54 protein-coding genes (1 of these 54 cut by a window edge) are annotated in these 55,557 nt (G+C 74.5%); 24 read left to right on the top strand and 30 right to left on the bottom strand.

Annotated features, from left to right (window positions below; all coding sequences use genetic code 11):
- From ACFWIS_RS02460 to ACFWIS_RS02450, 3 genes are all read left to right on the top strand, one after another.
- On the top strand, positions 1-1,454 hold the 3' portion of the coding sequence (locus tag ACFWIS_RS02460; RefSeq protein WP_380452226.1) for an RICIN domain-containing protein. Its footprint begins 739 nt before the window's first position; only the last 1,454 of its 2,193 coding nucleotides appear in the window; the start codon falls outside the window, past its left edge; the stop codon is at positions 1,452-1,454.
- Positions 1,455-1,593: 139 nt separating this feature from the next.
- Complete coding sequence (locus ACFWIS_RS02455) at positions 1,594-2,241, top strand: hypothetical protein (RefSeq protein WP_380452229.1); 648 nt, start codon at positions 1,594-1,596, stop codon at positions 2,239-2,241.
- A gap of 59 nt (positions 2,242-2,300) precedes the next feature.
- The gene (locus ACFWIS_RS02450; RefSeq protein WP_380523453.1) at positions 2,301-2,861 is read left to right on the top strand and encodes an NAD-dependent epimerase/dehydratase family protein; all 561 of its coding nucleotides are present in this window, start codon (positions 2,301-2,303) and stop codon (positions 2,859-2,861) included.
- Here the strand turns inward: ACFWIS_RS02450 and ACFWIS_RS02445 are convergent.
- Both ACFWIS_RS02445 and ACFWIS_RS02440 read right to left on the bottom strand, forming a co-directional pair.
- The gene (locus ACFWIS_RS02445) at positions 2,782-3,477 is read right to left on the bottom strand and encodes a lytic transglycosylase domain-containing protein (protein WP_380452234.1); all 696 of its coding nucleotides are present in this window, start codon (positions 3,475-3,477) and stop codon (positions 2,782-2,784) included. The two genes, ACFWIS_RS02450 and ACFWIS_RS02445, sit on opposite strands and share 80 nt — an antisense overlap.
- Before the next feature lie 95 nt (positions 3,478-3,572).
- The gene (locus ACFWIS_RS02440) at positions 3,573-3,779 is read right to left on the bottom strand and encodes an antitoxin (RefSeq protein ID WP_380452236.1); all 207 of its coding nucleotides are present in this window, start codon (positions 3,777-3,779) and stop codon (positions 3,573-3,575) included.
- A 257-nt stretch (positions 3,780-4,036) separates the two neighbouring features.
- Here ACFWIS_RS02440 and ACFWIS_RS02435 point away from each other — a divergent pair, with 257 nt between their 5' ends.
- Together ACFWIS_RS02435 and ACFWIS_RS02430 are read left to right on the top strand one after the other, a co-directional pair.
- The gene (locus ACFWIS_RS02435) at positions 4,037-4,609 is read left to right on the top strand and encodes a DUF6542 domain-containing protein (RefSeq protein ID WP_380452238.1); all 573 of its coding nucleotides are present in this window, start codon (positions 4,037-4,039) and stop codon (positions 4,607-4,609) included.
- Positions 4,602-6,248: an LCP family protein gene (locus ACFWIS_RS02430; protein WP_380452240.1), complete on the top strand. Its 1,647-nt coding sequence runs from the start codon at positions 4,602-4,604 to the stop codon at positions 6,246-6,248. The genes ACFWIS_RS02435 and ACFWIS_RS02430 overlap by 8 nt, the downstream gene beginning before the upstream one ends.
- A 117-nt stretch (positions 6,249-6,365) precedes the next feature.
- On the opposite strand, the gene ACFWIS_RS02425 is transcribed toward ACFWIS_RS02430, so the two are convergent.
- Positions 6,366-7,187 carry a nucleotidyltransferase domain-containing protein gene (locus tag ACFWIS_RS02425; RefSeq protein ID WP_380452243.1) on the bottom strand — a complete coding sequence of 274 codons (822 nt, stop codon included), beginning with the start codon at positions 7,185-7,187 and terminating at the stop codon, positions 6,366-6,368.
- A 132-nt stretch (positions 7,188-7,319) separates the two neighbouring features.
- Here ACFWIS_RS02425 and ACFWIS_RS02420 point away from each other — a divergent pair, with 132 nt between their 5' ends.
- Positions 7,320-7,739 (top strand): DUF4259 domain-containing protein, encoded by a 420-nt coding sequence (locus ACFWIS_RS02420; protein WP_380452245.1) that lies wholly within the window; start codon positions 7,320-7,322, stop codon positions 7,737-7,739.
- A gap of 7 nt (positions 7,740-7,746) precedes the next feature.
- On the opposite strand, the gene ACFWIS_RS02415 is transcribed toward ACFWIS_RS02420, so the two are convergent.
- Complete coding sequence (locus ACFWIS_RS02415; RefSeq protein WP_380452247.1) at positions 7,747-8,958, bottom strand: MFS transporter; 1,212 nt, start codon at positions 8,956-8,958, stop codon at positions 7,747-7,749.
- A 128-nt stretch (positions 8,959-9,086) separates the two neighbouring features.
- Between ACFWIS_RS02415 and ACFWIS_RS02410 the strand changes: the two genes are divergently transcribed.
- Positions 9,087-9,530, top strand: coding sequence for a winged helix-turn-helix transcriptional regulator (locus ACFWIS_RS02410; protein ID WP_380452250.1), 444 nt, complete (start codon positions 9,087-9,089; stop codon positions 9,528-9,530).
- 57 nt (positions 9,531-9,587) lie between these two features.
- Here ACFWIS_RS02410 and ACFWIS_RS02405 read toward each other — a convergent pair whose 3' ends face one another.
- A complete protein-coding gene (locus ACFWIS_RS02405; RefSeq protein ID WP_380452252.1) occupies positions 9,588-11,126 on the bottom strand; it encodes a DUF6777 domain-containing protein in 1,539 nt (512 codons plus the stop codon).
- A gap of 187 nt (positions 11,127-11,313) precedes the next feature.
- Here ACFWIS_RS02405 and ACFWIS_RS02400 point away from each other — a divergent pair, with 187 nt between their 5' ends.
- The gene (locus tag ACFWIS_RS02400; protein WP_380452254.1) at positions 11,314-12,705 is read left to right on the top strand and encodes a streptophobe family protein; all 1,392 of its coding nucleotides are present in this window, start codon (positions 11,314-11,316) and stop codon (positions 12,703-12,705) included.
- A 90-nt stretch (positions 12,706-12,795) separates the two neighbouring features.
- Here ACFWIS_RS02400 and ACFWIS_RS02395 read toward each other — a convergent pair whose 3' ends face one another.
- The 4 genes from ACFWIS_RS02395 to ACFWIS_RS02380 form a co-directional block, all read right to left on the bottom strand.
- Complete coding sequence (locus ACFWIS_RS02395) at positions 12,796-13,170, bottom strand: DUF1304 domain-containing protein (protein WP_380452257.1); 375 nt, start codon at positions 13,168-13,170, stop codon at positions 12,796-12,798.
- Between the two features lie 13 nt (positions 13,171-13,183).
- Positions 13,184-14,218 (bottom strand): serine/threonine-protein kinase, encoded by a 1,035-nt coding sequence (locus ACFWIS_RS02390; protein WP_380452443.1) that lies wholly within the window; start codon positions 14,216-14,218, stop codon positions 13,184-13,186.
- Entirely contained in the window at positions 14,218-14,862 is a 645-nt protein-coding gene (locus ACFWIS_RS02385; RefSeq protein WP_380452260.1) for a hypothetical protein, read from the bottom strand. Before ACFWIS_RS02385 ends, ACFWIS_RS02390 begins: the two co-directional genes overlap by 1 nt.
- 106 nt (positions 14,863-14,968) lie before the next feature.
- A complete protein-coding gene (locus ACFWIS_RS02380) occupies positions 14,969-17,347 on the bottom strand; it encodes an FHA domain-containing protein (RefSeq protein WP_380452262.1) in 2,379 nt (792 codons plus the stop codon).
- 124 nt (positions 17,348-17,471) lie between these two features.
- Between ACFWIS_RS02380 and ACFWIS_RS02375 the strand changes: the two genes are divergently transcribed.
- The gene (locus ACFWIS_RS02375; protein WP_380452264.1) at positions 17,472-18,821 is read left to right on the top strand and encodes an acyltransferase; all 1,350 of its coding nucleotides are present in this window, start codon (positions 17,472-17,474) and stop codon (positions 18,819-18,821) included.
- Positions 18,822-18,844: 23 nt separating this feature from the next.
- Here ACFWIS_RS02375 and ACFWIS_RS02370 read toward each other — a convergent pair whose 3' ends face one another.
- From ACFWIS_RS02370 to ACFWIS_RS02315, 12 genes are all read right to left on the bottom strand, one after another.
- Positions 18,845-19,630 (bottom strand): DUF3050 domain-containing protein, encoded by a 786-nt coding sequence (locus ACFWIS_RS02370; protein ID WP_380452266.1) that lies wholly within the window; start codon positions 19,628-19,630, stop codon positions 18,845-18,847.
- Between the two features lie 31 nt (positions 19,631-19,661).
- Positions 19,662-20,630: an alpha-ketoacid dehydrogenase subunit beta gene (locus tag ACFWIS_RS02365; protein WP_380452267.1), complete on the bottom strand. Its 969-nt coding sequence runs from the start codon at positions 20,628-20,630 to the stop codon at positions 19,662-19,664.
- Entirely contained in the window at positions 20,627-21,643 is a 1,017-nt protein-coding gene (locus ACFWIS_RS02360; protein WP_380452269.1) for a thiamine pyrophosphate-dependent dehydrogenase E1 component subunit alpha, read from the bottom strand. The genes ACFWIS_RS02365 and ACFWIS_RS02360 overlap by 4 nt, the downstream gene beginning before the upstream one ends.
- Positions 21,640-22,554 (bottom strand): phytanoyl-CoA dioxygenase family protein, encoded by a 915-nt coding sequence (locus ACFWIS_RS02355; protein WP_380452271.1) that lies wholly within the window; start codon positions 22,552-22,554, stop codon positions 21,640-21,642. Before ACFWIS_RS02355 ends, ACFWIS_RS02360 begins: the two co-directional genes overlap by 4 nt.
- Before the next feature lie 25 nt (positions 22,555-22,579).
- Positions 22,580-23,581, bottom strand: coding sequence for a 4-hydroxyphenylpyruvate dioxygenase (hppD, locus tag ACFWIS_RS02350; protein WP_380452273.1), 1,002 nt, complete (start codon positions 23,579-23,581; stop codon positions 22,580-22,582).
- A 64-nt stretch (positions 23,582-23,645) separates the two neighbouring features.
- The gene (locus tag ACFWIS_RS02345; protein ID WP_380452276.1) at positions 23,646-24,980 is read right to left on the bottom strand and encodes a beta-ketoacyl-[acyl-carrier-protein] synthase family protein; all 1,335 of its coding nucleotides are present in this window, start codon (positions 24,978-24,980) and stop codon (positions 23,646-23,648) included.
- Positions 24,977-26,608 carry a class I adenylate-forming enzyme family protein gene (locus ACFWIS_RS02340; protein ID WP_380452279.1) on the bottom strand — a complete coding sequence of 544 codons (1,632 nt, stop codon included), beginning with the start codon at positions 26,606-26,608 and terminating at the stop codon, positions 24,977-24,979. Before ACFWIS_RS02340 ends, ACFWIS_RS02345 begins: the two co-directional genes overlap by 4 nt.
- A gap of 202 nt (positions 26,609-26,810) precedes the next feature.
- The gene (locus ACFWIS_RS02335; protein ID WP_380452281.1) at positions 26,811-27,404 is read right to left on the bottom strand and encodes a beta-ketoacyl synthase N-terminal-like domain-containing protein; all 594 of its coding nucleotides are present in this window, start codon (positions 27,402-27,404) and stop codon (positions 26,811-26,813) included.
- A 16-nt stretch (positions 27,405-27,420) separates the two neighbouring features.
- On the bottom strand, positions 27,421-28,608 hold the full coding sequence (locus ACFWIS_RS02330) for a beta-ketoacyl synthase N-terminal-like domain-containing protein (protein WP_380452284.1): 1,188 nt from the start codon (positions 28,606-28,608) through the stop codon (positions 27,421-27,423).
- Positions 28,605-28,886 (bottom strand): acyl carrier protein, encoded by a 282-nt coding sequence (locus ACFWIS_RS02325; RefSeq protein WP_380452286.1) that lies wholly within the window; start codon positions 28,884-28,886, stop codon positions 28,605-28,607. Before ACFWIS_RS02325 ends, ACFWIS_RS02330 begins: the two co-directional genes overlap by 4 nt.
- Positions 28,883-29,158, bottom strand: a complete 276-nt coding sequence (locus ACFWIS_RS02320; RefSeq protein WP_360243150.1) for an acyl carrier protein — start codon at positions 29,156-29,158, stop codon at positions 28,883-28,885. Before ACFWIS_RS02320 ends, ACFWIS_RS02325 begins: the two co-directional genes overlap by 4 nt.
- 63 nt (positions 29,159-29,221) lie before the next feature.
- Complete coding sequence (locus ACFWIS_RS02315) at positions 29,222-30,658, bottom strand: class I adenylate-forming enzyme family protein (RefSeq protein ID WP_380452288.1); 1,437 nt, start codon at positions 30,656-30,658, stop codon at positions 29,222-29,224.
- Positions 30,659-30,843: 185 nt separating this feature from the next.
- Between ACFWIS_RS02315 and ACFWIS_RS02310 the strand changes: the two genes are divergently transcribed.
- From ACFWIS_RS02310 to ACFWIS_RS02295, 4 genes are all read left to right on the top strand, one after another.
- A complete protein-coding gene (locus tag ACFWIS_RS02310; protein WP_380452290.1) occupies positions 30,844-31,944 on the top strand; it encodes an alpha-hydroxy acid oxidase in 1,101 nt (366 codons plus the stop codon).
- A 42-nt stretch (positions 31,945-31,986) separates the two neighbouring features.
- Entirely contained in the window at positions 31,987-32,781 is a 795-nt protein-coding gene (locus tag ACFWIS_RS02305) for a methyltransferase domain-containing protein (protein ID WP_380452293.1), read from the top strand.
- Positions 32,782-32,874: 93 nt separating this feature from the next.
- Positions 32,875-33,810, top strand: coding sequence for an alpha/beta hydrolase (locus ACFWIS_RS02300; RefSeq protein WP_380452295.1), 936 nt, complete (start codon positions 32,875-32,877; stop codon positions 33,808-33,810).
- Positions 33,807-35,093: a PLP-dependent aminotransferase family protein gene (locus tag ACFWIS_RS02295; protein ID WP_380452298.1), complete on the top strand. Its 1,287-nt coding sequence runs from the start codon at positions 33,807-33,809 to the stop codon at positions 35,091-35,093. The genes ACFWIS_RS02300 and ACFWIS_RS02295 overlap by 4 nt, the downstream gene beginning before the upstream one ends.
- Positions 35,094-35,162: 69 nt before the next feature.
- On the opposite strand, the gene ACFWIS_RS02290 is transcribed toward ACFWIS_RS02295, so the two are convergent.
- The 4 genes from ACFWIS_RS02290 to ACFWIS_RS02275 all read right to left on the bottom strand — a co-directional run bounded on the left by ACFWIS_RS02290 (position 35,163) and on the right by ACFWIS_RS02275 (position 38,515).
- Complete coding sequence (locus ACFWIS_RS02290; protein ID WP_380452301.1) at positions 35,163-35,927, bottom strand: ABC transporter permease; 765 nt, start codon at positions 35,925-35,927, stop codon at positions 35,163-35,165.
- 42 nt (positions 35,928-35,969) lie between these two features.
- Entirely contained in the window at positions 35,970-36,944 is a 975-nt protein-coding gene (locus tag ACFWIS_RS02285) for an ATP-binding cassette domain-containing protein (RefSeq protein ID WP_380452303.1), read from the bottom strand.
- A gap of 174 nt (positions 36,945-37,118) precedes the next feature.
- On the bottom strand, positions 37,119-38,267 hold the full coding sequence (locus ACFWIS_RS02280; protein ID WP_380452305.1) for a glycosyltransferase: 1,149 nt from the start codon (positions 38,265-38,267) through the stop codon (positions 37,119-37,121).
- The gene (locus tag ACFWIS_RS02275) at positions 38,264-38,515 is read right to left on the bottom strand and encodes a hypothetical protein (protein WP_380452307.1); all 252 of its coding nucleotides are present in this window, start codon (positions 38,513-38,515) and stop codon (positions 38,264-38,266) included. Before ACFWIS_RS02275 ends, ACFWIS_RS02280 begins: the two co-directional genes overlap by 4 nt.
- 232 nt (positions 38,516-38,747) lie before the next feature.
- On the opposite strand from ACFWIS_RS02275, the gene ACFWIS_RS02270 reads away from it, so the two are divergent.
- The 5 genes from ACFWIS_RS02270 to ACFWIS_RS02250 all read left to right on the top strand — a co-directional run bounded on the left by ACFWIS_RS02270 (position 38,748) and on the right by ACFWIS_RS02250 (position 43,448).
- Positions 38,748-39,680 (top strand): 3-oxoacyl-[acyl-carrier-protein] synthase III C-terminal domain-containing protein, encoded by a 933-nt coding sequence (locus tag ACFWIS_RS02270; RefSeq protein WP_380452310.1) that lies wholly within the window; start codon positions 38,748-38,750, stop codon positions 39,678-39,680.
- A 92-nt stretch (positions 39,681-39,772) separates the two neighbouring features.
- The gene (locus tag ACFWIS_RS02265) at positions 39,773-40,063 is read left to right on the top strand and encodes a phosphopantetheine-binding protein (RefSeq protein WP_380452312.1); all 291 of its coding nucleotides are present in this window, start codon (positions 39,773-39,775) and stop codon (positions 40,061-40,063) included.
- 4 nt (positions 40,064-40,067) lie between these two features.
- On the top strand, positions 40,068-40,856 hold the full coding sequence (locus tag ACFWIS_RS02260; RefSeq protein ID WP_380452314.1) for a hypothetical protein: 789 nt from the start codon (positions 40,068-40,070) through the stop codon (positions 40,854-40,856).
- Positions 40,853-41,530 carry a 4'-phosphopantetheinyl transferase family protein gene (locus ACFWIS_RS02255; protein ID WP_380452316.1) on the top strand — a complete coding sequence of 226 codons (678 nt, stop codon included), beginning with the start codon at positions 40,853-40,855 and terminating at the stop codon, positions 41,528-41,530. The genes ACFWIS_RS02260 and ACFWIS_RS02255 overlap by 4 nt, the downstream gene beginning before the upstream one ends.
- 100 nt (positions 41,531-41,630) lie before the next feature.
- Positions 41,631-43,448 (top strand): condensation domain-containing protein, encoded by a 1,818-nt coding sequence (locus tag ACFWIS_RS02250; protein WP_380452319.1) that lies wholly within the window; start codon positions 41,631-41,633, stop codon positions 43,446-43,448.
- 30 nt (positions 43,449-43,478) lie between these two features.
- Here ACFWIS_RS02250 and ACFWIS_RS02245 read toward each other — a convergent pair whose 3' ends face one another.
- The gene (locus tag ACFWIS_RS02245) at positions 43,479-44,156 is read right to left on the bottom strand and encodes a hypothetical protein (protein ID WP_380452321.1); all 678 of its coding nucleotides are present in this window, start codon (positions 44,154-44,156) and stop codon (positions 43,479-43,481) included.
- A gap of 86 nt (positions 44,157-44,242) precedes the next feature.
- Entirely contained in the window at positions 44,243-44,881 is a 639-nt protein-coding gene (locus ACFWIS_RS02240) for an RNA polymerase sigma factor (RefSeq protein WP_380452324.1), read from the bottom strand.
- A 223-nt stretch (positions 44,882-45,104) separates the two neighbouring features.
- Here ACFWIS_RS02240 and ACFWIS_RS02235 point away from each other — a divergent pair, with 223 nt between their 5' ends.
- From ACFWIS_RS02235 to ACFWIS_RS02215, 5 genes are all read left to right on the top strand, one after another.
- Positions 45,105-45,908 carry an SAM-dependent methyltransferase gene (locus tag ACFWIS_RS02235; protein ID WP_380452326.1) on the top strand — a complete coding sequence of 268 codons (804 nt, stop codon included), beginning with the start codon at positions 45,105-45,107 and terminating at the stop codon, positions 45,906-45,908.
- Between the two features lie 205 nt (positions 45,909-46,113).
- Positions 46,114-46,539 (top strand): DUF2690 domain-containing protein, encoded by a 426-nt coding sequence (locus ACFWIS_RS02230; RefSeq protein WP_380452328.1) that lies wholly within the window; start codon positions 46,114-46,116, stop codon positions 46,537-46,539.
- Between the two features lie 128 nt (positions 46,540-46,667).
- On the top strand, positions 46,668-47,639 hold the full coding sequence (locus tag ACFWIS_RS02225) for a hypothetical protein (RefSeq protein ID WP_380452331.1): 972 nt from the start codon (positions 46,668-46,670) through the stop codon (positions 47,637-47,639).
- Positions 47,632-48,495, top strand: coding sequence for an SDR family NAD(P)-dependent oxidoreductase (locus ACFWIS_RS02220; RefSeq protein WP_380452333.1), 864 nt, complete (start codon positions 47,632-47,634; stop codon positions 48,493-48,495). The genes ACFWIS_RS02225 and ACFWIS_RS02220 overlap by 8 nt, the downstream gene beginning before the upstream one ends.
- Positions 48,492-49,232 (top strand): polysaccharide deacetylase family protein, encoded by a 741-nt coding sequence (locus tag ACFWIS_RS02215; protein ID WP_380452335.1) that lies wholly within the window; start codon positions 48,492-48,494, stop codon positions 49,230-49,232. Before ACFWIS_RS02220 ends, ACFWIS_RS02215 begins: the two co-directional genes overlap by 4 nt.
- Before the next feature lie 221 nt (positions 49,233-49,453).
- Here ACFWIS_RS02215 and ACFWIS_RS02210 read toward each other — a convergent pair whose 3' ends face one another.
- The 3 genes from ACFWIS_RS02210 to ACFWIS_RS02200 are packed head-to-tail and all read right to left on the bottom strand — an operon-like array spanning position 49,454 to position 52,655.
- The gene (locus tag ACFWIS_RS02210) at positions 49,454-50,533 is read right to left on the bottom strand and encodes a hypothetical protein (RefSeq protein ID WP_380452338.1); all 1,080 of its coding nucleotides are present in this window, start codon (positions 50,531-50,533) and stop codon (positions 49,454-49,456) included.
- A 12-nt stretch (positions 50,534-50,545) separates the two neighbouring features.
- Positions 50,546-51,490 (bottom strand): NAD-dependent epimerase/dehydratase family protein, encoded by a 945-nt coding sequence (locus ACFWIS_RS02205; RefSeq protein ID WP_380452340.1) that lies wholly within the window; start codon positions 51,488-51,490, stop codon positions 50,546-50,548.
- A 40-nt stretch (positions 51,491-51,530) separates the two neighbouring features.
- Complete coding sequence (locus tag ACFWIS_RS02200; RefSeq protein WP_380452342.1) at positions 51,531-52,655, bottom strand: DegT/DnrJ/EryC1/StrS family aminotransferase; 1,125 nt, start codon at positions 52,653-52,655, stop codon at positions 51,531-51,533.
- Between the two features lie 389 nt (positions 52,656-53,044).
- On the opposite strand from ACFWIS_RS02200, the gene ACFWIS_RS02195 reads away from it, so the two are divergent.
- A complete protein-coding gene (locus ACFWIS_RS02195; RefSeq protein WP_380452344.1) occupies positions 53,045-55,249 on the top strand; it encodes an MMPL family transporter in 2,205 nt (734 codons plus the stop codon).
- Positions 55,250-55,557 lie beyond the last annotated feature (308 nt).

Raw genomic sequence — 55,557 nt, 5'->3', positions numbered from 1 at the left:
ACGTCGACGTCATCTACAACGCCAGCGCGGCCGAGACCGGCGGGGTGCGGCACGTCCGCTTCGTCACCGAACCGGACTGCACCGCCTCGGTGCTGAACGTGCAGATCTCCGACGCCGAGATCCAGGACTTCAACGCGAGCAACCGGGCCCTGGCCGCGCAGGGGTTCAACCGCAAGGACCGCAAGTACATGATGTTCACCGACTCCAAGGTGTACTGCGGGATCGGCACCTTCGCCGGCGACGAGCGCGCCGGGCAGGACAACCTGAGCAACTTCGGCCCCTCGTACGGCCGGACGGACTCCGGCTGCTGGGGCGGACACACCGCCGCGCACGAACTCGGGCACAACCTGGGCGCGGTGAACAACAGCGCGCCCAACTCCAGCAAGGCCGGGCACTGCACGGACACCTGGGACCTGATGTGCTACTCGGACGCCCCCTACTACCCGAAAATGCGGGTCGTCTGCCCGGACCGCGCGCATGACGACCGGCTGGACTGCGGCCACGACGACTACTACAACACCGCGCCCGCGCCCGGCAGTTACCTGGCCACGCACTGGAACGTCGCCAACAACCGCTTCCTCATCCCGGGCAGCGGCGACGGCAGCGGCACCGGCCCGAACCCCACGCCCACCCCGACCCCGAGCACCGGCCCCACGGCTACGGGCACGCCCACCCGCACGCCCTCGCCGTCCCCGACGCCCACCGGCGGCCCCACCGCCACGCCGACCCGGTCCCCGTCGCCGACCGCGACCCCGACCACGGACGGCAGTCGGCCCGAGGTGGCGGTCAGTCAGATCACCCAGAACTCAGTGATGCTGAGCTGGAGCCCGGTCGCGTCCGCGGCCGGCTACGACGTCCAGCTCAACGGCCAGACCATCGGCACCGTCCGCTCGACCGTGGTCGGCCTGGTCCGGCTCGCCCCCGGCACCGGCTACACCGTGGCGGTCGCCGTCCGGGATACCGCTGGAAGGGTGGCCGAGCCCGGCCACGCGGCGAGCTTCCGCACCCTCGCCGACACCGGCCGCCCGCAGCCCGGCACCCACTACACCATGGTCAACGGCCTCACCGGCCAGGCCGCCGACCTGTGGGGCAGCTCGATGAACGACGGCACCGTGGCGATCGGCTACCAGCGCACCGGCTACGCCAACCAGAAGTGGCAGTTCGAGGACGCCGGCAGCGGCGCGGTGCGGATCAGGTCCGCGCGCTCCGGCAAGTGCCTGCAGCTCGGCGGCAGCCCGGTCGCCGGGCAGTACGTGGCCCAGCAGCCGTGCGCCGACACCGCCGCGCAGAAGTGGCAACTCGCCTCCGGCGACGGCGGGTTCACCCTCAAGGCGGACGGTTCCGACCTGGTGCTCGGGCTCAGCGACCGTTGGTACTACGGTGGTTGGCTGCTGGAGCTTCAGCAGCCGAACGGCCGGCCGTACCAGAACTGGTCGCTGCTGAAGACCTCGTAGGCCCGGAGCGGGCCCGGAAGCCCGCTCCACCCCGCACCACGGGTGCGGCCGTCACTCACCCGAGAGTCGGCCGCACCCGCGCCACCGCCGGACAGGCCCCGGCCGACACCCTCACCCCACCGCCCGAGGAACGCCCGACATGCGAACCCGCACCCGCCCGCTGCTCGCCTCCCTCGCCCTCGCCACCGCGGCCGTCCTGCCCGTCGCCGCACCCGCCGCCGCCCACGGCGACGCCGTCCACCTGAACGTGACCGGCCAACAGGACGGCCGGGTCAGCGCCGTGGCCACCTGGGAGAACGACCACGACCCGGTCACCGAGGACTTCGCCGGCACGCTCTCCGCGACCGCCTCCGACGGCCGGACCGTCGGCCCCTGGCTGCTGGTCGCCCTGCCGGGCCGGCCGGGGACGTACTCCACCCGGGAGCTGCTGCCCGCCGGACACTGGAAGATCGCAGTCGACTGCGCCTTCCCCTCGCTGGGCCACGGCGAGCGCGAACTGGACGTCGAGGCGGCCGCGATCAGTGACCCGGCGCCGGTGGACGCCGCCGCCACCTCCGGGACCCCGACCCCCGCCGCGACCCCCGCACCCGCCACGGCCTCCGCGCCCGCCACGGCCTCCGCCCCGCCGGTCGCCGGGCCGCCGGTGGCCGCCGGCCCGGCCACCACCGCCGCGCCCGTCCACGAGACCACCGACGACGCCACCACCTGGGCCGCCATCGGTACCGCCACCGCGGCCGTCCTCCTGGTCGCCACCGGCTTCTGGCTGCGCGGCCGCGCCCGCCGCTGACGCACCGGAAGGCCCGTTCGGTGAACCGGCGCACCGGCGAACGCCCGTGCGGTGCGACGGTGACCGGTGCCCCGGTGAGCTCCGCCTCGATCTACGCGCCCACCCCGGACGGTAGGGTCGCCGAATACTCCGCGTTCGAGGCGAACAGCCCGTACGCGCGCACCGAGCTGATGATGGAGCAGGTGCTCCAGGGCTGGCCCCGGGGTGAGGGGGCCGAGCGGCAACGGGTCATCGCGCTGCGCTCCTTCAATCCGATCGGCGCGGACTCCCGGCTGCGCACCGGCCTGCAGAACCTGAATCCCAGCCACGTCCTCGGCCAACTGATCGAGGCCCACGGCGACGGCACCTGCCCGTGCACCGTCACCGGCGTCGACCGGCCGACCAGGGACGGCTCCGGCATCCGCGACTACGTCCATGGGCAGGACCTCGCGGAGGCCCATGTCGCGGCGCTGCTCCGGTTCGACGAGGTGATCGCCCCCGACGCCGCCGACCGCTACCGCGCGGTCAACAGGCCGCCCAGCTCGGCGCCGAGTAGCGGCGCTACTTCACGGCCTCGCCGGACTTCGCCCAGTTGTCCCGCAGCCGGTCCAGGTAGGACTGCGCCTGCGGGCCGATCTTGACGCCCCGGGCGAAGGCGAGCATGTTGCCCGCGCCGGCGTTGTAGCCGAGGGCGGTCAGCTCGTCCCTGCTCAGCGGGACGCCCGCCTTGGCGGGGAGCTGTGCGGCGAGGTCGTGGAGGTGCCAGGCGGCCGCTTGGACGGCCAGGTTGCGGTCGTCCGGCAGCTCCTCCCACTGGCGGGAGGCGAACGGGCGGCCCGGTTTGGTGTCGTCGAAGGCGGCCCGGTGCATGTTGGCGATGCCGAAGGCGGAGTCCGGTTTGCCGCGCTGCCAGGCCCGTTCGAAGTCGGGGTCGTGCGGCTTGTACGCCTCGTTGTAGAGGATCGCCATCAGCAACTGGGGGTTGACCCCGGCCTCGGCGGCGTACTGGCGCACCGGGGCGGCGTAGTCGGCGGGGTCGTAGGGGCCGGCGGGGGCGGAGGGCTTGGTGGGCGCCGCCGATGGTGCGCCCGGCGCGGAGCCGGACGACGGGGAGGCGGCGGACGGTGCCGTGGAGGGCGCCGCCGAGGTGGCCGCGGTGTCGTGGCCGCCCCCGCGGACGATGCCCCACCCGGCCGCCGCCAGGACGCCGATCACGATCCAGCGCCCCCAGCGGGACCCTTTCTGCTCCTCGCTCACCGCTGCCGGTCCCTCCCCGCTAGCCCGTCATCCAGTTCGATCGTCGTTTCGATCACCGTACGGTCGACCGTGTCCCGCGGGGGGCCGGTCCGACGCTATTCGGCGGCCTTCTGGTCCCCGTCGAGGTTGCGCAGGAAGTCCTTCGCCTTCTCGACGCCGGTGTCGATCTGCCCGCTGTACTTGCCGTCCGTACGATCGTCGATCGCGTCGCCGACCTTCTCCAGGCCCTGCCCGAGCACGTCGCTGTGCTCACGGGCGAGGTCGGTGGCCTTGTCCGCGAGGTTCTTAAGACTTTCAAACATGGTGACGCTCTACTCCTCTGGTGCGTTCCTGTTGGTGTGCCGACGTGGCGGGGATCATGGTCATCCTAACGAGGGCCCGCCGGTCGGTCCGTTGCCGCGGATCGGCGGCGGGTGACTTTGCTGAAATGGGTTTGTATGCTCCTCATCAGCCTCTACAGGTCTGTAGACGGTGGGGACCGCCACAGGACGGATGGCGTCCCGGCACACGCGGTGGCGTGGTCGCGGCGCCGCAGCCGAAACGATCGAGGGAAGTGCGCATGGCCGGCCAGCGGGCGAGAACGCCGTACCAGGACGCGGGACCTCGCGCCGAGGACCCCGCCGTGCCCGCCCAGCGCTCCCATGGCGCCGACGGCGGCGCCGACCAGGTGCGCGACGCCCGGCCCCAGCGCGCCGGGGCCTCGCGCCGCCGACAGCAGGCCCGCCGGCGCGGCGGACTGGTCGCCGCGCTCGCCGCGGTCGGGTTGCCGCTGCTCGGCGGGATCGCCGACGAACTGGGCGGGCCCGGGGTCGGCATCCTGTTCGCGGTCGGCGCGGTGCTCGGCACCGGCATCGCCGCGTTGCTGTGCAGTCGGCCCGGCCGCTGGTGGGTGCTGACCGCTGCTCCGGTGGTGGTGCTGCTCACCGCCTCGGGCGTCGAGTACGCGGCCGACCCCGGCAAGTACCAGGGCAAGGGCCTGGGCACCGGCGCGGTGCGGTGGGTGGTCGAGGCGTTCCCGGTGATGGCGGCGGCGGTTGCCCTCGCGGTGCTGGTCATCGTGGTAGGGGCGGTGCTGGACCGTCGTCGGCCCGCCCGGTCGGCCGCGCCGAAGGGAAGGGGCCGCCGTGGCTGAGCGCACCAACCGCTCCGCCGAGCGGGGCAGCCGTCCGGCCGACCAGGCCGGGCGCGCCGGCCGACCGCGCGGGCGCGCCCCGCGCCACGGGCCCGCGCCGCTGACCGTGGCCGGCCGCACCCTGGCCTGCACCGTCTCGGTCGCCGTGCTCGGAGCCAGCGGCTTCACCTGGTACGAGTACCGCAGCCTGGACGACGGCATGATCAAGTCCAGCGCGCTGAGCGAGGCCAAGAAGAACGCCCCGGCGCACCTGGACAAGTCCGTCAACCTGCTGCTGATCGGCCTGGACAGCCGCAAGGACATGGACGGCAACGACCTGCCCAAGCAGTTCGTCGAGGACGAACTGCACGCCGGCTCCAGCGAGATCGGCGGCTACAACACCAACGCCCTGATCGTGCTGCACATCCCGGCCAACGGCGGGAAGGTCACCGCGCTGTCCGTCCCGCGTGACGACTACGTGCAGACCGCCGGTGCCGACGGCAAGATGCACAAGATCAAGGAGGCCTACGGCATCGCCAAGGAGGCCGCCGAGGCCAAGCTCGCCGGAAAGGGCCTGTCCAAGGCGGAGTTGGAGCGGCAGAGCCGGGAGGCGGGCCGCTCGGCCACGATCCAGACCGTGCAGAGTTTCCTGGACGTCCCGATCGACCACTTCGCCGAGGTCAACCTGATCGGCTTCTACGACATCGCCAAGGCGGTCGAGCCGATCCAGGTCTGCCTCAACCACCCGGTCGACGATCCGATCATCGCCCGGACCGCCACCCACGAGGGCGGCGGCACCGGCCTCAAACTGCCCGCCGGGATCAGCTCGTTGGACGCCGCCCAGGCGCTCTCCTTCGTCCGCCAGCGGCACCACCTCACCAACGGCGACCTCGACCGCACCCACCGGCAGCAGGCGTTCATCTCCTCCGTCGAGTACAAGCTCAAGCAGCAGGGCATCCTCAACGACTTCGGGCAGATGCAGAAGCTGTTCGGGGTGGTGAAGAAGGACGTCGTGATCGACAACGAGTGGAACATTCTCGACTTCGCCCAGCAGGCGCCCAACCTCACCGGCGGCAACGTCGAGTTCAACACCCTGCCGATCACCGGGTTCAAGACCATCGGCGGGCAGGAGGTCAACACCGTCAACCCGGACCTGATCAAGAAGATCGTCCGACAGCTGTTCAACCACGAACAGGAGCCCGCCGCCCCGGGAGCCGCCCCCGACGACGCTCCGGGGGAGACGGCCCCGCCCACGCCCTCGCCGAGTGCCGCGCCCAAGTCCGTGGTCGACGTCAACGCGGTGGCGGGCGCGGGCGCGGCCGCCGCCGAGTCCAAGGCCCTGGTCGACCTCGGCTACCAGGCGGGCCGGATCGGCGACGCCCCCGCGCGGACCCGCACCACCACCGTGAGCTACGGCAGCGGCGCCAAGGCCGACGCCCAGGCGGTGGCGGCCCGGTACGGCGTCACGGCCGTGCCGTCCGCGGCGGTCGCGGCGGGCCACGTGCTGGTCACCCTCGCCGCCGGCAGGACCCCGACCCCCACCCCGGCCGCGACCGCGTCGGGCGCACCGGCTCCGGCCGGCGCCTCCGCCGATCCGGCTGCCGGGCTGCCGATGCAGGGGCCCGCGGTGAAGGCGGGCGGGATCCCCTGCGTGGACTGATCCTGGCGACAGCACCGCACGGCCCGGCATGGCACGGCATGGCCCGGACCGGCCCGGCTGGGTGAACGCCCGTGCGGGGAAGGCCGGTTCGGCCCCGCGCATGGTTACGGGGGTCGGTCAGGGGCGCGGGGCCTTCTCGCCGTGCACGGCGGTGTACTCGGCGGCGAGCCAGGGGCCCAGGCCGTCGATGAGGACGGCCAGGGTGGCCCGGTCGGTGGTGGGGGTGCGGGCGACGGCCGCGGCGAGGCGCATCTGCTCGGCGTGGCCGGGGTAATGGGCGGCGAAGGCCTCGGCGGAGGCGGTGAGGTCGCTCGTCCAGCCGTTCCAACGGGGCATCACCAGGGTGAAGCCGGTCCGGACCAGCCGCCGGGAGACCGCGCGGCTGAGCGCCGTGAGCCGGGAGTCCGGGTCGGTGGCCAGTCGTTCGCGCCAGCCGGGGAGGGCGAGCGCGAGGTCGCCGTTGGTCTCGCGGGCGAGCAGGGAGGTCGGGCGGTAGCGGGGCAGCCGCCCGCCGAGGTCCTCGCCGAGCAGCGGGGTGCACAGACAGGCGACGAACCAGCCCAGGTCGTGCCGCTCCAACTCGCTGAGCAGGGTGTCCACACCGAACAGCAGCACGCCGGCGCCGTCGACCTGCGGGAAGTCCGCGTCGAGGGCGGCCTCCAGGGCGCGGGCGTCGGCGCGGTCCTCCGGGGTGGGCTCGTGGCGCAGGGCGAGCAGCAGGTCCAGGTCGGAGACGCCGGGGATCGCCGTGCCGCGCGGGACGCTCCCGTACAGGTAGGCGCTGTGCAGCCGACCGGGACCGAAGGCGGCGGCGATCCGCTCCCGGGCGGCGTCGACCAGCGGCCCGAACTCCGGCGGGACGCGCTCCAGCGAACCCTCCCGCGCGATGTACCCGTCCTCGTCCAGTCCACTGCCGATCACGGCGGCACTCTCGATCATGGCGGCACTCTGCCGCGCCGCCGCGCCCTTGGCCAGTGGATTTCCGTGGAGTCGACGCCCGGTCGGTCGGCCGACCGCGTTGTCAGTGGGGTGTGCCAGCATCCATCGGGTACGAACACGGAGGGAATGCGCATGGGTACCTGGGGCACCGGTCACTTCGACAACGACATCGCAGCGGACTTCGCGGGGGGCCTCGACGACGCGGCGCCGGACGAGCGGGTGGGGCTGCTCCGGGCGGCGCTGGAACGCGCCGCCCGGAGGCCGGAGTTCCTGGACGACGACGAGGGGGTGGTGGCCGTCGCGGCCGCCGCACTGGTCGCGGCGCAGTGCCCGGGTGGCACGGCGGTGACCACGGCCTACGGCCCGAAGGAGCCGATACCCCCGCTGCCGGCCGAGTTGCGGGCGTCGGCGGTGGCGGCGCTCGGCCGGGTGCTGGCGGAGGAGTCGGAGCTGGCCGAGTCGTGGGACGAGACGGAGTCCGGCCCGGCGTGGCGGCAGGGGGTGCGCGCTCTGCGCGACGTCCTGGAGTCGGCCCGGCCGAAAGGCCTTTGACCATCCGTCACGCCCTGTGCGCGGTGAGCCAGTAGAGCAGCGCGGCAAGGCTGGTGGCGGCCCCGAGCAGGCAGACGGCCGTCCAGCCGCCCTGGTCGTACACGAGCGTGGAGGCGATCGCGCCCGCTCCGCAGCCGGCGGAGTAGAGCAGCATGTAGCCGGCCGTCAGTCGGCTCCGGGCCTCGGGGCGGACTTGGTAGAGGAGGTGCTGGTTGACCACGTGCACGGACTGCAGGCCGTAGTCGATCACCACCACGGCGAGCACCAGCCACCACACCGAGTGCGGCAGCAGTGCGGCGGGCAGCCAGCCGACGAGCATGGCCGACAGGCCGATGCCGGCGGTGCGTTCGGCGCGGCCGCGGTCGGCCTGGCGACCGGCGTGCCCGGCGCCGAGCGCACCGGCGGCGCCGGCCAGTCCGAACAGGCCGATCTGGGTGTGGCTGAGTTCGAAGGGCGGTGCGGCGAGCGGCAGCACCATCGGGGTGAGCAGCACGGTGACGGAGGTGAAGGCGAGCAGGGCGAGCACGGCGCGGACGCGCAGCACGTGCTCCTCGGCGAAGAGTGTGAACACCGAGCCGACCAGCCGCAAGTAGCCGGTTCGGCCGCTGGTCCGTCCGGCGGTGCGGGGCGGCTCGGCGGGCAGGGTGGTGGCAACGGCGAAGGCCATGGCTCCGGTCGCGACGGCGGAGACCAGGTAGACGGCGCGCCAGCCGGCCAGGTCGCCGATCGTGCCGGCGACGGTGCGGGCGAGCAGGATGCCGACCACGATGCCGCCGGTGACGGTGCCGACCACCCGGCCCTGGTCGCCGGGGGCGGCGAGCGAGGCGGCGTGGGCGACGACGACCTGGGCGACGACCGCGAGCGCGCCCACGGCGGCCATCGCGGCGAGCAGCAGCGGAGCGGAGGGAACGAGGGCGACGGCGGCGAGGGCGAGTACGGAGAGCCCGAGCTGGACGGTGGACAGGGTGCGGCGGTCGACGCGGTCGCCGAGCGGGACGATCAGCAGCAGGCCGATCGCGTACCCCGTCTGGGTGAGAGTGCCGACCAGGCCGATGGCGGCCGGGTCGATGCCGAAGTCACGGGCGATCAGGTCCAGCAGCGGCTGGGAGTAGTAGACATTGGCGACGGCCAGGCCGCAGGTGACGGAGAGCAGCCAGGTGACGGCCGGTGACAGGCCGCGCGTCGGAGTGCCCGCACGGGCGGCGGCGGGAGAGGTCATGGGCGGTTCCCTCGAAGGGCAGAAGTGGTTTCAAAGTGCTACCGCATCACTCTGGCATATCCTGGTTTTAATAAGCAACCACAAGTCCGGCGGTACGCTGGGCGCCGACCGGCTGAGAGGTGGGAGAAGTGCCGAAGCGCACCACGCACGAGGAGTCGACCTGCCCGGTCGCCCGCCCGCTCGACGTGGTAGGCGACGGCTGGACCCTGCTGATCGTCCGTGACGCCTTCGACGGGCTGCGCCGCTTCGGGCAGTTCCAGAAGAACCTGGGGCTGGCCAAGAACATCCTCTCGGCCCGGCTCACCAACCTCGTCGCCACCGGAGTCTTCGAACTCGCCCCCGCCGCCGACGGCAGCCCCTACCAGGAGTACCTGCTCACCGAGAAGGGCCGTGCGCTGTTCCCGGTGATCACCGCACTGCGGCAGTGGGGCGACCAGTGGTTCTTCGCCGAGGACGAGCCCCGGGCCCGGCTGGTCGACCGCGTCTCGGGCGCACCGGTCGCCCCGGTGGAGGTGCGCTCGGCGGACGGGCGGCTGCTCGGGCCGGACGACGCGAAGGTGCTGCTGCCCTGAGAAGCGCCACCGCCACCGGCGTCGGGACGGCCGGTGGCGGCGGGGGAGCGGGGGCGATCAGGGGGTCGCGCTCGTGGCCGGCGGCACCGTGGTGCCGGTCGTCCTGGCCGAGGTGGTGCCCGTGCCGGTGGTGCCCGTGCCGGTGGTGCCCGCGCCGGTCGTCGTCGTTCCGGTCGTTGAGGTCGTTCCGGTCGTTGAGGTCGTTCCGGTGGGGCTCTTGGCGATCGTCGTGGCCGTTTCGCTGGGGCCCTTGGTGGTTGGGGCCGCGGTCTCGGTCTGGGTGGAGGGGCCGGAGGTACCCGTCGTCGATGAGGTGCCGGACGGCGTGCCGGAGGACGAGGTCGCGCCGGAGGAGGTGGCGCCGGAGGTCGTGGCCCCCGAGGACGTCGCGCCCGAGGAGGTGGCGCCCGAGGAGGTGGCGCCGGAGGAGGTGGCGCCGGAGGTCGTGGCCCCCGAGGACGTCGCGCCCGACGAGGTGGCGCCGGAGGTCGTGGCCCCCGAGGACGTCGCGCCCGAGGACGTCGCCCCGGACGTCGAGGCCGTCGCCGTCGGAGTAGTCGGCTTCCACGGCGCCGGCGGCGGGATGCCCGGCACCAGCGGCCCCTGCGGCGGTCCGACGTGCTTGTCCACGATGTCGATCCGCCCGGTCAGCCGGGAGAACCAGCCGCCGGTCTCGATGTTCACCAGGATGATCTCGGTCACCGGCTTCGGAGCCGGCACCACCACGATCAGCGTGGTCGGCTCGAAGCCCGTCCAGGCCTTCCCCGTGTACTTGGCGTTGCTCACCAGGACCGCCGGCTTCAACGGGTTGCCGCAGGCACAGCGCACCCGGGGCACGCCCTGGGAGTCCACCAGGACGGCCGTGCCCGCCTGCAGCACGGACTGGTACTCGACCACCGCGCCGCTCTTGTAGCTGTGATTGGTCACCCGGGTGTCCACCCGGAGGTACGCCGAGGTCAGCGAGCGCAGGTAGGACGGGATCGCGGACTGTTCGATGCCCGCCGCCGAGGCCCAGGCCCGTCCGCCGTCACCACTGGACACCATGCCGATCAGCCGCTCGGTGTCGCAGCTGGGACGGCCCATCGTCCCGCCGTACAGCCCGGCCGAGCTGCCCTGCACGCTGTGCAGGACGGCCGGGGAGCTGGTCTTGGGGGTGCCGCCCGGTTGCGCCGCCGCGCTGGTGGGCGTGGGAGCCGGGGCGCTCACGCCCTGGGTTTCCACCGATGGGGTGAACGGCGCCGGTCCGGGGTCGGCCGGGGTCTGGAGGGCGACCTCGTTGGCGGTCGGGATGGCCTCGTGCTTGCCGCCCTGGTTGGTGACGACCAGCACGGTGGCCACCACGGCCGCCACCAGCACGCCCGCCGCCACCGACAGGCCCTTCCCGGAGCGCCACCACGGTGTGCGCGGCCCGCGCCCGCCGCCCGAACCACCGCCGCCCGCGCCGGCGGCGGACGACCCGCCCGGCCCGGAGGGCGGTGGTGGTACGGACGGCGGTCCGCCCGTACCACCACCCGACGGCGGTCCGGCCAGCGGGCCGGACGGGGGACCGGTGGGCGGCTCGCTGGGCGGGCCGGAGGGAGGCGGTTGGGAACTCATCGAGGCTCCGTTTCGCAGGCGGCCGGCGGGAACGGCCGGCACAGGAAGCTCCTGCCACTGGAGTTCCCTTTCTCCCCTGGTCCCCCGCTCGCCGCAACAGCAGGTGGCCCTGTCGTCGCCGAGCGTGCCCCGCGGCAGTCGGTCACCCTGGGAACGGACCAGCACCGTTCGAGCAGAGGGAGGCGGCATGCAGCAGCCCACCACCGGGGTCGCCGGCCCGCCCGGAGCCGTCCGCGGCTGGCTGGACGCGCTCGCCGTGGTGCTGGCCGGGCTCGTCGCGATGGCGGCGGTGGCCGCGTCGGGCCTCTGGCTGGCCGGCGCCGGCGACCTCCCGGAGGGCGGCTTCCCGCCCGTGCTGGCCGCGACGCTGGCGCTGGCCGTCGGCGGTTCGGTCCAGCTCGACGGCGGCGCGGGCAGCTTCGCCGCGGTGGACGCCGGGGTGACCGCGATGCCGCTGAGCGTCTCGCTGGTCGGCGCGGTCGTGATGGCCGAGGTGTTCCTGCGCCAACTGCGCTTCCGGGCGGTGGCCGGGGGCGGTGAACTGCTCGGCCGGGTCGCCCGGACGGTGGTGCTCTGGCTGCTCGCCCTGGTGCTGATCACCGTCACCGCCAAGCACACCTTCGTGATCGAACTCGGCGGCAGTCTGGTGCAGACCATCGGCGGCGTGCTCGGGCTCACCCCGGAGGTCGGCTTCCACGCGGAGGGCGTCACCACGATCGGCATCGGGCTGGCCTGGCTGCTGCTGGTGCTCGCGGCGGTCTTCGCGGTGTCCCGCCGGGCGCCGCTGCCGCGCGGTCTGCTGCGCTACCAACTCGCCGTCCGCCCGGCCGCGTTCGCTCTCTGGATGGTGCTGCTGGGATACGTGGCGATCGGCGCGGCGGCCGGGATCGTCACCGCGATCGTGCACGGCGACGCCCGGCGGACGATGGCCGTGCTGCTGCTCGCCCTGCCCGACCTGGTCTGGCTCGCCTTCGGTCTCGGCCTCGGCGCGGCCTGGCACGGCCGGCTGGTCGGCGCGCTGGGCCTGCCCGTCCCCAAGCCGCTCAGCGCGGTGCTGCGCGCCCCCGGCGGGCAGGAGGCGACCATCGACCTCGGCACCCTGGCGGAGCACGACGCGCGCATCTGGTGGCTGCTGCCACTGGCCGCCGTTCTGCTGGTCGCCGCGGCCTTCCTCGCCGCCCGCCGCTCCCCGCGCACCGTGCGGCTGTGGCAGCACGCCGTCCGCTTCGCCCTGGCCACCGCCGTCACCATGCTGCTGGTGGGCCTGTGGACCCGGATGGACGCCGACTACGGGCTGTCCGTGCTGGGCGTCGGCCTGGGACAGGGCGGCTTGGGAGACCTGCTCAGCTCCGTCCTCGGCGGCAGCGATCCGGTGGCGGCGCTGGGCAGCGGCAGCCTGACGCTGCGCCCGGTCCTGTGGATGGCGGTGCCGCTGGCGGCGGGCTGGGGACTGCTGACCGGGCTGCTCGGGGCGCTGCTCGCCTCGCGGGTGCGGCGGCGCGGGGAGGTCACCGAGGCGACGGCTGTGCCGGAGGGGCCGGAGGGGCCGGAGGTCACCGAGGGGACGACGGGCGGCTGAGCCCGGCTGCGGGTCGCCCGTCCAGGGTTCGGAGCCGTCCGGCCCGGGTGCGTGGCTGTCCGTTCCGGGTTCGGAGCCGTCCGTCCGGGTTCAGACCAGCTCGGCGATCAGGACCACCGCCGCCGGGACGGCCTGGCCGAGGGCTCCGCGCCACAACTTCGGCTCGGAGACGAACAGGGTCGTCCCGCCGGCCACCATGAAGGCGGCGATGTAGAGGATCAGCGGCCTCCCCGACCCGGAGTGCCCGGTGTGCAGCAGGACCAGGCCGGTGACCAGGCCGAGGGCCAGGAACAGGTTGTAGAAGCCGACGTTGAACCGCCACAGCCGGACCTCCGGGGCGTCCGCGGTGCTGCCGGTGAGCAGGTAGCGCACTCGCGGGTGCCCGTACAGGTAGCTCTCCAGCGGCCACACCACCAGGTGGATCGCGGCGGCGAGCATGGCGAAGAGCTGGCTGACGGCGTTCATGGTCGAAGGCTTCCTAACGCTCCCGGGGCGGAGGGTGGACGACCGGGGCGGCCCAGGCGGGCGGCTCCGGGACCTGGGCGGGGCCGGGAGCCCGGGCGACCGCCGGGACGACCCGGGTGGGCGGTCCGTTCCCGGTCCACCCCGACCACGGGGTGGGGGCGCCGGCCGCCCGCAGCTCGGCGACGAACCGCAGGCAGTCCGGGTAGCGGTCCTCGGGGGCCTTGGCGAGCGCCCGGGCGACCACCTCCCCGACCGCCTCGGGGAGGTCCGGTCGGTGCCGGTGCAGGTCGGGCGGCGGGTCGTTGAGGTGGGCCCAGAGCAGCGCGAGGTCGCTCTCCCGGCGGAACGGCGGGGTGCCCGCGAGCATCTCGAAGACCACGCAGCCGAGGCCGTACTGGTCGCAGCGCCCGTCCAGAGGCTGGCCGGAGATCTGCTCGGGCGCGGCGTAGTCGAGCGTTCCGACGATCTGGCCGACGTTGGTCAGCCCGCTCAGCGACAGTGACTTCTTGGTGAGGCCGAAGTCCGCCAGGTAGAGGTGCTCGGGGTGCTCGCTGTCGGTGCCGGCGGCGACCAGGACGTTGCCCGGCTTGACGTCCCGGTGCACCAGCCCGCGGCGGTGGGCGGCGTCCAGCGCGGAGGCGACCTGCAGGGCCAGCCGGGCGGTGCGCTCGACCGGGAGCGGGGCGTCCCGGTTGATCAGGGCGCGCAGGTCGCCGCCCTCGACGTAGCGCATCGCCAGGTAGAGGATGCCGTCGTGCTCGCCGGCCCCGAACACCGGGACGATGTGCGGGTGGTCGATCCCGGCGGCGGCCTCGGACTCGTGCATGAAGCGCAGGCGGAACACCTCGTTGCGGGCCAGTTCCGGAGCCAGCAGCTTGACCGCGACGGTCCGGCCGAGCCGCAGGTCCTTGGCCCGGTAGACCACGGCCATCCCGCCGCGCCCGATCTCCTGCTCCAGGCGGTAGTCGGCCACCTGCCGCCCGACCAGGCCGGCCGGCAGGCCGGGGGCGGACGCCGGTGTCGGCGTCGGCGTCGGATCGGCGGGGATCACGGCGCGCCGGTCCGGGTCGGCGAGTACGGGTCGGGCTGCCGCGGGTCGGGCTGCCGAGGGCCGGGTTGCTGCGGGTCAGGCTGCCGCGGCTCGTGCACCGGCGGGTCGGCCTCCGGTGCGGCTGCCGGTGCGGCTGTCGGCGCGGGAAGCTGTTCCGGCGGCCGGTCGGTGGCCGCGTACGCCTGTAGCTGCAGCCCGTCGCAGTAGCACCAGCGGTCGTGCACCGGGTCGAACAGCCAGAGCGTCTCGCCGTCCGCCACCAGGCCGATCCGCAGGCCGCGGGTCCGCTCCCGGAAGGCCTCCAAGTCCAGGGTGCCCGCGGCGAGGTCCTCCAGCAGGGCGCGGTGGCGGGAGAGCGCGGCCTCGGCCTCGGCGAGCGCGGGGCGCGGGTCGGCGGTGCGGGTGGGCGGGCCGTCCGCACCCGGTGGCGGCTGGGGGAGGACGACCAGCAGCCGGGCGTCCACCCAGGCGGTCCAGCCGTTGGAGCAGAGCACCTGGGCCCAGTCGCCCTGCCGGGCGATCAGCCGGACCGGGAGGAGCGGGTCCAGCCGGGCGGCGGGCCGTGCCGGGTCCGGGGCCGTCCAGGTCGCCATGCCGTCCGGCGGGGCGACGTGGGTGGGGCGGAACGCGAACTCGTCCATCGGCGGCCGGCTTCCCTCCTGCGCGCGAGCCGGAGCCGACGGCAGGGGCGGCGCGCGGCATCGGAACCGCAGTTCGATTCCACTCTACCGGCGGGCGCCGGGGCGGCTACCTGCGCATGACCACCGGTTCGTGCCGCCGCAGCAGGGCGAGCACCGCCAGCCCGTACGCCGCCGCGAGGGCGGCCAGCGCGGCCATGCTGATCAGCCAGCCGGTCCGTTCGGGGCGGAACGCCGGGTCCGCGGTGATCGGGGACGGCACCGTGAGCCGGCCCAGGTCGACGGTGCGGGCCATGGCCGACAGGCCCCACCGGGACGGGACGAACCAGGCGAACTGCTCCAGCCCCGGCACGCCGTGCAGCTTCAGCATCAGACCGCTGAACACCACCTGGACGATCGCCAGCAGCACCAGCAGCGGCATCGTGGTCTCCTCCTTGCCGACGGCGGCGGAGACCACCAGGCCGAGCACCATCGAGGTGAACGCGAGCAGCGCGACCGCGATGATCAGCTCCGGCAGCTGCGGCAGCAGCACGCCCGTCGTCACCGGCGGCGGGGCGTTCGGCCGGGCCGGCGCGGAGAGCGTCACCCCGGCCAGGCCGACCACGGTCAGCAGCGCGGCCTGGACCACCGTGACCGCGCCGAGCACCACCACCTTGGACACCAGGTAGGCCGACCTGGACAGGCCGACCACCCGCTCCCGCCGGTAGATCGCGCGCTCCTTGACCACCTCGCGCACCGCGTTGGCCGAGCCGGTGAGCACCCCGCCGAGGCAGAGCGTGAGCAGGCAGTTGATGGCGTTCTCGTCGGTGAGCCGCGAGCCGGCCATCGCCCGGCACATCACGCCGATGACGAACGGCAGCACCAGCATGACGGTGAGGAACAGCCGGTCGGCGGCGAGCACCGCGGCGTACCGGCGCACCAGCGTGCTCAGCTGGGCGAACCAGCCCTGCGGCTTCTCCCGGCCGATGGCGGGCGGCGGCGCCGCGGCGGACGCGGCCGGAGCGGGCAGCGGGTGTGCCGCCTCGGCCGTCACGTACCGCCGGTACTCCGGCGAGGCCAGGTAGCGCTGCCGGCTGCGGCCCTCGGTGTCGTTCTCGAACTCCTCGAAGGCCTCCGGCCACTCGTCCTGCCCGAAGTACGCCAGCGCCTCGGTGGGCGGGCCGTAGTAGGCGGTCCGGCCGCCGGGGGCGAGCACCAGTAGCCGGTCGCAGACGTTGAGGCTCAGCACGCTGTGCGTCACCACGACCACCGTCCGTCCGTCGTCGGCCAGTTCGCGCAGCAGGCGCATCACCGAGCGCTCCATGCCCGGGTCCAGACCGGAGGTCGGCTCGTCGAGGAACAGCAGCGAGGGCTTGGTGAGCAGCTCCAGCGCGATGCTGACCCGCTTGCGCTGGCCGCCGGAGAGGCTGGCGATCACCTGCTGCTCCCGGCCGTCCAGGCCCAGTTCGCGGATCACCTCGGAGACCCTGGTCTCCCGCTCGTGCCGGGCGGTGTCCCCGGGGAAGCGCAACTCGGCGGCGAAGGACAGCGCGCGGCGGACGGTGAGCTGGGTGTGCAGGATGTCGTCCTGGGGGACGAGACCGATCCGGCGCCGCAGCTCGGCGTAGTCGCGGTACAGGTCGCGCCCGTCGTACAGCACGGTGCCCTGGTCGGCGGGGCGCAGCCCGGTGAGCGCGTTCAGCAGGGTGGACTTGCCGGCGCCGCTCGGGCCGGCCACCGCCAGCAGGGTCCTCTCGGCGAGCGGGAAGCCGACGTCGTCCAGCAGCACCCGGTGGTCCGGACCGACCCGGACGACCAGGTGCTGGACGTCCAGGGAGATCTCGCCGGTGTCGGTGTACTCGACCAGCCGGCCGTCGGCCAGGCAGAGCGCGAAGTGGCCGATGCCGACGATGTCGGCCTGGCCGACCGGGGCGCGCCGGACCGGGCGGCCGTTGAGGTAGCTGCCGTTGTGGCTGTCCAGGTCGACGATCTCGTGCCCGCCGCCCGGCAGTTCGCGCAGCTCGGCGTGGTGCCGGGAGACCACCAGGTCGTCCAGGACGAGGTCGTTGTCCGGCGAGCGGCCGATCCGCACGGTGCGGCGGGGCAGCTCCAGTACGGCGCTCGGGCTGCGGAAGGTGCCGGAGCTCTGTGGCGCGGCCAGGGCGGTGCGTTCGCCGGGTGCGGGGGCCGGCAGTCCGGCGAAGGTCGCGGCCGGCCCGGTGGCCGGGTCGCCGAAGCGCAGCCGGGTGCCCGGGCCGACGTCCTCGTGGTCGACCCGGCGGCCCTGGTCGAAGGTGCCGTTGGTGCTGCCGACGTCCTCCAGCAGCCAGTGGCCGTCGTCGGCGTGCAGCACCGCGTGGTGCCAGGAGACCCGGGGGTCGTCCAGCACGATCTCGCTGGTCGGGTCGCGGCCCAGGTGGTAGGCCCGGGTCGGGTCGATCAGCCGGGACTCGTGGTCGGTGACCAGGACGAGGGGCGGCGCGGTGGGCGCGCCGGGGCGCTGTCCCATGCTGGGCATTCTATCGTCGGCGCCCGTGAACGGCCTTTCCGGATCCTGACATTGGACTGGACCACTGCCTCGGCGCGGCACTATCGTTCGGCGTGCCCGCAGGCCGAACCACCGGATGGGAACCATGACGATCTGGCCGCAGCCGCGCAGCTCCCGGACCGTCCGAGCCGGCCGGGCCGACGGCAGGGTACTGCGACTGGGCCTGATGGACACCATGCTCGCGGACCTCGCCGTCTCGGTGGTGCTCTGCTTCGACCGGCCGCTGGACGAGGACCGGCTCGCCGCCGGGCTCGCCCTCGCCCTGGACCGGGTGCCGGTGTTCGCCGGACGGCTGCGCACCGACGGCGGCGCCCTGCGGGCGGTCTGCGACGACTCCGGCGTACCGCTGGAGGCCTGCACCGTGGACGGCACTCTCGCCGAGGCGATGGGCCGGGTGCCGGCAGCCGGCTCCGGACTGGTCGACCCGGTGGACGCGGTGGCCGCACGCACCGGCGACGCCCCGCTGCTCGCCGTACGGATCACCCGCACGGCCGACGGCGGCACGGTGCTCGGCTGCTCCTGGCACCACGCGATCGGGGATCTCCACAGCTTCATGCTGCTGCTGCGGATCTGGTCGGCGGCGGTCGAGGGCGAACCGCTGCCGGAGGCCGAACTCGTCGCCGACCAGGACGCGTTGCTGGACGCGGTGCTGCCGGCCGAGGACTGCGGACGCCCCGGATTCCGGGTGCCGTCGGCGGCTGAGGCGGAGCAGCTGGCCCGCGAGGTGGCGGCCGGCCCGCGCGCCAACCGAACCGTCCAGATCGCCTTCACGGATGCCGAAGTCGCCCGGATGCGCGAGGAGTTCGGCGCGGCCGCCGGGCGCCGGCTGTCCGCCGGGGACGTGCTCTGCGCCCATGTCCTCGCCACTCTGCGGGAGGTGGACGGCGACCAGGCCGAGCGGATGCTCACCGTCCCGGTCAACGCCCGCCGCTGGCTGGGGCTCTCGCCCGCCCTGGTGGGCAACCTGCTGAGCGAGGTGCACGTGCCGCACCGGCCGAAGGACGGACCGGCGGTTCTGGCGGGCCAACTGCGGTCAGCGGTCGAGGAGTTCCCGGCCGCCCACCTCAACCTCCGTGCCAACCTGGACTTCCTGGCCGGGCTGGGCCGTTCCCGGCTGGGCGAGTGCGTGCCGCTGGGATTCGACCCGAAGGAGCGCCGGTTCAGCTTCTCCAACTGGAGCCGCTTCGGCGCCTATCGGCTGAGCTTCGGGGGCGGTCCGCCGGTGTTCTTCAGTCCGGCCGCCAACTACCCGCTGCCCTGGGTCAGTTGGACGATCGAGGGGTACCGCGGCGAGGGCTGGCTGAGCACCGTGGTGCTGCCCGCCCGGCTCGCCGCCCGGCTGCGCGGGGCGGACGGCCGGGCGGTGCTGCACCGGTTCCGGTCGGCGGCCGACCAGCCGCCCGCCTCGGCGGCGGTGCTGCCGAAGGTGCTGTGACAGCACGGCCCGCGCGGGTCCGCTCAGAAGGACCGCTCGATCGCGGTCCACAGCCGCAGCCGGGCCTCCAGCGCCGCCCGTACGGTCTCGGCGCAGGAGTCCCAGACGGCCTGGTCGTCGCCGCACAGGTCGATCAGCATTTGCATCGCCATCGGGGTGTGCTGCTCACCGTCCACCTCGATGTGGCGGGCCAGGTAGTCCTTGAACACGGTGAGCACACCCTCGGGGTCGTCGATGCCGACCACCTGGGTGAACATGTCCGGGATGAGGTCCTCGCGGCCGAAGGCGAAGGCGGCGGCCCGGCAGTGCACCGGCGCGTTCTCCACGATCGACCAGGTGACGGAGGTGAACTCGACAGCGGGCCCTGGCACTCCGGCCGCCTTGAGGGCCTCCGGCACGGACCGGCCGGAGCCCAGCAGGGCCAGGAAGTCCGTCACCGGGCGGGGGTCGGCGCCGGCCTGCCGCATGCCCTCGACGTACAGCTCGAAGTGGCTGGTGAAGCCCTCGCCCAGCTCGTCGCTCTCCTCCACCAGGACGATCTCGTTGATCAGCCGGCGGCTGGCGGTCGGGCCGCTCGGGAGCCACGGCACGTCCACGCAGGTGAGGTCGCGCTGCAGGCTCTTGAGCAGCGACATGAAGTCCCAGACGGCGAAGACGTGGCTGTCCAGGAAGGTGCGGACCCGCTCGATGCTGGTGAGCGAGCGGTACACCGAGTGCTCGACGACCTCGCGGCGCAGCGGGTCGATGGCCTGCTGGAGGCTGGTCAGGCCGGGGTGGGAGCGGTCCCAGTGGTAGCGGTTGGTGGTCATCGGTGCTCCTGTCTCGGGGGTGTTCCGGAGGTCAGTTGGCCTTCATGACGGACCGCAGCGCGTGCCGCAGCTGCTCGCGGCTCGGCTGGACGGCCCGGTCCAGGGCGGGGGCGAAGGGGAGCACCGCGCCGTCCGGGCGGGTGATCCGGCGCGGCGGGGCGAGCAGGCGCATCTCCTCGGCGGCGGTGGCCAGTACCTCGGCGCCGAAGCCGCAGCTGCGGTTGGAGTCGTCCACGACGACCAGCCGGCCGGTGCGCTCCAGCGATTCGGCGAGGGCCGGCCAGTCGAAGGGGTGGACGGTGCGGGGGTCGAGGACCTCCACCGAGAGCTCCGGGGCCAGCTCCTCGGCGACGGCCAGGGCGTCGTGCACCAGGTGCCCGAGGGCGACCACGGTGACATCGGTGCCCGGGCGGTGGATCCGGGCCCGCCCGAGCGGGACGGGCGCCAGCTCCCAGGTGACGGTCTCGCGCACCGGCAGGGCCGCGGCCGGGGCGAACACCACCACCGGGTCCGGATCGCGGATCGCGGAGCGCAACAGTCCGTAGGCGTCGGTCGGGGTGGCGGGTACCACGGTCTTCACCCCGGCATGGGCGAACAGGCTGTACGGGTGGTCGGAGTGCTGCCCGGCCCAGCCGTCCCGGGAGCCCGAGCCGGGCACCAGACAGGTCAGCGGGACGGCCGCCTGGCCGCCGGTCATCAGCGAGAACTTGTGGGCCTGGTTGACGAGTTGCTCGAAGACCAGGAACAGCAGAGAGGGGATCTGGAACTCCAGCACCGGCCGCCGCCCGGCCAGCGCGGCGCCCATCGCCATCGCGGTGAAGGCCTGTTCGGACAGCGGGGTGTCCACGATCCGCCCGGGTCCGAAGCGGTCCAGCAGGCCCAGGGTCGGGCCGGCCATGCCCGCGCCGATGTCCTCGCCGAACACGCAGACCGCCGGGTCCTCGGCGAGTTCGTCGGCCAGCGCCCGGTTGAGCGCCTTGGTGTACGAGAGCCTGGTCACGCCGACACCCCCGCCCGGGGCCGCAGGCCGTCGGCGTACAGGTGGTCCAGGGCGCCGGTCGGGTCCGGGTGGGCCGAGGCGAGCGCGAACTCCTCGGCGGCGGCCAGCTGTTCGGCCACCGAGCGGTCCAGCTCGGCGACCGTCGCGACGGCGAGCGGGGCGGCGGCCCGGGGCAGTGGGTCCCGCTCGCGCCAGGCCGCGACCTCCTCGGGGGTGCGGTAGCGCAGCTTCATCCGGCGCTCCATGGTGTGGTGGCCCTCGTAGCGGTAGGTGCGGCATTCCAGGAAGCCCGGGCCGCCGCCCGAGCGGGCCCGTTCGACGGCGCGCAGGGCGGCGGCGCGCACGGCCTCGGTGTCCATGCCGTCCACCTGCTCGGCGGGGATGCCGAAGGCCGCGGCCCGGCCGGTGGCACTGCCCGCGACGGCGGTGGCGGCGGGCAGGGTGGTGGCGTAGCCGTTGTTCTCGCAGACGAAGACCACCGGCAGCCGCCACATCGCCGCCAGGTTGAACGATTCCAGCAGCACGCCCTGGTTGAGCGCGCCGTCGCCGAAGAAGGCCACCGCCACCGAGTCGTCCGCGGTCCCGGCATGCTGCGCGGCCCAGGCGGCCCAGGCGGCGCCGACCGCGATCGGGGCCCCGGCGCCGACGATGCCGTTGGCGCCGAGGATGCCCAGCGAGAGGTCGGCGGCGTGCATCGAGCCGCCCCGGCCGCCGTTCAACCCGTCGACACGGCCCATGAGTTCGGCGAGCAGTCGGTGCGGGGCGGCGCCCCGGGCGAGGACGTGGCCGTGGCCGCGGTGGGTGCTGGTGAGCCGGTCGGCCGGGCCGAGCGCCGAGCAGACGCCGACCGCGACGGCCTCCTGCCCGATGTACGGGTGGATGCCGCCGGGGATCGCGCCGGACTTCACCAGGCCGAGCGCCAGCTCCTCGAAGCCGCGGATCAGCCGCAGCATCCGGTAGCGCTCGGCCGGGGTGGCCAGGGGCGCGGTGCCGTCGCGGGACGGTGTGGTCACAGCGTCCCCCGCCAGACCGTCGGGCAGTAGTCCGGGTCGGCGTAGTCCGGCCGGTCGTCGGCGGTGCGGCGCACCAGCACGTCGTGGTTGTACACCACCGGGCCGCCGTCCGGGCGTTCGTGCCGGCGGTACTCGTTGGCGCCGTCCTGGAGGTGCAGCGACACGGCCCGGCGGGGGAAGGCCGCCAGGTTGGGGCCGCTGCCGTGGTAGGTGCGGCAGTGGTGGAAGGACATGTGGCCGCGCGGGATCAGCATCGGGACCTTGCGCACCCGCTGCCCGTTGAACGCGGCGTTGGCGTCCAGGATGGCGTCCAGCTCGGAGTTGTCGCGGTCGGCGAAGTGCCGGGTGGAGTCCTCGCCGGAGGGCAGCTCCCGCCAGCGGTGGCTGCCGTCGACCATGGTGATGGTGCCGTTCTCCTCGCGGCAGTCGTGGAACGGGATGAAGGCGGTGAGCATCTCCTCGGAGGACGAGGTCTGCCAGTAGTGCTTGTCGAAGTGCCACGGCACCCGGTTGCTGGGCTCCCCGGGCACCGGCGGCTTGTAGATCAGGGTGGACTGGAAGATCCGGATCTCCTCCGCCCCGGCCAGCAGCGCGGCCACCGCCCCGACCAGCGGCTTGCGCAGGATCGCGCCGATCGCGTCGCTCTCGTGGTGGACGTAGTCGTTGTGCCGCTGGACCGGCCCGTGCGAGGGCTCCCAGGCGGCCAACCGGGGCGGGCGGACGGGCAGTCGGCGGTCCCGGTGGCCCGCGTAGTACAGCTCGGTGGCGGCCTGGAGGGCGTCCAGCTCCTCGTCGCCGAACAGCCGGCGGGAGAGGTACCAGCCGTGCTCGCGGTAGTGCGCCACATCCTCGGGGGTGGGCAGCAGGGCCTGTTCGGCGGCGGTGAGGCGGAACTCGGTGGCGGTGGTCATCGGTGGTGCTTCCCTTCTGGGGCGGTCAGCCGGCGGTGACGGAGGTCTGGCGCTCGACCGCCTCGTACAGCGCCTTGATGTTCGCGGTGCCGAACGTGCCCGCGCCCTGGCGCTCGATCAGCTCCAGGAAGGAGGTGCGCCGGGGGTGGGTCGAGCGGGCGAAGATCTGGAACAGCTGGCCGCCGTGGTCCTGGTCGACCAGGACGTGCAGGTCGCGCAGGGTCTCCACCGGGATGGCCGTGCCGCCGAGCCGCTCGGTGAGGGCGTCGAAGTAGGCGCCCGGGGTGGTGAGGAACTCCACCCCGCGGGAGCGGATCGTTCGGACGGCGGTGGCGATGTCCCGGGTGCTGAAGGCCAGGTGCTGCACCCCGGCGCCGCCGTGGGCGGCCAGGAACTCGTCGATCTGGCCGGGGCGGCGGGCGGTGTCGGGCTCGATCAGGGTGAAGGTGACCAGGCCGGAGGCGTTCTGCACCACGGTGGAGTCCATCGCCTGTTCGCCGACCTCGATGTACTCCTCGAAGATCGCGTGGAAGCCGAGCGCGGCCTCGCAGAACCGTACGGCGTCGGCGAGTTCACCGCCGGGCAGGCAGATCGCGACGTGGTCGAGGGCCTCCAGCAGGCCCGGTTCGGCGGGTTCCGCGGGTTCCGCGGCATCGGTGTCGTGCATCGAGGTGAAGCGCAGGGCGGTGTCGCCGAAGCCGGCGATCAGGCAGGCCTCCCGGTCCAGCACTCGGGCGCCGTGCCGTTCGGCCCGCTCCAGGGCGGCTCGCGGGTCGTCGCAGCCGAGGGCGAGGGCGGCCACGCCGTCCCCGTGCCGGGCGACGTAGGCGGACACCGGGTGGCCGGGGTCGGCGGCGGAGGTCAGCCGCAGCCGGATCGAGCCCTGGCGCAGGTCGATGGTGCGGGTGCCGTCTGCCGAGGTGTTCGGGGGGCCGGTGGTGAAGTCGTAGTCGGCGTGCAGGGCGGCGGCGGTCTTGTCGGCGTCCGCGCAGTGGAACTCGACGCGGGCGATGGTCTGGATGGACAACGGGTTCTCCCCCCGGAGGGATGTCGGGTCGAGCGCGTGGTGGTGCGGTTGGCGCAGTGGCCGGTCACCGGCCGGTCGGCCGGACGGAGGCCGGGCCGAGGATCAGGCTCAGGTTGTGGCCGCCGAAGGCGAAGGCGTTGCTCAGCGCGGCGCGCACCGGGCCGGACCGGGCGGCGCCCCGGACGTGGTCCAGGTCGCAGGCCGGGTCGGGGTCGGTGAGGTTGAGCGTCGGCGGCAGCGTCCCCCTCGCCACCGCCAGGGCCGTCACCGCCGCCTCCAACGCGCCTGCGGCGCCCAGGAGATGGCCGGTGGCGCCCTTGGTGGAGCTGACCGCCGGCCGGTGCCCGCCGAAGACGGCGTGCAGGGCGGCGGTCTCCGCCACGTCACCGAGCCTGGTGCCGGTGCCGTGGGCGTTCACGTAGTCGATGTCGCCCGGGGTGAGCCCCGCGTTGGCGAGGGCGCCGCGCATCGCGTCGGCGGCGCCGGAGCCGTCCGGGCGGGGCATGGTCGGGTGGTGGGCGTCGGTGGAGGCGCCCCAGCCGAGCACGTCGGCGTACCCGGTGGCCCCGCGCGCGGCGGCGTGGGTGGCGCTCTCCAGGACGAGGACGGCGCTGCCCTCGCCGAGTACGAACCCGTTGCGGCGGGCGTCGAAGGGCCGGCTGGACTGTTCCGGGTCATCCCAACCCTGGGCCAGGGCACGGGCGTTGGTGAAGGCGGCGGCGATGGTCGGGTGCAGCGATGACTCGGTGCCGCCGCACACCACCACGTCGGCGTCGCCCGCGCGGATCAGTCGCAGCCCCTCGGCGATCGCCTGGGCTCCGGCCGCGCAGGCCGTCACGACGGCCGAACTGTAGCCGCGGATCCCGTGCTTGATGGCGATCCGGGCGGCGGCCATGTTGGACAGCATGCCCGGCAGCAGGTACGGGCTGACGCCGGGGCGGCCGCGGTCCAGCCGTCGGTGGGACTGCTGCTCGAAGGTCTCCAGGCCGCCGCCCCCGGTGGCCAGCACCACGGCGGTGCGGTACGGGTCCGCGTCCCGGCCGACCTCCAGGGCGGCGTCGGCGAGCGCGTCGTCGGCGGCGGCCAGGGCGAGCAGCACGAACCGGTCCACGCAGCGGGTCTCGGTGGGCGGCAGCACCTCGCGGCCGTCCACCGCGGGGGCGATCCCGGCGGCGGGCAGCCAGCCGTGCGCGGGGTGGCCCTCGGGGACGGCGCGCAGGCCGGAGCGGCCGGCGGCCAGGGCGTCGAACACCTCGGCGGGCTTGCGGCCGAGCGGCGAGACCAGGCCGATGCCGGTGATGACAGCTGCTTCGTGGGCGAACGGGCCTGCCTCGTTGCGCTCGGCAGGGGCGTTCGCCCGGGCGCGCCTCTTGGTGCTGAGCTCGCTCCGCTCGCTCACCGGGCGTTCACCGCCGCCAGGTGGCGCCGACGCAGCAGCACCTTGCGGACCTTGCCGGTCGGGCCGAGCGGGAGGTCGTCCCCGGTGACCGCGAGGACCTTGCAGACGGTCGCTGCGGTGGCCTCGTCGAGGGCGGCGACCACCGCCTTGGCGCGGTCGGCGTCCGGGCCGTCGCCCCGGTCGGCGTCCTCGGTGAGGAGCAGCAGCACGTCGGTGACCACCTGCTCGCCGTCCCGGACCGCGACCACCGTGCAGTCCAGCACGTCCGGGCGGGCGGCCAGCACCCGCTCCTCCGACATCGCGGTGAACAGCCGCTTGCCGTCGCCGAGTTCGAGCGAGTCCACGGCCCGGTCGACGTGGTAGTAGTAGCCCTCCTCGTCCCGGTACATCAGGTCCCCGGTGAGGAAGCGCCCGCGCAGCCGGGTGCGGAAGGTGGTGGCCGAGTCGTTCCAGTAGCCGAGCGCCAGGGTCGGTGAGGAGGTGGCGAGTTCGCCGACCTCGCCGGGGCCGAGCGGCTCGCCGTCCGGGCCGACCACGACGCAGTCGACGAAGGCGTGCGGGCGGCCGACGCAGCGCCCGTAGCGCTCGGTGCCGGGGCCGTGGGTGATGAAGAAGTGGGAGTGGCCCATCTCGGTGGAGCCCAGGCCGTCCACGAACAGCGAGCCGGGCAGTCGGGTGCGGCCCTCGCGGGTGACGCCCGCCCGGCTGCCGGTGGCGATCAGCCGGCGGATGTGCACCTCGTGGGCGCAGTCGCCGGTGTTCCACCAGAGTGCGACGGAGTTCAAGTCCCGTGCGGCGAGGTCGTGGTGGGCGAGGTCGGCCCAGGTGGCGGCGAAGCCGACCACCCCGGTGGGGCGCCAGCGCTCGATCGCGTCCAGCACCCCGGCGCCGGACTGGCTGGAGAGGCAGGCGAGTTCGGTGTGCGAGCTGAGCGCGAGGTTGAGCGCGATCAGGGTCGCGGCGTGCGGGGCGGGCAGGGCGCTGAGCATCCGGTCCTGGCCCTGCGGGCGGGGCAGCCGCAGCCGGTGGCGGATCGCCGCGTACAGGCTGGCGTGGGAGTGGACGACGGCCTTCGGCAGGCCGGTGGTACCGGAGGAGTGGGTGATCGCCACCGGGTCGTCGGACCAGTGCCGGTACGGCTCCGGGGCGGCGGCCGGGTCGCCGGCGCCCAGGGTGGCGATCTCGGGCAGCAGCGGTGCGCCCGGGTCGTGGCCGGCCAGGGCGGCCAGGTGGGCCGGGTCGGCGAGTACCCCGGCCGCGCGGATCCCGGCGATGTAGCGGGCGGCGCGCTCGGCGTCCAGGTTGGGGTTGAGCAGTGCGGGGACGGCGCCGAGCCGGGCCAGGGCGAGGAAGGCGAGCACGTGGTCGGCGGCGTCGCTCGCGTAGACCACGACCGGGTCGCGCGGGGTGATGCCGAGGCCGTGCAGGGCGGCGGCGCGGGCCCGGACGGCGCGGTCCAGCTCGCGCAGGGTGAGCGGCTGCCAGGCGGGGTGGTGGTCCACCGGGGTGTCGAAGGTGAGCAGCGGCTCGTCCAGGTCCTGGCCGAGGGCGATCCGGGCGGTCAGCACGTTGCCGGCGCCCACGTCGGGGTCGTCCGCGAGCTGGGTGCGGAGACTGCGGATGGTCACGGGGGTGGATCCCTCCCTCGGGGCCGGGGCGGCCCGGGCGGCTGATCGGGGTGGCAGGGTGCTCCCGGCGCGCGGACGGCGGCGGGTGGTGGGAGTGACGGAGGGCCGGGCGGTCGCTGGTGTGCCGGGTGCGGCTGCGTCAGACGGCGGGCCTCGCTGTTGGCTACGGGCGGCGGTGCCGCCCGGGTTCAGCCGCCCGGGTTCAGTGGCCCGGATCGGGCCGCGCGGGTTCAGCGGCCCGGGTCGAGCCGCCTGGGTTCATCGGCGGGGCGGGTTCATCGGCCGGGTGGGTGAGCAGGACGGCCACCGCGTGGTCGCCGTCGGCGCTCTGCTCGGCGGCGATGGCCAGCACCCGGTCGGCGTCGCCGTCGGCGAGCAGCAGCCCGGCCAGCTCGTACGCGTCATCGGGGACGGTGCCGGGTTCGGCCTCGGCCGCGCTGATCGCCACCACGGGGCCGGTCAGGCCCCAGCGGGCGGCGATGTGCCCGAGGACGGCGTTGGGGTTGGACTGGAAGAACAGCAGGGGGGCCGGGCGACGCCCGGGCTCGGCGCTGCGGTCGATGGCCCGCGCGGTGGCGCGGTCGCCGCTCGCGCTGACGAGCAGCAGGGCGGTCCGCCCGGGGGCGGGCGGCGGGCCGTGGTGGGCGCGCAGGCACTGGTCGGCGGTGTCGGCGATCAGGGGTCCCAGGCCGGTGGCGGCGAAGCCGGGCAGCGGCGGCGGGGGTCCGTGGAGGTCCGGGCCGGGGCGGCGGGCCTCGGCGAGGACGCGGAGCGGGGTGGTGGCAGGGGAGGTCATGGTGTGGGTGGCGGGGTCAGGCGGCGGCCAGTAGCAGGGCGGCGTTGGCGCCGCCGAAGGCGGAGTTGAGGCTGAGCGCGTAGCGGGGCCGGGCGGTGTGCGGGCCGTCCAGGACGAGGTCCAGGCGGACGGCCGGGTCGGGGCCGAGCCAGCCGGCGTTGACCGGGACCAGTCCGGTGTCCAACGCGCCTATGGTGACGGCGAGTTCGAGCAGCGCGGAGGCCTCCAGGGCGTGGCCGTGCACGGACTTGCTGGAGCTGACCGGGAGTTCGGCGGTGTGCGGGCCGAACACCCGGTGCAGGGCGGTGGCTTCGGCCTGGTCGGCGAGGTCGGAGCCGGTGCCGTTGGCGTTGACGTAGCCGACCTCGGCGGGGGCGGCGCCGGCCCGGTTCAGCGCGGCCTCGATCGCCCGGGCCACGCCGGTGCCCTCCGGTTCCGGGCGGCAGACGTGGTGGGCGTCCCCGGTCCGGCCCCAGCCGGCCAGTCGGGCGAGTGCGGGGGCGCCGCGCCGTTCGGCGGCCGGGGCGGCCTCGACCAGGACGGCCGCGGTCGCGTCGCCGAGCAGGGTGCCGGTGCGTCCGGCGCTGAACGGGCGCAGTTCGCCGTCCCGGGCCAGGGCGCGTCCGGCGTCGAAGACGGCGAACACCCCGGGTTCGACCAGGTGGCCGGCCGCGACCAGGACGCGCTGGTGCCGTCCGGCGGCGACCAGCGCGGCGGCGTCGGCGACGGCCGTCGCGGCCGCCACACAGGCGCCGGTGTACACCCGGGTGACGCCCGGTGCGCCCCAGTGGGCGCGCACCCCGGCGGCCACCGCGTCGGCGGTGGCGCGGGTGCGCTCGTCGCTGTGCAGGGCGAGCAGGACGGGCATCGCGGTGCCCTCGGCGGCGGTCAGTCCGGCCTGGCGGCAGGCCTGGCCGACGGCGTCGAGCACGGCCCGGGCGAGCGGGAAGGTACTGGCCAGCGGGACGTCCTCGGGCAGCAGGGCGGCCCGGGTGGTGCGGCGTCCGCTGACGTCGAAGCGGGTCACCTCGCCGAACGCGGTCTTGCCGTGGGCGGCGGCCTCGGTCAGCGCGGCGAGTCCGCGTCCGGCGGCGCTGAGCACGCCGACGCCGGTGACGACCGCCGGTACGGCACGCCGGGCGCCGTCAGTGGTGCCGGCGGCGGCGGCAGCGGTAGCAGCGGCGGTCGGTCCGGGGCCGGTCACGGTCGGGCCCCGGCGCGTTCGGCCAGCACCGCCGAGCGCAGCAGCTCGGTGGCGTCGTCGACGGTCCGCACCGCGCCGAAGTGCTCGTCGTCGAGGTCCAGTCGGATGCGGTAGCGCTGCTCGAACTCGGCTATCAGCCAAGTGAGTTCGAGTGATCCGAGGTCCTCGGGCACGGTGTCGGCGGCGCGCTGCCCGAACGCCGCCAGCATGGTCAGGACCTCGGCCCGGTCGGGGAGGGCGCCGGGGTGCGGAGCCGGGGGGAGGGCGGAGCCGGTCATGCCGCGCTGCCGGTGGCGGCGGGGAGGGCGTCGATCCGCTTGACGACGTCGGCGGTGAACTCGTCCAGCGTCATCATCGCGGTGGTCTCCATCTCGTCCAGGTCGAACTTGATCCCGAACTCGTCCTCGACCTGCACCGAGAGCTCGGCCAGCGCGAGCGATTCGAGGTCCAGTCCGGCCGGGCCGAGGTCGGTGTCCCCGGTGACCTCGGAGACGTCGTACTGCATCTCGGTGAGGGCGGCCAGAACGAACGCGCGGATGCGGTCCTGCATGGTGGTGGGCTCCTTGTCGGGGTTGTCCGGCGGGCGGGGTCGTCCGGCGGGTGGTGCGGGCGGTCAGCGCACGGCGGCCGCGGCGGTGTCGCGCAGGGCGGCCGGGTCGCGCAGCAGCTTTCCGGTGGCGGTGCGGGGGAGGGCGGGCAGCACGGCCAGTCGGCGCGGCCGCTTGTAGGCGGCGAGCCGGCGGGCGAGCCCGTCCTGGACGAGGGCCGGGTCGGCGCCGGCTTCGAGGGCCAGGTAGGCCTCGACCGCCTCGCCGTCGAAGACCACGACGGCCTCGCGGACCTCGGGCAGTGCGCTGAGGGTCTGCTCGACCTCGGTGAGGTCGACCTTCAGCCCGCCGATCGAGACCTGCGAGTCGAGCCGGCCGAGCACGGTGACCAGGCCGGTCGCCCCGTCCAGCGCGGCGGCGTCCCGGGTGTGCAGCCAGCCGTCCGCCCAGCGCGCGGGATCGTCCAGTCCCGGGTACGGCGAGGCCGCCGCGCCGAGCTGCAACTCGCCCGCGACCAGCCGCATCTCCATGCCGTGGACGGGACGCTTGGCCGGGTGCAGCGTACCGTCGAGGTCGGTGGCGATGACCCCGGTCTCGGTCATCCCGTACATGGTGCCGAGCGGGACGCCGTACCGCTGGGTGAACAGTGCGGGCAGTCCCGGGCGGACGAGTTCGCCCGCCACGATCATCCGCCGCAGCTGCGGCAGTGGAGGGGGAGCGACCGTCCCCGCCAGGAGTTCGGCGTGGAAGGGCACTCCGATGACGGTGGTCGGCCGCTGGTCCGCGGCGACCGCGGCGAGGATCCCGGTGGCCGTCATCCGTTCCGGCACGGTGAGCGCGGCCCGGGCGTGCAGGCCGTTGAGAAGCCCGCCGACCAGTCCGAGCACATGTACCACCGAGGACAGCAGCACCACCCGCTCGCCCCCACCGGGGAACTCCACCAGCCTGCGGTAGCAGTCGAGTTCGCGCAGCAGGTCGGAGGCGGTGCGGGCGATGACCTTGGCCGGTCCGGTGGACCCGGAGCTGAGCTGGACCAGTGCGTGCCCGGTGCGGGCCGGGAGCCCGTCCGCCAGCGGGACGGCCACCGGCTCGACCTCGGAGAAGCCGCGCAGCGCCGCGGCGGGCCGGTGAGCGGAGCCTACCAGCACCTGCGGGGTGAGCCGGGCCAGCGCCGCGTCCACCTCGTGGTCGGTCAACCGGTGGTCGAGCAGCGTGACTTGGGCGCCGAGCCGCCAGCAGGCCAGCAGCACGGCGACGAACGCCACCGAGGGCGGCAGCCGCAGCGCGGCGGTGCCGCCCGGGCCGAGCCCGGCGGCGGCCAGCCGTTCGGACTGCTCGTCGACCAGGGCGCGCAGGGCGTCCCGGTCGAGCGGAGCGCCGAGGTGCAGGCACTCCTCGCGGCCCGGGCCGGCCAGCAGCGACCGCTCGACCCAGTCCGGCGGGGCGTCGGCGTGCGGCGGTGCGGAAAGCGGAAGTGAAAAGGAGGAAAAGCCGGTCAACACGGCTCCACAGCGGGTGAGGGGATTTGACATGGACGCAATGGGCGTCGTTCTCAACCAATACGGTCAATTCCGTTGCCAGACCATGGCACAGACGTTTGGTCAAATCAAGGTCTATACCAATGTGGTCGTTGCTCCTACGCTGCCGAACCGGGACCGGCCCGCGCGAGGCCGTCCGGGAAACGAGGATGCCCGTGGGAGCACTCACGCTGACCGGGATCGAGAACGCGGCACGCGACCGACTCCCGTCGGAAATATGGGATTTCATCGAAGGCGGCGCCGACGCGGAACGCACCCTGACGGCGAACCGGGAGGTGTTCGGGCACCATGCACTGCGCCCGCGCACCCTGGTCGACGTCTCCGCCTGCGACCCCGCGCTGACCCTGCTCGGCGCACCGCTGCGACTCCCGCTCGGCATCGCCCCGATGGCCTACCACCGGCTCGTCGACCCGGAGGGCGAGACCGCCACCGCGCGCGCCGCCGGCCGGGCCGGCGCCCTGTTGGTCGCCGCCATGTTCGCCAGCCGCACCCTGGAGGAGATCGCCGCGGCCGCCACCGGCCCGCTCTGGCTCCAGCTCTACTGGCTGCGCCACCGTGCCGCCCTGGCCGACCTGGTCGAACGTGCCGAGGCGGCCGGCTTCCGGGCCCTGGTGCTGACCGTGGACGCGCCCAGGATCGGCCGCCGGCTGCGCGACCGGCGCAACGGCTTCGCCATCCCGCCGACCGTCCGCGCGGTCAACCTGGACGACCGCCTGATGTCCGCCAGCCACCGAGCGGCCGACGGCAGTTCGGGCATCGCCGAACACGCCCGCGAGCAGTTCGACCCCACCCTGACCTGGGCCGACCTGGCCTGGCTGCGCGCCCGCACCCGGCTGCCGCTGGTCCTCAAGGGCGTCCTCACCGCCGAGGACGCCCGGCTGGCCGTCGACCACGGCGTGGACGCCCTCCTGGTGTCCAACCACGGCGGCCGCCAACTCGACGGCGCACTACCGGCGCTGTCCGCCCTGCCCGAGGTGGTCGACGCGGTGCCCGGCGACCTCCCGGTGCTGTTCGACGGCGGGGTCCGGACCGGCACGGACATCGCGATCGCCCTCGCCCTCGGCGCCCGGGCCGTGCTGATCGGCCGGCCCGCCCTCTGGGGTCTGGCCGCCGACGGCGAGGCCGGGGTGCACCGGGTGCTCCGGCTGCTGCACGAGGAACTCGACCACACCATGGCCCTGTTGGGCCGACCCCGGCTCGCCGACCTGGGCCGCGACGCCCTCGCCCGCTGGCCCCGACCGACCGGCTGAACCCCTCCGCACCCGCGCCACGTTCTTTCCAGAGGAGCACCGATGACCGCACCGAACGACCGCTTCCCCGGCTGGGACTGGGACGACCCGGAAGGACTGGACACCCGCCTGGACGCGTTCAGCGCCCAGGTCGCCACCTGCGAGAAGCTCGAAGCCCGCCCCGGCGCCCTGCCGCACGACCACGCCCAGCTGCGCGAACTCGGCATCACCGGAATCGAGTTCGCCGCCTTCCGGACCGCCCATCCGGAAGGGCTCGGCACCGACCTGGCCACCCTGCGCAGCCCCGCCACCGACACCGGGCCCGCCGGCGCCACCGAACCCGGCACCCTCTACCGGGTCGACGGCGACCGCTGGTTCACCCAGCTCGACATCGCCCGGCCGCTGCCCTTCGCCGACGCCAGCGTCGACTGGGTCTACGCCGAGCACCTGATCGAGCACGTCACCCTGCCGGTCGCGGCCGGCTGGCTGCGCGAGGCCCGCCGGATCCTGCGCCCCGGCGGCGTGCTGCGCCTGACCACCCCCGACCTCGCCCGCTACCTGGTCGGCTACGCCACCGGGGACGGCTTCCTCGCCAAGCACCGCCGCCGCCTCACCACCCTCGGCTTCGGCCCGCCGATGCCCGCCCGCCCGGCGTTCCTGGTCAACCAGATCTTCCGCCACTACGGCCACCAGTGGATCTACGACCTGGACGAGCTGCGCCACGTGCTCACCCTGGCCGGGTTCGGCCCCGAGCAGATCCGGCAGTGCGCCTACCGCCAGGGCCTCCGTTCGGACGTCGCCGACCTCGACACGGCCTTCCGCACGGACGAGACCGTCTACGTTGAGGCCGACCGGTAGGGCCTGTCCGCCCGACCGCCGCCGAAGCCCGCCGAGCCGCCGCCCGACCGCCTCCGAACCACCGCCGAACCGCCGCCGAACGGACCACCACCCATGCCCCTGCACCCCCAGGCCGAGGCCGTGCGCGCCCATCGCGCGCGCAGCGGCGCCCCGCCGCTCTACACCCTCACCCTCGCCGAGGCCCGCGCCGCCGACCTCGCCGACATCCGGGCCGCGGCCGGCGCCCCCGAACCGGTCGCCGCCGTCGAGGAGCACCGCATCCCAGGCCCCGGCGGCGAACTCGCCCTGCGGCTCTACCGGCCCGACCCGCCCGGCCGCCCGTCGCCCGCCCTGCTCTACCTGTTCGGCGGCGGGTGGACCCTCGGCTCGGTCGACACCAGCGACGCGATCTGCCGCCGCCTGACCAACGCCGTCGGCTGCGTCACCGCCTCCGTCGGCTACCGGCTGGCCCCCGAACACCCCTTCCCCGCCGCCCTGCACGACTGCCGTGCCGCGCTCCACCGACTCGTGGACCGTTCAGCGGAGTTCGGCATCGACCCGGACCGGATCGCGGTCGGCGGGGACAGCGCCGGCGGTAACCTCACCGCCGCCCTCACCCTGCTGCTGCGCGCCGAGGGCGGTCCGGCGCTGCGCCACCAGCTGCTGGTCTACCCCAACACCGACCACGCCGCCGACACCCCGTCGCTGCGCGAACACGACGACCCGCTGCTGTTCAACCGCCGCTCGGTGGCCTGGTACTGGGGCCACTACCTGGCCGACCCGGCCGACGGCGCCGCCCCGTACGCCTCCCCGCTGCGCGCCGCCGACCTCTCCGGCCTGCCGCCCGCGACGGTCCTCACCGCCGAGTACGACCCGCTGCGCGACGAGGGCGAGCAGTACGCCGCGGCGCTGCGCGCGGCCGGCGTCCCGGTGGAGCTGCGCCGTTACCCGGGCGTGCCGCACGGCTTCTTCGCCATGACCGGCACCCTGGACGCCGCCGCCGAGGCCCAGGCCCACGCCGCCGCCCGACTGCGGGAGGCCCTGCGGTGACCCTGCGACTGGAAGACCTGCACGGCTCGCTCGCCGACCCGCTGCTGGACGCGATGACCTTCCTCAACGAGGTCACCACCCGCTACCCGGAGGCCGTCTCCTTCGCCCCCGGCCGCCCCTACGAGGGCTTCTTCGAACCCGAGGACGTCCCCGCCTACCTGGAGGCCTTCCTCGACCACCTGGCCGACCGCGGCCTCGACCGGGACGCCGTGCGCACCGCGCTGTTCCAGTACGGCCCCACCAAGGGCATCATCGCCGACCTGGTCGCCCGCACCCTCGCCAACGACGAGGGCCTCACGGTGGCGTCCGAGGCCCTGGTGCTCACCGTCGGCGCCCAGGAGGGCATGCTGCTCGCCCTGCGCGCGCTGTGCGCCGGCCCCGAGGACGTGCTGCTGGTCAGCTCGCCCTGCTACGTCGGCGTCACCGGCGCCGCCCGGCTGCTCGACCTGACCACCCTGCCCGTCCCGGAGGGCCCCGACGGTGGCCCCGACCCGGAGGCCGTCCGCGCCGCCGCCCGTTCCGTCCGGGCCGGGGGCAGGCGTCCGCGCGCCCTGTACGTCGTCCCGGACTTCGCCAACCCCTCCGGCACCAGCATGCCGGTCGAGGCCCGCGGCCGACTGCTGGACGCGGCGGCCGAGGAGGGCCTGCTGGTCATCGAGGACAATCCGTACGGCTTCTTCGCCCGGACCCCGGGCCTGCGGCCCACCCTGAAGGCACTGGACCGCCGCCGCCAGGTCCTCTACCTCGGTTCCTTCGCCAAGACCTGCTTCCCCGGCGCCCGGGTCGGCTACGTCGTCGCGGACCAGGAGGTGGCCGGGCCGGGCGGGCGGCGCAGCCTGCTGGCGGACGAACTGGCCAAGCTGAAGAGCATGACGACGGTCAACACCCCGGCGCTCAGCCAGGCCGTCATCGGAGGCATGCTGCTCGCCCACGACTGCAGCCTGCGGTCCGCCAACGCCCGCGCCACGGCCCACTACGCGGCCGGCATGGACACCTTGCTCCGGGAGCTGGAGCGGCACTTCCCGGCCTCCGAGCAGCGCCGGCTGGGCGTCTCCTGGAACCGGCCGGAGGGCGGCTTCTTCGCGGTGCTGACGGTGCCGTTCCGGGCCGACGACGCGGCGATGGAGCGCTGCGCCCGCGAGTACGGGGTGCTGTGGACGCCGATGGCACCGTTCTACCCGGCGGGCGGCGGGGAGCACCGGCTGCGGCTCTCCATCAGTTCGCTGACTCAAGCTCAGATCATCGAAGGCGTCGGCAAGTTGGCGTCGTTCATGACGGCATGAAGAGCATCAGTAGGGGCCCGGCTCGCCGTCACGAGCCGGGCCCCTGCGGTTACGGACGGGCCCGCGCCGTCAGCGCACCCGGGTGGAGAACAGCCGCGCCGACCAGTACACCGCCACCACGGTCATTAGCAGGACCACCAGCAGCCCCTGCCAGACCGCGGCGTCTCCGGCGTGCCCGGAGAACAGCGCGCGCATGCCCTCCACCGCCCAGTAGAAGGGGTTCCACCTGGCGAGCTGCTGCAGCCACTGCGGTGCCAGGGTGAGCGGCAGCAGTACCCCGGAGAGCAGCGCGATCGGCTGGGCGATGGTGTTCACCACCGGCGACATCGCGGCGTCGGTGGGCACCATCAGCGCGATGCCGAAGGAGATCGCCGAGGTCATCAGGGCCAGCAGGCCCAGCAGCAGGTAGGCGAGCAGCAGGTTCAGTGGGCTGACCCGCAGGCCGAACGGCAGCGCGATCAGGGTGATCAGGACGGCCTGCACCAGCAGCGCCACCATCTCCCGCAGCGCCCGGCCGAGCAGGAGTGCCAGCCGGCTGACCGGGGTGACCCGGGAGCGCTCGATGATCCCGGCCTTGAGCTCGCCCAGCAGGCTGAAGCCGGTGAACAGCCCGCCGAAGATGCAGAGCACCGCCAACAGGCCCGGCACGTACACCTGGTAGGCGTCGGCGTAGCTGCTGGCGCCCTGCGGGGCGAGCACCTTCTTCAGCAGCGGGGCGAACAGGAGCAGGTAGAACACCGGCTGGATGATGCCGACGGCGATCCAGATCGGGGTTCGGATCATGAGCAGCAGCTGGCGCTGGAGGACCAGCCAGGTGTCGCGGGCGAGCTTCACGGTCTCCCCAAGGGGTCGGGCCGGCAGGGCGGTCGGGCCGGGTCAGGACTGCTGCAGCGAGCGGCCGGTGCGGGCCAGGAACACGTCGTCCAGGCTGGGCCGTTGGAGCTGGACGGTGCCGGGCGTGACCCCCGCCGCCTCCAGGGCGCGCAGCAGCCGCGGGATGGCGGTCGCGCCGTCCTCCAGGTACAGCCGCAGCCCCTCCTCGCCGTTGGTCTCCAGCCGGTGCAGGTACGGCTGGGGGCGCAGCACCTCGGCCGCGCGCCCGGCGACGTCCTCGCCGGGGGTGAGTCCGAGCAGCACCACGTCGCCGGAGATCTCGCGCTTGAGCGCCGTGGGCGTGCCCTCGGCCACCACCTGGCCGTGGTCGACGATGGCGACCCGGTCGCAGAGCGCGTCGGCCTCGTCCAGGTAGTGGGTGGTGACGACCACGGTCATGCCCTCGGTGCGCAGCCGGCGGATCTCCTCCCAGAGGTGGGCCCGGCTGGCCGGGTCCAGTCCGACGGTGGGCTCGTCCAGGAACAGCACCTGCGGCTGGTGGATCACCCCGAGGGCGATGTCCACCCGGCGGCGCTGGCCGCCGGAGTAGGTGGCGCACGGGCGGTCGCCGAAATCACCCAGGTCGAAGGCCTTGAGGGCGTCCGCGGCGGCCTGGACGGCCGGCGCCTTGGCGGAGCCGTACAGCCGGGCCTGGAGCACCAGTTCCTCGCGGGCGCTGACGTTGTCGGTGGTGCCGCCGCCCTGGGCGACGTAGCCGATCCGGCGGCGGACCCCGGCCGGGTCCTTGACCAGGTCGGCCCCGGCGATGGTGGCCCGGCCGCCGTCCGGGCGGATCAGGGTGGCCAGCATGCGCAGGGTGGTGGTCTTCCCGGCGCCGTTGGGGCCGAGGAAGCCGTAGATCTCGCCGGCGGCGACGGACAGGTCGATGCCGCGGACGGCGTCGACGGTGGGGTCCTCGCCGCTGCGGCGGGAGGTCTTCTTGCGGTAGGACTTGCGCAGTCCCGCGGTCTCGATCAACCGGAACTCCCGTACGGGGATGGGCTGCCACGGCACCCGGGGACCGGGCCGGCTCGGCGCCTGTGCAGGCGGTGTTGCTGCGACACCCTAGGGGCGGACCCCACCCGGAGACAATGGCCTAGACCAATGGACGTGTGGTCCGCTCTTCTGCTAAAGGGGTCCACTCAAGGGGGTTCACGGCGCCAGTGCCGCCAGCCGGTCCGCCGCGACGGCCGCCCCGCCGCCCGCCAGCAATTCGCGGCCGACCTGAACCGCCCTGGCCCGGTAGTCCGTTGCCCCGAGTACGGCGGTCAGCGCCGCCGCCAGTCGCTCGGGCGTCACCCGGGCGAACGGCACCCGCAGGCCCGCCCCGGCCGCCGCCACCTGCGCGGCGACGAACGGCTGGTCGTGCCGGATCGGCGCGGTCACCAGCGGCACTCCGTACGCCAGGGCCTCGCCCACGGTGTTCATCCCGCCGTGGCAGAGCACCGCGTCCAACTCGCCGCGCGCCAGCAGCTCCAGCACCGGCGCCCGGTCCACCGCCACGGAGTGCGGCGGCAGTTCGGGCAGCAGCTCGCGCGGCGCGGCGAACACCGGCTGCACCTGTGGGCCGCACAGCTCCAGCGCCCGGGCGGCCCGGGCGAGGAAGTCCGCGCCCAACGCGCCCGCCAGCGTGCCCATGGTGACCAGCACCCGTCGCCGCCCGGGCAGCAGCCGCTGCCAGGGGAAGTCCGGGTCGTGCGGGCGCGCCGAGAGCACCGGGCCGACCAGCGCGTGGTGCGGCGGCGGGGTGCTCCCGGTCAGCGCCGGTCCGGTGGTCGCCAGCACCAGGGCGGGGGAGAAGCGCGGGTCCAGGTACTCCTCGGCGGGCAGCCGGGCCCGCTCCCACAGTCCGCGCAGCAGCCCGGTCATCCATGCCTCGACCTGCGGCAATGCCCGGTAGGGGCGGCCCAGTTCCATCGCCCCGGGCGCGAAGCCGGCCCACGGCAGGCCGTGCCGGTGGGCCACCAGCGCGCCCGCCGGGGTGTGCTGGTCGACCAGCAGGACGTCCGGCCGGTACTCCCGCACGATGGTGTCCAGCGGCTTCGCGGTGAACCGCGCGTACGGGACGATGAATCCCTCCCAGAGCGAGCGCAGCGCCGCCAGGCCGTGCCCGCCCTGGGTGCGGAACGCCCGGGTGCCGGTGCCGAGCACCTGCGCGTCCGGGCCGAGCAGCGGCCGCAGCACCGACTCCGTGCCGGTCCAGGCGACGTGGTGGCCGCGCGCGGTCAGTTCGGCGGCGATGCCCGACGCCGGGTTGACGTGCCCGGTGAGCGGGGGCATCACCAGCAGGAACCGGCTCATCGTCCGTCCTCCTCGGGGAGCAGGGCCTGGAGGTCGGCCACGGTGAGCGCTTCGAGCGCGGCGAGGTCCAGCCGGGAGCGCAGGCCGGCCAGGTCGGCGGCCGGGCCGAAGCGTTCGGGCAGCCGGGCGGCCAGCTCGGCGAGTTCGCACTCGTCCAGCAGCAGGTCGCCGTCCAGTCGGGCGTCCGGGGTCAGCCGGTGCTCCCAGCCGGGCGGCGCGGTGGCCACCTCGGCCAGCAGGGCGGCCAACGCCGGATTCAACGGGGCCGCTGAGCTGGGCGGTTCACGATCTGGCAAGGGAGTTTCTCCCGTCCGGTCGACGGTGCAGGGTGGTGGGGCGCGGTGGCCCCGGTGCCCCGGAGGGGGCGGCCGGTCGAGCGCCCGGCCGAGGGGGCCGGGAACGTGACGGCTGGGGCGGGCGCGAAGGAGAAGGGCCCGAGATCACTTGTGCGACCAGGCGGGCGTCGGAATACTAGCCCGGGTGACCGCACTGGAGGCAGTGGCCGTTCACCTCCCCCCGACCGCCGTTCCCATCGAGGCGGTGGGCGAGCGCATCGGCCTGACCCCACGTCAACTCCGTCTCTTCCGCCGCTTCCACGGCCTGGACCAGCTGCGACTGGATCCGGCCGGGAGGCTGCCCGACCTGCTCGACGCAACCCTCGACGCCCTGCCGGAGCTGCGCGGACGCGAGCGGCACGTCCGCTTCGTGATCCACGCCCGCAGCATGCCGGTGGCCGTGCCCTACCCGCTCAACCCCTTGCACCAGTTGCTCGCCGAGCGCGGACTGGCGCACGCGAACGCCTTCACCGTCACCCACCACGCCTGCGCGGTGGGCCTGTTGGCCATCGACCTGGCCGGCCGGCTGCTGGCCGGCGACCCCGATCCGCAAGCGCTGGCGCTGGTGCTGGCGGGGGAGAAGACCTTCACCAAGGACGCCCAGGTGGTGCCGGAGACCGGCATCTTCGCCGAGGGTGCCGCCGCCTGCCTGGTCAGCGCGGACGGGCCGCGGCACCGGGTGCGCTCCTTCGCGGTGCGCCAGCGCCCGGAGTTCGACGGCCGGTTGGCCGGGGACGCCGAGCTGCTCGCCCGCTACCAGCGCGAGTACCCGAACGTCATGGTGGAGGCCATCGAGGCCGCACTCGGCGAAGCCGGTCTGGACCTCTCCCAGCTGGCCGCGGTGCTCCCGCACAACGTCAACCAGGCATCCTGGCGGATGATAGCGCGCCGGATCGGCTATCCGCTGGAGAAGGTGGTGCTGGACAACGTGCTGTCGGTCGGGCACAGTTTCGCTGCAGACAGCCTCATCAATCTCCACACCGCCACCACGCGGGGGCTGATCCGCCGCGGCGACCACTACCTGATCGCCGCCGCCGGCGTCGGGGCCACCTTCTCCGCGATGGTGATGCAGTACTGACGATCCGTCAGTCCGCGACTCGAACCCCCGAGCGCGCTTCCCCCGTAGTGAACACCAGAGCACACCTCCACGTACGACGGGACGGGACACCCATGTCAGAACCCGTGGTCCAGACCACTGACCCCGAACTGCGCGAGCGCATCCTGCACGGCATCGGCGAGCTGCTGCCGCGCGTGCTCAAGCGCGAACTGCCCGAGATCCCGGCAGACGCCTGCCTGTTCGACGACCTCGGCCTCACCTCGGCCGGCACCATCGAACTCATCCTGGAACTCGAGGAGGCGCTCGACATCCAGGTCGACGTCGAGCAGATCACCGAGGACGACCTGCGGTCGGTCACCAAGCTGGCCGAGTACGTCGCCGGGCACCTCATCGCCGAGGGCTGACCGGGTGGTCGCCGGTACCCCCGCTCCTCCCGGTCTGCGGATCACCCGGGCCCTGGCCCGGTGCTTCGACGGCCGCTCGGAGACCTCGCTCGACCCCGACCTGAGGGTCTTCGTCTCCGACCTGGTCCGCCCGTACGGCCTGCCGCTGCGCGAGGACCTGCTGCGCGAGGGCGTCGGCCACTCCTACGAGGAGCTGGCCGCCGGCCTGCTGGGCGCGGCAGTGGCCGAGGACGAGCCGGTGGACCTGCTGATCCTCGCCTTCGACACCCCGGACGTGCGCCCCGGCGCACCGTCCTCGCTCGCGCTCAGCCGCTCCGTCCCGGGCGAACCGCTGGCCTTCGCGGTCTGCGACCAGGGCGGCGCCGCGGCCTTCACGGCACTGCGGCTGGCGGCCGACTACCACCGCACCGGAGCCTGCCGCCGGGCCGTGGTGGTGCTGGCCGAGCAGACCGCGCTGCACTACGAGCCGGCCGAACCGGTGGCGCTGCCGCAGCGGCACGCCGCGGTGGTGCTGGTCTGCGAGGAGGCGCCGGGCGCCGGGTTCGCGGTGCGGCAGCTGCCCGGCACCGACCGGCCGGAGCCCGTGGTCCGGGCCCGGGCGGCGGAACTGGGCCCCGGGGCGGCCGTACTGGACGCGACCGGGGCCGGGTGCGGCCCGCCCGCCCAGCCCTTCACCGGCCTCTGGGCACAGCTCGCCGAGCGGCTGCCCGAGTGGCGGGAGCAGCAGCGGCCACTGCTGCTGGCCGGGCTGGACCGCCGGCTCGGGGTGCTCAGCGTGTTGGTGCAGCCGTGACCGGGCTCGAACTCCGGCTGATCCCCACCGACCAGCCGCCGGACGTGGTCGCCCGGCTGTGGCGGACCCTGGACGCCGAGGAACAGGCCCGCGCGGTACGGGCGGACGCGCTGCGCCGCGACCGTTTCACGGTGGTGCGCGGCGCCGTCCGACAGCTGGTCGCCGAACGGCTGGGTGTCCGCCCGGCCGAGGTGGCCTGGCGGCGGGGGCCGCACGGCAAGCCGGAGCCGGTGGACGCGGGCGGGTTGCGGGTGAACTGGTCGACCGCCGACTCCCTCGCCGTGCTGGCCCTCACCGAGGGCCGGGCGGTCGGCGTCGACGTGGAGCGGCTGGGGGAGGCCCGGTCGGCCGAGCGGATGGCCGCCCGCTGGTTCCCCTTCGAGGAGGCGCGCTTCGTCGCGGAGCCCGCCGAACCCGCCGAGCGGGCGGCGCGGTTCGCCGCGCTGTGGTGCCGCCGGGAGGCGTGTGTGAAGGCGTACGGCGGGCGACTGACGCAGGCGTTCGGGGTGTCGGTGGCGGGCCGGTCCCCGCTGCTGCTGGCTGATCCGGGCCCGCTCGGAGCCGGCCCGGTGGGGCTGTGCGACGTGCCCGTCCCGGAGCCGTACCGGGCCGCCGTGGCCACCGTCGGCGGCTGTCCGGAATACATCAACTCAACTGTGTGGCAAGTAAATTGACTACTGATCAGTTTGCCTGGACGATCACCGGCAAGCGCTGGTAACGTCCGGCCGTATCCCCCGCTGAGACCTTTCCGGCGAGCCGAGAGGCACGTACGACGTGACTGCGCACCACGATGCACCGCTCGACGCGGCACCGCTCGACGATGCACCGCTCGACCCGACACGGTTGGCCGCGACGCTGCCGGATCTGCCCCGGGGCGGCCGGCACGTCACCGTCCGCTTCGCCGCGACCAGCGGCGGCTCGGGCCCGCTCACCCGTGGCCAGGACAACATGGTCCGGTGCATCCGGCGCGACACCCCCGAGCAGATCAACAAGGAGTCGGTCTGGCCCGTCCCGCCCGGCACTTCGACGGCCGCCGGGCTGACCGCCCTGCGGCTGCTGGTCGAACGGCACGAGTCGCTGCGGACGTCCTTCCCGCCCGGCTCCGGCCCGGACGCCTTCCCGGAGAGCCAGGTGGTGCACGGGGACGGCCGGTTCACCGTCACCCTGGTCGAGACCGAGGGCCTGGAAGGCCATGAACTCGACTCCCTGGCAGCGCAGTTGGGGCGGGACGACGTCGCCGTCCCGCTGGCGCTGACCGCCGTTCCGAGGATCCGCTTCACCCTGGTGACCGAGGGGCCGCGAGTGCTCCGGCTGATCGCCGTGGTGTGCCACGCCGGCGCCGACGGCGCCGCCACCGCCCTGCTGATCCAGGACTGGTACGCCCTGGCCGCCGGGAAGGAACTCCCGCCGGTCACCGCCCCGACCCCGATCCAGATCGCCGCCGCCGAGCAGAGCCCGCAGGGCCGCCGCCGGGCCAGCGGCGCGCTGCGGCACTGGGCGAAGGTGCTGGGCTCCGGCCCGCAGGTGGTCTTCGCCGACTCCCGGATCACCGGCCCGCCGGGCGAGCACGGGGCCCTGCTGGTCCGCGCCCGCGGCGCGGCCGCGGACCTCGCCGCGGTCTGCCGCCGCACCGGCGCCAGCCCCTCCGTCGTCCTGCTCGCGGCCTTCTCCGCGCTGGTCGCCCACCGGGCCGACCGCACCGAGCTGGCCATCGCGGCGCTCTCCGCCAACCGGCAGCGCGCCGCCCTGCTCGACCACGTCGGCACCCTCGCCCAGGACGCCCTGATCCTGCTGGACGCCGGTGCCGAGGACCTCGACCGGCTGATCGGGCGCGCCAAGTCCGCCTCGCTGAGTGCCTACTGGCACAGCGTCCTGGACGCCGAGCAGATCTGGCAGCTGGTGGAGGACGCCGCCCACGTGCGCGGCTCCCGCTTCGCCCGCCAGGTGGTGGTCAACGACCTGAGCCTCACCATTCCCACCGCTGTCGCCGACGCCCAGCCGGTGCCGAGCGCGGACCCGGAGCTCACCGCGCTGCCCGCCCCGCCGCTGCCGGTCCGGCTGATGTTCACCATCCTGCGGATCGGCGGCAGCCTGGACTTCGCCCTGACCGCCTGCCCCCAGGTGCTCGACCCCGAGGAGACCGAGGCTTTCGCCCAGGCCTTGCTCGCCCTCCTCGCGGCGGCCGCCGAGGGGCCCGTCCCGCTCGCCTCGCTCCCCGGGGCGCCCGGCCCGCCGGCACTCGGCCGGGACGGCGGCCAGGATGGCGGCCGGGAGGGTGACTGGCGGCTCGTCGACGGTTCCCGGATCGACCTGGCGGCCGTCCGCGCCCTGCTGGACGCCGCCCTGGACCCGGCCGAGGCACGGCGGATCACCGTCGAGGAAGGCCGGTTGACAGTCGACCTGACCACCACCGATCCCCGGCTGACCCCCGCCGAGGTGCACCGCGCGGTGGTCGCCGCTCTGCCCGGCCGGGACACCGCGATCGCGCCGCAGCACTACCGGATCCGCTACCGGGGCCCGGACGGCGAGCGGCTCGACGCCGGCAGTGGCCGCGATCCGGAGGTCGTCGCCCGGCTGGCCGCACTCACCTGAACGTGGGACGGAGGGGCCGCCGGGCCGCTCTCACCCCAACGGGTCCGCCCCGCCCTCCGGGCCGGCCTCGCCGAACCCCCACGGCGGCTCCCAGGAACAGGCCGCGGTGGCCCCGGAGGTGAGGCCCCACGGGTTCGGCACCTCCTGCGCCTCCTCCTCGTCCCCGTCCTGCAACGGCAGCCGGTCGATCACCGCGACCAGTGCGGGCGGCAGTTGGGGCGCCAGCCCCCGGTGCACCCGGGACAGGATGTCCCGCCGCACGTCCTCCGGGAGCAGCGGCCGACTCATTCGCAACGTCCTTGGCCCGGGCGGCCGTTCGGTCGCGGACAGCTGTTCGGACCAGGCCCGCCAGTAGTCGGCGTCGTCCGTCTCGCCGAGCTTCAGGTGGTGCAGATGGAGGCAGTAGGCGGCCGTTCCGCTGCCGGAGCCGGCCGCGAAGCGCCACCAGAACTCGGCGCCCTCCTCCTTGCCGGTGGCGTACAGCAGGGCGCCGAACACCTCCGCGCCCTCCGGCTGGATCCGGCGCGCGTTGACCAGCAGGTCCAGCCCCCGGGAGGCACACGGCGCGCCCAGCACCAGGGCGACCACCAGGCCGAGTTCGAAGGCGGCCTGCTCGTGCTCGGAGGGCAGGTGGGCCGGGGCGGCGGTCAGCCGGGCCTGGCGCACGGCCGCGATCCGCTCGGCGTGGGCGCGTTCGGGCCGGGGCACGCGGAACACCGTGCGCCCCCCGATCGCCGCGCCCGCCCCGCCCACTGCACCCGCCCCGCCCGTGGGCCCGCCCCGCCGGTCCGCGGTCATGCTTCGCCGCCCTGGTCCGGAAGTTCGCCCACCCCGAGCCGGCGCGCCAGCCGCTCCCGGGCGTGCCGGAGGTTGGAGTGCACCGTCGCCACCGGCCGGCCCAGGTACGCCGCGATCACCTTGGCGTGCAGGCCCAGCAGGTAGCGCAGGATCACCACGTCCCGCTGCCGGTCCGGCAGTTCGAGGATCGCCGCGTACAGCCGCACCTCGTCCGCCTCGCTGTGCAGCAGTCCGTCGGCGACCTGCTTGAACGCCCCGATCACGGCCGCGAAGGTGACGGCCTCCACCTCGACCGGCTCCTCGGCGGACACCCAGTCCCCGACGTGCCGGTTCGCCAACCGCCAGGCGTACGCTGCCGGTTCCTCGAACCGCAGCACCTGCGGCCAGCAGCGGGCCAGATCGGCCTTGACCGCCTCGACCACCAGCATCGCGTCGGCCTGGCTGCCTATTCTGGTCAACGCGAGGGCGTGCCAGGCGGGTTCATGGGTCTCGCAGAACGCGGCGTAGGTGAGGTCCAGGCGCAGGCCCGCCTCCATCACCACCACCGCCGCCCGCTCCGCCGCGGCCGCGGCGGCCTGCTCCACCGCCGTCCCTCCGCGGTACCCGCGCGCCGGGGCACCCCTGTCGATCGTCATCGAGCCTGCTTTCCGTGGCCGCCGGCTGCTCACCGGGCCACTCGAGGGTCGGGCTGTCCGCGCCCATCCTCATTCCACCAGGCCGGTCACTCCATGCGGCAAAGCGAATACAGATTGTCATCCCATCCGATCCGTGGGCGGGATCAGGCCACCGGGGCGGTGATTGGCCCCCCGGTACGGTGGGCAGCAATCGGACCGTGACCGCGATGCCGAGGGGAGCGCGATGAGCCTCTACGACGGGGTCGACCTGCGGCTGAACGTGCCGCACTCGGCCCGGATGTACGACTACTACCTCGGTGGCTTCACCAACTTCGCCGCCGACCGCGAGGCCGCCGGCCACGTCCTCGCCGTCGCCCCGTGGCTGCGCGAGGCCGCCCGCGCCAACCGCTCCTTCGTGCACCGCTCCACCCGCACCCTCGCCCGGGCCGGCATCGACCAGTTCCTGGACATCGGCACCGGCATCCCCACCTCGCCCAACCTCCACGAGGTCGCCCAGAGCGTCCGGCCCGGCGCCCGGGTCGTCTACGCCGACAACGACCCCATCGTCCTGACCCACGCCCAAGCCCTGCTCACCGGCACGCCCGAGGGCCGCACCGCCTACGTCGAGGCCGACATCACCGACCTGGACGGGCTGCTCGCCGCACCGGGCCTGCGCGAGACCATCGACCTGAGCCGCCCGGTCGCGCTCTCCCTCAACGCGCTGCTCCACTTCGTCCCCGACGCCCGCGGCGCCCACGAACTGGTCGAACACCTCAAGTCCGTGCTCGCGCCCGGCAGCGCCCTGGTGATGACCCACGTCACGCCCGACTTCGCCCCCGAGGAGATCCGCCGGATCGTCGGCATCTACGAGGCCGCCGGCACCGCGGCCCAGGCCCGCACCCGCGCCGAGTTCACCCGCTTCTTCGACGGCTGGACCCTCCTGCCGCCCGGCGTCGTCCCCACCCCGCACTGGCGGCCCCGCCCCGACGATCCGGCCGTCTCGGCCTCCGACGCCTCCGCCTACGCGGGTGTGGCACTCCGGCCCTGAGCACGGGCTGCCCGCCCCGCCGGCGAACCGTCCGAGCGGCCACCGCCTGCCCCGTCTGCCCCGCCGTCCCCGGCCTTTTCCGGTCGTCCCGGGATCGGCCCGGGACGACCGGGGACGGAGAGGGACGGACTCCACCGGTGTCAGGGTGTGAGCGGGCGGCGCCGACGGGGCGCACGCCACACCCTTCACCCACTCGGGGACCACCATGAAGCTCTCCCTGCGGAACGCCGTGTCCGCGGCCTCCACCCTGGCGCTCGTCGCCTCGGGCCTGCTGTTCGCCTCGGGTTCGGCCTCGGCCGCCACCTCCTGCTACGCCGACAGCTGCACGGGCCTCGACCCGGCCAACACCATCTGCCAGAACGACGCGCGGACCGTCGCCTACACGGCTCCCGACGGTGACGCGCAACTGCGCTACAGCCCGACCTGCCGTGCCGCCTGGGCGCGCGCGACCGGTGGCAGCTACGGCGGCACCCAGATCACGATCCGGGTGGAGAACAACAAGGGCGCCTCTTACAGCGCCGTGTACAACGGCAACGGCACGATCTACACCCGGATGGTCAACGACAAGGACATCCTGTCCCGGGCCTACTTCCAGTACGACAACAACTGGGGCTACTCGGAGTGGTACTGACCGGCCCGCGGGCCGTCACGGCGGCGCCGCACGCGCCGGCCTGACGGCCCCGGCGGCCCACCCGTGCGCCCGCGCCGCCGCGGCCCCAGACTGAGTGGTGAACCGCTGCCGCCCCGCGAGGGAGACGCATGCTGCTGGGACTCACCACCGCGCTGGTCGCCACCGCCTGCTTCGGCTTCGGGGCGGTGTTCCAGGCGCGCGGGGCGCGGTCGGCGCCGCGCGCGGACCGGGTGCGGGCGGGGCTGCTGGCGGCGCTGCTGCGGTCCTGGCAGTTCATCCTCGGGACGGTCCTGGACATCCTGGGCTTCGTGCTGAGCATCGTGGCCCTGCGCAGCCTGCCGCTGTTCCTCGTCCAGGCCGTCACCAACGCCAGCTTGGCCGTCACCGCCCTGGCCGCCGTCTGGCTGCTCGGCGCGCGGCTGCGCCCGGGCGACCTCGTGGGCATCCTCGCGGTGGTCGTCGGCCTCGGTCTGCTGGCGCTGGGCTCCGGCGAGGAAGGCCGGGAGTACGCCCCGGCGGCCTTCCACTGGGCGCTGCTGGCGACCACCGTCATGATGCTGCTGGCCACCCTGGTACTGGTGCGCCGGGAGGGCACCGTCGCTGCCGCCGGCCTGGGCCTGCTCGCCGGCGTCGGCTTCGGGATCACCAGCCTCGCGGTGCGCATCCTGGACGCGTCCGGCCTCACCGCCGTGCTCACCGACCCGGCCGCCTACGCCCTGGCGCTCGGCGGCCTGGGCGGCTACCTGGCGTACGCCCTCGCTCTGCAACGCGGCACGGTTACGGCCGCGACCGCCGCCGGAACGGTCGCCGAGACCTTCGGTCCGGCCCTGGTGGGGGTGGTGGCGCTGGGGGACTCCGCGCGCCAGGGTTTCGCCTGGTGCGCCCTGACCGGCTTCGCGATCGCGGTCGGCGGAACGTTCCTGCTGTCCCGCTTCGGTGAACTGGAGGACGAGTCCGCCGAACTCCCGGCCCCGCATCCGGACGGAGGCGGCGTCCGCCGTCCCGCCCCGGTAGCCCGGACGGCTCTGCCGTGCGAAGGTGACGTGCCGGACAAAACGGCCGGCAGGACGTCCAGGGAGCGGCAGGTGCGCGATGGCTGAGCGAGCCACCACGGAGCGAGCCACCACGGAGCGAGCCACCACGGAGCGAGCCACCACGGAGCGAGCCACCACGGAGCGAGCCCGGGCCCGGCCCGGCCGGTCGGACCCGACCGCCCGCCCCGTCGCGCTGATCACCGGCGCCTCCTCGGGCATCGGCCTGGCCACCGCCACCCGGCTGGCCGACGCCGGCTGGCAGACCCTGCTCTCCGGCACCGACCGCGCCCGCCTCGACGCCCTCGCCGAGCGCACCGGTGGACACGCCCTGCCGGAGGACCTGAGCAAACCGGACGGCCCGGCCCGCCTCGCGGAGGCCGCGCTGGCCACCGCCGGCCGGGTGGACGCCCTGGTCGCCAGCGCCGGCCTCGGCTGGCGCGGCCCGTTCGCCGACACCCCCTCCGACACCCTCGACCGGATGATCGAGGTCAACCTCGCCGCTCCGCTGCGCCTGGTCCGCCTGCTGCTGCCGGGCATGCTCGAGCGCCGCCGCGGCCGGATCGTGCTGCTGGGCTCGATGGCCGGCCAGGTCGGCGTGCGCGAGGAGTCCGGCTACTCGGCCACCAAGGGCGGGCTGGCGATGTTCGCCGAGAGCCTCTGGTACGAGCTGCGCGGCACCGGTGTCGGCGTCCGCCTCGTCCTGCCCGGCGCGGTGGACACCCCGTTCTTCGACCGACGCGGCACCCCGTACCAGCGCGAACGCCCCCGCCCGGTCTCGGCGGAGCGGGTCGCGGCCACCGTGGTCGCGACCATCACCACCGAACGGGACCGCCTCTTCGTCCCGCACTGGCTCGGCTTCCCGGCCCGGATCCACGGGGCCGCCCCCGGCGTGTTCCGCCGGATGGCCGCCCGCTTCGGGTGAGTCCCGGAGCCAGGGCGCTGTTCGCGGCGGCCGCCGTCGAGTTGCTGCACCTCGCCCCGGCGGCGGTCCGCCTGCCGCCGGTGCGCCGCACCCTGGCCCGCCGCACCGCCGGCTACGGCACCGCCCCGGGCCACCTCGCCCTCACCTTCGACGACGGCCCCGACCCGCGCAGCACCCCGTACGTCCTCGACGCCCTGGACGAACTCGGCGCCCGCGCCACCTTCTTCCTGCTCGGTTCGATGCTGGAGCGCGCCCCCGCGCTCGGCCGTGAACTGGTGCTGCGTGGCCACGAGGTGGCCGTGCACGGCTGGCACCACCGGCCGCAGTGGTACCCGACTCCGGCCCGAGACCTGCGCGAACTGCGCCGCGCCACCGAGGCGGTGACCGACCTGTGCGGCGCCCGCCCGCTCTGGTACCGCCCGCCGTACGGCGTGCTGACGGCCGGTCCGGCACTGGCCGCCCGCAGCCTGGGCCTGCGCAGCGTGCTCTGGACCGCCTGGGGCCGGGACTGGACGGCCGCGGCCACCGGCGACTCCGTCTACGCGACCGCCCGCCCCGGCCTCACCACCGGTGCCACCCTCCTGCTGCACGACTCCGACTGCACCTCCGCGCCCGACTCCTGGCGCGCCACCCTGGCCGCCCTCCCGCTGATCGCCGCCCACTGTCGCCGCCGCACCCTCACCCTCGGCCCGCTCCGCGACCACGCCGTCCCGCACCTTGCCCGCGCCGCACGGTAGTTGGGGCGAACGACGGGCGCGCCCACCACCGGGTGGGCGCGCCGAACACGCGGGGAGGCGTCCATGCCCGGATACTCGGGCGGACCGGGCCACACGTCCGGGAGTGCCGTGAACGGCCCGAGCCGCTTCTCCGACACCGTCACCACGGACACCCGGGGCCCGACGTACTTCCCGGTCCAGCGTCCGCGCCGACTGAACGCGCGGCGGACGGCCCCGGGGCCTCACCCCAGCCCGACCCGCTCCAGCGCCGCCCCGAACCCCTTCTGCCAGGCCTCCGGGGTGGCGCCCGGCGAGGGGTCGGGCTCCGGCCGGCCCAGCGCCGCCATGGCGTTGCGGACCACCTCGGCCGGCCGGGCGGTGGCGACGTCGGCGTGGCCGAGCTCCAGTTCGTGCTGGAGGTTGTCCCGCCCGTGGCCCTGGACGACGTCGAGCAGCAGCAGCCGGCGCCCGAGCGCCCGGGCCTCGCTGCAGGTGTCGCCGGAGCTGGTGACGACCAGGTCGGCGGCGGCCATCAGGGCCGGGATCCGGTCCGTGTAGCCGAAGGCGTGCAGTCCCGGCTGGTTGCGGGCGGCCGCCCGCAACCGCTGTTCGAGCTCCCGGTTGCGCCCGGCCACGGCGAGCACGTGCGGTCCGGCGGCGGCCAGCGAGGCGGCGGTGCGGGCGATCGGTCCGAGCCCCCAGGAGCCGGACATCAGCAGCACGCACCGGCCGTCCGCCGGCACGCCGAACTCGGCGCGGGCCGCGGCCCGGCCCGGCGGCCGGTAGAACGGCTGCCGCAGCGGCGCGGGGACGACGCACACCGGGGCGTCGGGCCGGTAGCGGCGCACGGCGCAGGCGGCGACCTCCGAGGTGACCAGGAACAGGTCGGTGCCCTCCTGCACCCAGAGCCGGTGCGGGGTGACGTCCGTGCAGAACACGAAGTGCCGGAAGTCCCGGCGCGGCAGCCGGTTGACCGCCGAGCTGGCGGTGGCGAACACCGAGACCACCAGCTCGGGGCGTTGCGCCTCGATCAGTTCGCCCAGCGCCGGGACGAGCCGGCTGCGTGCGGCCGCGTCGGCGAGCAACGCGAGCCGGGTGCCCGGGCGCAGCGCGGCGAAGTGGAAGGCGTCGTAGACCCCGGGCAGGTCGAGCAGCCGCCGGAAGACGGCCTCCCCGGCGGCGCCCGACCGCTGGCCGAGCAGGGCCATGGCGTCCACGGTGCCGGTGGTCCAGCCGCGTTCGCGCAGGGTGTCCGCGCAGGCCTGGGCCATCACGTCGTGTCCCTGGCCGAGCGAGCCGGAGACCAGCAGGGCGTGCGGCATCGGGCGGCCCGGTCAGCCGGCGGCGGGTGCGGCGGCGGTGGCCCGGTACCAGTCGGCGTAGCGGTGCACGCCGTCGGCGAAGTTGGTCCTCGGCGACCAGCCGAGCAGCCGCTTGGCCTGGGCGGAGGAGATCCGCCGCCCGGTGTAGTCGGCCTTGCGGCCGTCGATGTGCTCGATGGTGACCGGGCCGAGCAGCCGGTCGACGGTGTCGGCGATGTCGCGCACCGAGACGGCGGCGGACCCCTCCAGGGCGAAGGTCTGGTCCTCGGCGCTGGGGGAGAGGGCCCGGACGTGGGCGTCGGCGAGGTCCTCGACGTAGACGAAGTTGCGGCTCTGCCGACCGTCGCCGGCGATGGTGATCGGCCGTCCGGCGAGGGCTGCCTGGACGAACCGGGCGACGACCAGTTCGTCGCGCATCCGCGGACCGTACGGGATGCCGTAGCGCAGGATGGTGAAGTGCTGTCCGTACAGCTCGCGGTAGCTGTGCACGAGCATCTCGGCGGCGAGCTTGGTGGCCACGTACAGGTGCCCGCTGTGCTCCAGCTCGATCGGTACGTGTTCGTCCAACTCCTGTTCCCCGCCGTCGAGTTGATCGTCGGTGAGGGCGGCGCCGTAGACCCACACGGTGCTAGCGAGGACGGTGCGGCTGAGCCCGCTGCGCCGGGCCGCCTCCAGTACCGCCTCGGTGCCGTCGATGTTGGTCCGCACCGCCCGGACGGGGTCCGCGGAGACCTGTTCGACGTCAGCCATCGCGGCGAGGTGGTAGACCACTTCGCGGCCGGCCAGCGCCGAGGTCAGCGCGGGCAGGTCGAGGACGTCGATCCGGGCGTGCTCGGCGTCGGGGTTGAGGTACTTGTCGGTGGTGTCCACGGCGAGGACTTCGTGCCCGGCCGCGATCAGGTGGTCCACGACGTGTGAGCCGATGAACCCGCAGCCACCGGTGACGGCTATCCGCACGGTCTTGCTCCTTTCGCGCCGGCTATCCGGCTCGCTCCCGCTACCCGGCCATCCGCCGGTGCACGGTCGAGACGGCCTCGATCACCAGCTCCGTCTCGTCCTCGGTCATGTCGGAGTGCACCGGCAGGCAGACCTGCCGGGCGCAGACGTCCTCGGCCACCGGCAGCGGCCCGCCCCGGTAGGGGGCGAGCACCGGCTGCAGGTGCAGCGGCAGGTCGTACACCTCGCCGGACAGCCGCACCCCGAACTCCTCGGCCACCGCCCGCTTGAAGGCCGTACGGTCGACGCCGGGCGCCAGCAGCGCCACGTACTTGTAGTAGTTGCCGCGGCTGCCGGGCGGTTCGAGCACCGGCCGAAGCCCGTCCACGCCGGCCAGGGCGTCGTCGTAGCGGCGGGCGACGGCCCGGCGGGTCTCGATGAACTCCTTGAGCCGGCGCAGGTGCACCGCGCCGACGGCGGCGTGCAGTTCGCTCATCCGCCAGGAGTAGCCGAGCCGGACGTGGTGGTTGGTACCGAAGGAGCCCTTGCCCTGGTCGCGGAAGATGTGCGCCTCGTCGCGCAGCTCCGGCGACTCGGTGAGGATCATGCCGCCCTCGCCGCTGGTGGTCACCTTGGTCGGGTAGAAGGAGAAGGCCCCGGCCAGACCGAACGTCCCGGCGGCGCGGCCGCCCAGGCTGCTGCCGTGGGCGTGCGCCGCGTCCTCGACGAGCGGGACGCCGTGCCGGTCGCAGAGCGCTCGCAGCGCGTCCACCTCCGGGGTGACCAGTCCGCCGATGTGGACGAGTACGACGGCTGCGGTATCCGGGGTGAGGGCCGCCGCGAGGGTCTCGGGGGAGAGCGCGAGGGTGGCCGGGTCGACGTCGGCGATCACCGGGCGGCCGCCCGCGTGGACCACCGCGCCGGCCGTGGCGTAGAAGGTGACGGCGGGGACGACCACGTCGCGGCCGCGGACGTCGACGGTGCGCAGGATGACCTCCAGCGCCGCCGTGCCGCTGCTCACCGCGACGGCGTGGGAGGCGCCGTGCTCGGCCGCGAAGGCCTGCTCGAAGCGCTCGGTCCACGGGCCGAGGGTCAAGGCGCCGGTGGTGAGCATCTCGCTCACGGCGTCGGCGACGGCCGCGCGGTCGTTCTCGTCGAACACGATGCGGGCGGCTGGCACACCCATGGGGCACCTCCGGCGGCGGGCTGTCATCAGCACCGATCGGGACGGGTCGGCCCGGACCGGATGGAAACGGTCAGGCCAGTGGCCCATCACGCTACTTCGACCGGACGGCCGCGGCCCGCCGTCACCGCCCGCACGGGTGACCCGCGAGTGCTCCCGCCGCAGGCCACCGGCCACCCCCGGCTGCTCCCGGGGGAGGCCGCGCGCTCCGCCGTACGGGGGAGGGTCGTACTGCGTCCGCAGTACGCAAACGGCCTGCGGAGAGATGACGACGGAGGAGGGGGCGGTGATCAAGGATTGGCCATGCTGCGAGCGGACCGCCTCCGGGCATCCGTGACCCGCACCCGTCCCCGCCCGCATCTGCTTCCGAATCCGAAGGAGTCCGCTCTCCCGTGGCCACGTTCCTCTACCGCCTGGGCCGATGGGCCTTCGTCCGGCGCCGGCTGGTGACCCTGCTGTGGGTCGCCGTGCTGGCGCTCGCCGGAGTCCTGGCGGCCAAGGCGCCCGCCGCACCCGACGACGGATTCTCGATGCCCGGCACGGAGGCGCAGAAGGCCTTCGACCTGATGAACGAGCGCTTCCCCGGCGGCCACGCCGACGGCGCCTCGGCCCGTCTGGTGTTCGTCGCGCCCTCCGGCCAGAAGATCACCGCCGGGCCGAGCCAGCAGGCCGTCGAGAAGACGGTCGCCGAGCTCGCCCACGGTGAGCAGGTCACCGGAGCGGTGGACCCGTTCAAGATGCCGGGCGCCGTCTCCAAGGACGGCTCGACGGCCTACGCGACGGTCAACTACTCCGCGAAGGCGGGCGAGGTCTCCAAGGGCGCCACGGACGCGCTCCAGCAGGCCGCCCAGCACGCCCGGGACGCCGGGCTCAAGGTCGAGATCGGCGGCAACGCGCTGATGGCCAAGCCCGACGCGGGCGGCAGCAGCGAGGCGATCGGCATGGCGCTGTCCGCGGTCGTCCTGGTGATCACCTTCGGTTCACTGGTCGCCGCCGGCCTGCCGCTGCTCACCGCCGTGATCGGCGTCGGCCTCGGCATGTCGCTGATCACCGCGTTCGGCAGCGCGCTCGGACTCTCCTCGACCACCGGCACGCTCGCCATGATGCTCGGTCTCGCGGTCGGCATCGACTACGCCCTGTTCATCGTCTCCCGCTACCGGGCCGAGCTCGCCGAGGGCCGCACCCCGCAGGAGGCGGCCGGCCGGGCCATCGGCACCGCCGGGTCCGCGGTGGTCTTCGCCGGCCTCACCGTGGTGATCGCCCTCGCCGGGCTCTCCGTGGTCGGCATCCCGATCCTCGCCAAGATGGGCATGGCCGCCGCCGGGACGGTCGTCATCGCCGTGCTGGTCGCGCTCACCCTGGTGCCCGCGCTGCTCGGCTTCATCGGCCGCCGGGCCCTGCCCCGCAAGGTCCGCAAGGCCCAGGGCACGCCGCAGCCGGCCGGTGCGAAGGAGAACGGCGGCGCCCGCTGGGCCCGGTTCATCGTGCGCCGCCCGCTCGGGGTGCTGCTGCTCGGCGTGGTCGGCCTCGGCGTGCTCGCCGCCCCCGCGCTCGACCTGCGGCTCGGCCTGCCCGGCGACGAGGCCAAGCCCACCTCCACCACCCAGCGCCGGGCCTACGACCTGCTGTCCGAGGGCTTCGGCCCCGGCTTCAACGGCCCGCTGACCGTCCTGGTGGACGTCAAGGGCACCGCGGATCCGAAGGCCGCCGCCGGTGAGGTCGCCAAGGCCGTCTCCGGCGTGCCCGGAGTGGTCACCGTGACGCCGCCGATGTTCAACAAGGCGGGGGACACCGCCCTGGTCAACGCCGTCCCGGCGACGGGACCGGCCGAGGCCGCGACCAAGGACCTGGTCCACACCATCCGCGGTCAGGCGGCCGGGCTCAAGGCCTCCACCGGGGCGACGGTCCTGGTCAGCGGTACGACGGCGATGAACATCGACGTCTCGCAGAAGCTCAGCGACGCGCTGGTGCCCTACCTGGCGGTGGTCGTCGGCCTCGCCGTCCTGCTGCTGCTGGTGGTCTTCCGCTCCGTCCTCGTCCCGGTCAAGGCGGCGCTCGGCTTCCTGCTCTCGGTGGCCGCCGCGCTGGGCGCGGTCGTCGCGGTGTTCCAGTGGGGCTGGCTGGCCGACCTGATCGGCGTGGAGCAGACCGGCCCGGTGATGAGCATGATGCCGATCTTCATGATCGGCGTGGTCTTCGGCCTCGCCATGGACTACGAGGTCTTCCTGGTCACCCGGATCCGTGAGGCCTACGTCCACGGCGAGGAGCCGGGCGAGGCCATCGTCACCGGCTTCCGGCACAACGCCCGGGTGGTCACCGCCGCCGCCTTCATCATGATCGCCGTCTTCGCGGGCTTCATCGGGATGAGCGAGCCGATGATCAAGATGATGGGTCTGGGCCTCGCCGCCGCCGTCGCCTTCGACGCCTTCGTGGTCCGGATGACGATCGTCCCGGCCGTCCTCGCCCTGCTCGGCCGCCGCGCCTGGTGGCTGCCGGGCCGGCTCGACCGCCTGATACCCGACGTCGACGTCGAGGGCAGCAAGCTGCACACCGCCGCCCCCGAACCGGCCCCGGTCAAGGAGTCGGTCACCGTCTAGGTCCGGCACCACCTGGTACCGCCCGACGGCTAGTCGGCCCCGGTACCGACCGGCCCGGTCCGAGCACCCCTCGGGCCGGGCCGGAACCACCCGGACCGGGCCTCCCAGTCGGGCGGTCCGGTCCGGCCCGGCGCCGGTCGGCTCGGACAGCGGTTCGAGCCCCAACCGTTACCGTTGCAGTCGGGGCCGCCGCCCGCGCGGAGGCCCCCACCCGGCGCGGCCCCCCCCCCCCGGGGGGGCCGCCCGCCCGGCCGGCGCGGGGCGGGCGGGGGCCCCCCCCCCCGCCGGCCGCCGACGGCGGTGAGGTC

It is taken from the genome of Kitasatospora sp. NPDC127060 (assembly GCF_042724935.1).
Lineage (GTDB): Bacteria > Actinomycetota > Actinomycetes > Streptomycetales > Streptomycetaceae > Kitasatospora.
This window is presented reverse-complemented; position numbering and strand designations above follow the sequence as displayed.

Coding starts and splice junctions, on each gene's coding strand:
- ACFWIS_RS02455 (WP_380452229.1), top strand. CDS start 1,594: ATGCGAACCCGCACCCGCCCGCTGCTCGCCTCCCTCGCCCTCGCCACC.
- ACFWIS_RS02440 (WP_380452236.1), bottom strand. CDS start 3,779: ATGTTTGAAAGTCTTAAGAACCTCGCGGACAAGGCCACCGACCTCGCC.
- ACFWIS_RS02435 (WP_380452238.1), top strand. CDS start 4,037: ATGGCCGGCCAGCGGGCGAGAACGCCGTACCAGGACGCGGGACCTCGC.
- ACFWIS_RS02425 (WP_380452243.1), bottom strand. CDS start 7,187: ATGATCGAGAGTGCCGCCGTGATCGGCAGTGGACTGGACGAGGACGGG.
- ACFWIS_RS02420 (WP_380452245.1), top strand. CDS start 7,320: ATGGGTACCTGGGGCACCGGTCACTTCGACAACGACATCGCAGCGGAC.
- ACFWIS_RS02415 (WP_380452247.1), bottom strand. CDS start 8,958: ATGACCTCTCCCGCCGCCGCCCGTGCGGGCACTCCGACGCGCGGCCTG.
- ACFWIS_RS02405 (WP_380452252.1), bottom strand. CDS start 11,126: ATGAGTTCCCAACCGCCTCCCTCCGGCCCGCCCAGCGAGCCGCCCACC.
- ACFWIS_RS02400 (WP_380452254.1), top strand. CDS start 11,314: ATGCAGCAGCCCACCACCGGGGTCGCCGGCCCGCCCGGAGCCGTCCGC.
- ACFWIS_RS02395 (WP_380452257.1), bottom strand. CDS start 13,170: ATGAACGCCGTCAGCCAGCTCTTCGCCATGCTCGCCGCCGCGATCCAC.
- ACFWIS_RS02385 (WP_380452260.1), bottom strand. CDS start 14,862: ATGGACGAGTTCGCGTTCCGCCCCACCCACGTCGCCCCGCCGGACGGC.
- ACFWIS_RS02380 (WP_380452262.1), bottom strand. CDS start 17,347: ATGGGACAGCGCCCCGGCGCGCCCACCGCGCCGCCCCTCGTCCTGGTC.
- ACFWIS_RS02375 (WP_380452264.1), top strand. CDS start 17,472: ATGACGATCTGGCCGCAGCCGCGCAGCTCCCGGACCGTCCGAGCCGGC.
- ACFWIS_RS02370 (WP_380452266.1), bottom strand. CDS start 19,630: ATGACCACCAACCGCTACCACTGGGACCGCTCCCACCCCGGCCTGACC.
- ACFWIS_RS02355 (WP_380452271.1), bottom strand. CDS start 22,554: ATGACCACCGCCACCGAGTTCCGCCTCACCGCCGCCGAACAGGCCCTG.
- ACFWIS_RS02335 (WP_380452281.1), bottom strand. CDS start 27,404: ATGACCTCCCCTGCCACCACCCCGCTCCGCGTCCTCGCCGAGGCCCGC.
- ACFWIS_RS02325 (WP_380452286.1), bottom strand. CDS start 28,886: ATGACCGGCTCCGCCCTCCCCCCGGCTCCGCACCCCGGCGCCCTCCCC.
- ACFWIS_RS02320 (WP_360243150.1), bottom strand. CDS start 29,158: ATGCAGGACCGCATCCGCGCGTTCGTTCTGGCCGCCCTCACCGAGATG.
- ACFWIS_RS02310 (WP_380452290.1), top strand. CDS start 30,844: ATGCCCGTGGGAGCACTCACGCTGACCGGGATCGAGAACGCGGCACGC.
- ACFWIS_RS02305 (WP_380452293.1), top strand. CDS start 31,987: ATGACCGCACCGAACGACCGCTTCCCCGGCTGGGACTGGGACGACCCG.
- ACFWIS_RS02300 (WP_380452295.1), top strand. CDS start 32,875: ATGCCCCTGCACCCCCAGGCCGAGGCCGTGCGCGCCCATCGCGCGCGC.
- ACFWIS_RS02280 (WP_380452305.1), bottom strand. CDS start 38,267: ATGAGCCGGTTCCTGCTGGTGATGCCCCCGCTCACCGGGCACGTCAAC.
- ACFWIS_RS02265 (WP_380452312.1), top strand. CDS start 39,773: ATGTCAGAACCCGTGGTCCAGACCACTGACCCCGAACTGCGCGAGCGC.
- ACFWIS_RS02240 (WP_380452324.1), bottom strand. CDS start 44,881: ATGACGATCGACAGGGGTGCCCCGGCGCGCGGGTACCGCGGAGGGACG.
- ACFWIS_RS02235 (WP_380452326.1), top strand. CDS start 45,105: ATGAGCCTCTACGACGGGGTCGACCTGCGGCTGAACGTGCCGCACTCG.
- ACFWIS_RS02230 (WP_380452328.1), top strand. CDS start 46,114: ATGAAGCTCTCCCTGCGGAACGCCGTGTCCGCGGCCTCCACCCTGGCG.
- ACFWIS_RS02225 (WP_380452331.1), top strand. CDS start 46,668: ATGCTGCTGGGACTCACCACCGCGCTGGTCGCCACCGCCTGCTTCGGC.
- ACFWIS_RS02220 (WP_380452333.1), top strand. CDS start 47,632: ATGGCTGAGCGAGCCACCACGGAGCGAGCCACCACGGAGCGAGCCACC.
- ACFWIS_RS02210 (WP_380452338.1), bottom strand. CDS start 50,533: ATGCCGCACGCCCTGCTGGTCTCCGGCTCGCTCGGCCAGGGACACGAC.
- ACFWIS_RS02200 (WP_380452342.1), bottom strand. CDS start 52,655: ATGGGTGTGCCAGCCGCCCGCATCGTGTTCGACGAGAACGACCGCGCG.